The sequence below is a fragment of the Streptomyces sp. 4N124 genome (genome assembly GCF_052245395.1).
Taxonomy (GTDB): domain Bacteria; phylum Actinomycetota; class Actinomycetes; order Streptomycetales; family Streptomycetaceae; genus Streptomyces.
On record NZ_JBQQBS010000018.1, the window covers coordinates 110,664 to 162,428 of the forward strand.

The window sequence follows — 51,765 nt, forward strand, 5'->3', positions numbered from 1 at the left end:
GCGTCGGTTGACAGTTCCGTCTCACCCAGGTACAGCGTCGAGCCCGTCGACGAGTTCTCCAGGATGCGGTTGCCGTCCGCGTCGTAGACGTACGTCGTCTTCTTACCGTCATCGGTGATCGAATCGAGCTTGTTCTCCGGTGTCCAGACCAGGTTCTGGGTCGTGTTGTACAGATCCCGGACCTCGGTGTTGCCCGTCGCGTCGTACGTGTACACGCTGCCCTTGCCCGACGGCGAAGAGGTGACCGACGTCATCGTGTGCGGCTGGGTCTTGTACGACGGGGTCGTGCCGTTGCCCGTGACCGTCTTGCCGTAGCCGTACGTGAACGAGACGTTCTTTGTCGCGTCTGCCGTGTCGTGCTCGGTCATCGTGACGCGGTTGCCGATCCAGTCGAAGCCGAACGACTGGCGATACGCGGTGCCCCCGGTGGACACCGTGGCGGCGTCCGGAGCCGCGGCCGCGAGCGTCGACGTCAGTGTGGAGTCGGGGCTGGTGGCGTCCGTGGACTCGTCGGGGGCTTCGGCGACCGGGCCGGAGGAGACCGCGTAGTCCGTGCGTGGGCCCCACGTGGTGCCGTTGGCCGCCTTGCAGCCGGTGCCGCCGCCGTTCGGCGTGATGCTCGACGTCCAGGCGTGCACCAGCTCGCCCATGACGTCGTATGTGAAGCACTGGGTGTCCCAGGTGCTGCCCGAAGTCCCGGCCAGGCTACGGGCGTTGGAGGTGATCATGCCCGATGCGTCGTAGGAGTAGTAGCCGTCGGTGATGCGGTGCGGGCCCGCAGTCTCGCGGTCGGTGACGGTGCGCTGGAGGCGGCCGGTGTGCGGGTCGACGAAGTTCGTCGTCCACACCCGGTAGGGCTGGGCGCCGGAGACCGTGCGCAGCACCTCGCCGTAGGGCGAGTAGCTGGCGTCAGAGGTGTACCAGGTCAGACCGGAGGTGGACTCCACCAGGCCGTCGCCGTTGTAGCGGGTGACGACCTTCTCGCTTGCCAGGCCGCCCTTCGCGGGCAATGTCACGGACAGGGGCTTGCCTGTGGGCGTGTAGGTGTAGCTGTAGGCGTATGTGCCGGACAGGCCGTCCACGCCTGGAACCGCAGCCGCGCATAGGCCGAACCGCTCGCCGCCGGAGTGTTCGTCGCCGGCACCCCGCCGAAGCCGTCCAGGGCGCCGACGTCGTCCTGACCATGCTCTTCGACGGCCCCGCCGCCCTGGCCGTCATGACACAGGCCGCACCCGCCCTGCGTCCCGGCACCGTGTGGGTGCAGTCGACCACCGTCGGCATCGAAGCGATCACCGACCTGGCCGCCTTCGCCCGCACCCACGGAATGACTTCTGGCTCTTCGACGACAGCACGACGAGGAGTTCTCCGACGATCCGGCCGTCGTGAAACTGTGCGCGGATGCGTTCGAGGCCGTCTGGGCCCGGGCGGAGCTGGCCCGACGGGGCATCAAGGGCGCGCGCTCTACCCCCGGTGACTCCCCCCAGCCCTCTGCTTCGCCCTCCCATTCGGCCACAACCTCGGCCTCCGCCTGGCGGCGATGTCCTCGATCCAGCCCACCCCCACGATCGCCAGCCCGATCAGTGGCCACACCAGCAGGAACATCCACAGCATGTACGTGGCGTCGAGGGCGGCCACTGCGCTCTCGCTCTGCATGAACGGCAGCTCGTACACGGGGTCGATGATCGGGACCGTGGCCATGATGAGCATGTTGTGCCAGAGGTAGATAGTGACGGCGCGGTTGTTGGACAGCGTCACGAGCTTGTCCCACCTCGCGAGGCGGCCGGGCAGTTCCTGCCAGGACGGGGAGTAGACGAGGAGGATGACCACGAAACCGAAGGACCAGGTCGCCTGCGCCAGTGGGATGTCGTTGAGGTCCCAGCCGTCGGGGCCCAGGTGGCCGGATGCCCACCACAGGCCGAAGGCCATCAGCAACGTTGAGCAGGAGACGGACATGTAGCGGGGGATCTTCGCCAGCAGGCCCTCGTGGTGGGCGAAGCCGAGGACCCAGCAGCCGCCGTAGACCGCGAAGTCGGTGACCGCGTTGCCCGTTTCGCCGGGGATGGTGACAAGTCCTGTGCCCAGCACGGCCGTCAGGCCCAGCGGGGCGAGCAGGGTCGGCCAGGGTGCCCTGCGGAATGCCCACAGCAGCAGGGGGGATGCCACCACGAACCACAGATACGCCCGCAGGTACCACAGCGGACCCGCCGTCTGCACCGCCCAGGTGTCCTCCACCAGGCCCGTCTTGGAGCCGATGCTCCAGGGGAAGGGCGGGGCGCCGATCGGGACGACGTAGTTGACCAGCTTGAGGAGGGTCCAGACGGGGCCCTCGTCCGAGCCCTTCGTCGGGTTCCAGCCGTCCGCGAACATCAGGACCAGGATCACCGCGCTGAACGCCCAGAGCGGGGGCAGGAGGCGCCGGATGCGGCCCTTGATCACTCCCCGTGCCGGTCGGTTCAGCGAGCGGGCCATCAGGGAGCCCGCCAGCGCGAACATCACGCCCATGGAGGGGAACAGGACGGTCAGCCAGGCCCAGCCGAACAGGTGGTACACGACCACGCGGACCAGGGCGATCGAGCGAAGGAGGTCCAGGTAGCGGTCCCGGCCGGGCTTCACGGCAGCGGGTGCCGGCTGCTCTGCCGTCCGCTGCTGCGGAACGCTGTACGACGTGCTCACGCCCGTCGTCGGCTCGTAACTCTGCGTCATCCCGCCGGCCTCCGATCGGCCCCGTCCTGGGGCGTCCGCGGCCGCGGCACTCCGCCGCCCGGCGCTTCGACGACCCCCGTGCGGCGCAGCTTCTGCCAGCGCAGGCGGCCGCCGGTCAGGGCGGTGATCCAGGACTGGAGCAGGACGACGTACATGAGCTGCCGGTAGAGGATCTGCTGGAGGGGCAGCGAGATGAGGTGGGTCATGCGTTCGCGGTCGAGGCGGAAGGCGTAGGCCGCGCAGACGGCTTGGATCGCCAGGACGCCCAGCCAGGCGCCGATGGTCTTCGTCGTCGGGCCGAAGATGATGCCGTAGAGGAGGAATACGTCGATCAAGGGGGCCAGGAGCGGGGCCAGGACCATGAACAGGGACACCAGGGGCAGGCCGACGCGGCCGAAGCGGCCCGACGGACCCCGTTCCACCAGTGCCCTGCGGTGCTTCCAGATCGCCTGCATGGTGCCGTACGACCAGCGGTAGCGCTGGGACCAGAGCTGCTGGACCGTCTCCGGGGCCTCTGTCCAAGCACGGGCGTTCTCGGCGTAGACGACCCGCCAGCCGTCGCGGTGCATCGCCATGGTGATGTCGGTGTCCTCGGCGAGCGTGTCGTCGCTCATGCCGCCGACGCGTTCGAGGGCGCTGCGCCGGAACGCTCCCACCGCGCCCGGGATCGTTGGCATGCAGCGCAGGGTGTCGTACATACGGCGGTCGAGGTTGAAGCCCATCACGTACTCGATGTGCTGCCAGGCGCCGATGAGGGAGTCGCGGTTGCCGACCTTCGCGTTGCCCGCGACCGCGCCCACGCTCGGGTCGCCGAAGGGCTGGACGAGTTCGCGGACGGTGGCCGGTTCGAAGACGGTGTCGCCGTCCATCATCACGACGATGTCGTAACGGGCGTTCGCGAGACCGCGGTTGAGGGCGGCCGGCTTGCCCGCGTTGAGCTGGCGGACCACCCGGACGTTCGGCAGGCCCATCGCCTCGACGATGCGGGCGGTGCCGTCGCTGGAGCCGTCGTCGACGACCACGACCTCGATGGGATGCTCACTGGCCATCAGTGAACGGACGGTGTTCTCGATGCACTTGGCCTCGTTGTACGCCGGCACCAGCACCGACACCGGTTCGGTGACCGTCGGTCCCCAGCTGAAGTCGCGCCGGCGCACCCGCCGGGCGTGGACGCCGGAGAGCAGGAGCATCAGGACAAAGCGGCTGATGACCAGGAAGCCGATCACGGCCAGGGCGACGACGAGCACGTCCGTGATCCGCTCCGAGGCCTGGACCAGGAAGACCCAGGCCTTGCCCTTCCACCGGTCGAGGCCGGTGACCTGAGTGTGCGCACTGGGCGCGTCGAGGGCCTCGGTGAGGTTGTCGAACTCGTAGCCCCGCGCCTTGAGATCGGGCAGGAACCGGTCGAGGGCCGCGACGGTCTGGCTGCGGTCGCCGCCGGAGTCGTGCATCAGGACGATCGCGCCCTTGCCGTCCTGCGGGGTGGCGCGACGGATGATCTCGTCGACGCCGGGCCGCTGCCAGTCCTCACTGTCGGTGTTGTTGACGATCGTGATGTACCCGCGGCTGCCGATGTAGTCGGTGACCGGCCAGGACTTGTTGTCCATGGCGTCGGCGAAGGAGGAGTACGGCGGCCGGAAAAGGGAGGTACGGATGCCGGCCGCGCCGCTGATCGCGAGCTGGTTCTGGGACAGCTCCCAGTCGATGCGCTGCTTCGACTGGTAGGAGAGGTCGGGGTGGTTGAAGGTGTGCAGGCCCACCTCGTGGCCCTCGTCCACCATGCGCTTGACGAGGTCGGGGTAGCGCGAGGTCATCGTGCCGGTGACGAAGAAGACCGCGTGGGCGTGGTGCTCCTTCAGCACGTCCAGGACCCTCGGGGTCCAGACCGGGTCCGGGCCGTCGTCGAAGGTGAGGACGAGCCGGTGGTCGGGGACGCGCAGGCTGGTGGTGCGGCCACTGCGGGTGTCGATGACGGGGCCGCCCTTGAGGATCTGCTCCGGCACCCGGTCGGTGGCGGCGGGCGGCTGTACGCGGTGGTCGGCGAGGATCTCGCTGTGCACATACCCCCGCAGCATCAGCATCGCCATCAACGCGACAAGGACGAGCGAGGGCAGCAGTAGGCGCATGGGCAGGCGGCGGCGCCGGGAGCCGTCACGGGCTCCGGTCGCGGGCCCGGGACGGCGGGTGCGGGATGCCATCAGGTGATGTTCTCCGGGGACGGGATTGGAGCGGAGGTGCCGCCCGGCTCCTGTGTGACGGGGCTCGGGTCGCTCGCGCCGTCGGCCACAGCGCCGGGGGTGTCGACGGTCGCGGAGGCACTGGACGAGGGCGAGGGCTCGCCGCCGCCGGTCGGGCTCGGGTCGGGCGAGGCGGAGGCCGACGGGTCGTCGGACGGCTCCGGGTCAGCGGGGTCGTCGGACGGACCGGTGCCCGGGTTCTGGGGCGTCCGGGTCGCCGAGGGCTCGGGGTCGGCGGACGTGCCGGGGTCCACGACGCCGGCGGAGGCGCCGGGAGCGGTGGCGGACGCGCCGAGTGAGGGCGTCACGTCGGCTCCCGCGGACTCGGTCACGCCGGGTGAGACGAGGTCGGTGCCGGTGTGGGCGGCGCCGACTGGGCGGGGAGCGGCGGGGTGTCGACGTTGCCGGCCGGCTGGTCGTCCTTCTGGCCCGGTACGGGCAGCCAGGGCGCTTCGGAATTGCCGGACATCAGGGTGGCCAGGATGACCACGGCGTAGACCGCGCAGGCCATGCCCACGGCCATGCCGATCCGGCGGTACCTGCGGCTGCGGCGCCCCGACTCGTCGACGAACACCGGTCCGTCGGAGGAGGGGGACGAGGAAGAGGGGCCGCCCGCGCCGGACGGTCCGCCCTTCGCCGCGTGCAGGCGCATGTTGTCGAGCTGCAGCCCTATGCCGTCGAGCTGGACCGTCACCTCGTGCGGGTCATGGGTGTGCCCGTCCGTCTCGCCGGACTCGGCCCACGGGTCTCTGGGAGCGATGCGTCCATCGGCTCGCGGCAGCACCTCGGTCTCGTCAGCCGTGGAAGCGCCCGACGCCGTCCGTTGCCGCGCTCTCATTCCCCCGGTCTCCGGAAAGGCCTGGGTGCCGGCACCCGGCGCATCGCCCGACCGCTCTCCCGTCACCGGCAACTCCCGGGTCCCCGAAGCCGCGTCAGGCCACTCCGGTTGGGCGTCTTCTCGCCAATTTTTCACGCGCACGCACATCCCCCCACGGGACAGTTCTGGGCGCGCACACGACTCCGAGCACCCGTCGACCGAACCGTGCCCCCACCCGGTCCGAGCGCCCCCCTTACCACACCGTGCTCAGGGCATGAATGTAGCGCACCGGGGAGGATCCATGTTCGTCACGTGTCAGTTATGCGTACTTACTGTGTCCACGTCAATGGCTGGAATCCATCCCTCGGCGGGCCTCCGCAGCCATCCCTCCTCGGCGGCGAGCTGGGCCGCGGCCCGTCGAAGTGCGTCGAATCCGGGGTGCACCAGCCCCTTTCGCCACACCAAACTGACGAGCGAGAGGGGGACGGGGTCGACGAGGGGCCGTACCACCGTCGAAGGCATGGCCGGAAAATCCACCACGGCGAGGATCGGGTTACGCATCTTGGCCATGATCCGCTGGAACTCCTCGTCACCCACCGCGAGCGGAGCGGGCGCGGCGACCTCGATGCCGCGCCCCTCGAACAGCCGACGGGCCAGATCGGTCCACTCCGGTGTACGGGGATTTCCGGCGCCCGCATACACCGTCTCGCCCGCGAGCGCGTCGAGCGGCACTGTCTCAAATCCGGCCAACCGGTGATCCTCGGGCAGGACGACCGCCATCGGCTCGTACCGCACCGGCCGGTGCTCCAGCTGGGCCCGCAGCGCCGGGTCCAGCCCCGCGAACCGCCCGAACGACGCGTCCAGCCGCCCCGCGATCAACTCCCCCGCCGCGCCGGTCAGCCCGCTCTCGAAGCGGGCCATGAGCTCCTGCTCGGGGGCGAGTGCGCGCGCCCGGTGCAGCACCCGGCGACCGGTGACGAGACCCGGCGAGTTCAGGTCCACCAGCAGCGGTCTGGCCTGCCCGAACGCCGACAGCAGCGCCTCCTGCGCCGCCAGCACCCGACGCGCGTACGGCACCAGCCGCTCGCCGTCGGCCGTCAGCGTCACCTGGCGCGTGGTCCGTAGGAACAGTTCGACGCCCAACTCCCGCTCCAGGCGCCGTACATCACGACTCAACGCCTGCTGGGCGACGTAGAGCCGGGTCGCGGCGCGGGTGAAGTGCAGTTCTTCGGCAACGGTGACGAAAGCACGCAGCAAGCGGGGATCGAGGTGAGCGGGCATGACGGGAACTTACAACGCAGGTGCGTGAATCGGCCCGCAGAAGGTGTTGGACCCCTTGATCACCTACGGGCGACGGTTGCTCCATGCCCAGCCGTTACCGCCGTTCCGTGTCCAGCCCCTACCGCCACCTCTTCACCCTCCCCGGCACCCGAGCCTTCACGATCGGGAATCTCATCGCCCGGCTTCCCATGGGCATGTTCAGCGTGAGCGCGATCCTGATGATCGCCGGTTCGCGTGGCTCGTACGCCCTCGCCGGCGCCGTCACCGCCACCGGCCTCGCGGCGACCGCCGTGACCGCCCCCTGGATCGCCCGGCTCGTCGACCGGCACGGGCAGGCCCGGGTCGCCGTACCCGCCACCACCCTCGCCGCACTGGGCAGCCTCGCGCTGCTGCTGTGCGTGCGCCTCGACGCCCCGGACTGGACCCTGTTCGCCACGTACGCCGCGACCGCCACCACCCCCAACCTCGGCGGCATGTCCCGCGCCCGCTGGGCCCACCTGCTCAAGGACGACACCGACGCCCTGCACACCGCGAACTCCTTCGAACAGGCCGCGGACGAGCTGTGCTTCATGCTGGGCCCGGTCCTCGCGGCCTTCCTCTGCGGCACGTTCTTCCCGGAGGCGGGCACGCTGACCGGTGCCGTACTCCTGCTCACCGGCATGCTGCTGTTCGCGGCGCAACGCGCCACCGAGCCGCCGATACAGCCACGGAAACCGGCGAGAGCCCCCCTCCGCACCCCCGGCATGCCCCCGCTCCTCGCCGCGTGTCTCGCCCTGGGCGCGGTCTTCGGCTCGATGGAGGTCGTGACGCTCGCGTTCGCGGACGCACAGGGCCACAAGTCGGCGGCGGGCGCGATCCTCGGCCTCCAGGCGGCCGGTTCCTGCGCGGCGGGCCTGGTGTACGGAGCGATGAAGCCGACCGGACCGGCGGAACGCCGTTACCCGTACTGCGTGGCCGCCATGACCGCGCTCATGACCCTCCCGCTGCTCGCCGCGGCCCTCACCGGCTCGCTCCTCGTCCTGGCCGGCGCCCTGCTCGTCGCCGGAATGGCCACGGCGCCGACCATGGTCACCAACATGACCCTGATCCAGCGGCACACCCCGGCCGACCGCCTCAACGAGGGCATGACGCTCGCGGTGACCGCGCTGCTCGGCGGTATCGCGTGCGGCAGCGCGCTGGGCGGCTGGACGACGGAACATCTGTCGGCGACGGCCGGGTTCTGGATACCCGTGACGGCCGCCTCGGCGGCATTGATGATCGCGCTCTCCAGAGCACGCTCCAGAACGTCCCCCGGAACACTCCGCCGAACCAATTCGCGTCCAGCCCATTGACGCCCTCACAGCCCCCACATACCTTCGCCCGTCGAAGCGCTTCGACGTCATGCATCGAATCGATTCGACGACCGCTGTCGAACGACCGCTGCGTGACCCCAAGAACCATCGAGATCCATCAAGATCCATCCGGCTCCGACTCCCCTGGAGGCACGGGATGTTGACGGCACGAAGGCGTGTGGTGGCGACGGCGGTGATACTCGCCGGGTCACTGCTCCTGACCTCCTGCGGAGACTCCGACAGCGGGTCCTCAGGAGACGGCAAGACGCTCAAGCTGTGGCACTACGAGGCCCCGAACAGCGCGATGGGACTGGCCTGGAACGAGGCGATCAAGGAGTTCAAGGCCAAGCACCCGGGCGTGAAGGTGGAGTTCGAGGAGAAGGGCTTCGAACAGATCCAGAAGACCGCCCCGATGGTCCTCAACTCCTCCGACGCACCCGACGTCATGGAGTACAACAAGGGCAACGCGACGGCGGGCCTGCTGTCCAAGCAGGGCCTGCTCACCGACCTGTCCGAAGAGGCCACCAAGCGCGGCTGGGACAAGAAGCTCAGCGCGAGCGTCCGCACCACCAGCGTGTACGACGCGAACGGCGTCATGGGCTCCGGCAAGTGGTACGGCGTACCCAACTACGCCGAGTACACGATGGTCTTCTACAACAAGGACCTCTTCGCCAAGTACAAGATCCCCGAGCCGAAGACGTTCGACGAACTGACCGCCGCGATGGACACGTTCGTCAAGAACAAGGTCACCCCGCTCGCCAACGGCGGCGCCGAGTACATCGCCCACCAGTACCTCTACCAGCTGGCCCTGTCGAAGGCCGACCGCGCCTGGGTGGACTCGTACGAGCTGTACAAGGGCAAGACCGACTTCCACGACGCGGCATGGACGTACGCCGCCGACACCTTCGCCGACTGGGTGAAGAAGGGCTACATCAGCAAGACGTCCAGCAATGTGAAGGCCGAGGAGACCGGGGTCTCCTTCATCCAGGGCAAGGCGCCGATCCTGTTCTCCGGCAGCTGGTGGTACGGCCGGTTCGTGGACGAGGCGAAGTTCGACTGGGGCACCTTCCTGTGGCCCGAGTCCAACCTCACGCTCGGCTCCGGCGGCAACCTGTGGGTGGTCCCCAAGGGCGCCAAGAACAAGGAACTCGCCTACGACTTCATCGACATCACCATGTCGGAGAAGATCCAGAACCTGCTGGGCAACAAGGGCGGTGTCCCGGTGGCGGCCGACGCGAGCGCCATCACCGACCCGAAGTCCAAGACCCTCATCGACAACTTCAACACCCTCTCCCAGCGCGACGGCCTGGCCTTCTACCCCGACTGGCCGGTCCCCGGCTTCTACGACGTCCTCGTCTCCGAGACCCAGAAGCTGATCACCGGCAGCGAGCAGTCGGACGGCTATCTCGACGCCCTCCAGGAGGCGTACGACAAGGGCGTGCCGAAGCAATGACGGTGACCGTCGAGCGGCGGGTGACCGGCCACCCGCCCCCCGCCGGTCACCTGCGCCGCCCCCAAGACTCGTCCGCCCCCTTCCTGCTGCCAGGTGTCCTCGCCTTCCTGGCCGTGATCATCGTCCCGTTCCTGATGAACACGGGCGTGAGCTTCACCGACTGGCAGGGCGTGGGCTCTCCGGAGTGGTCCGGGCTCGCCAACTACCGGGAGCTGCTGGACGACTCCGAGTTCTGGGCGTCGTTCCGGCACAGCCTGTTCATGGTCGTCGCCATGGCGGCCGTACCGACGGCGGTCGGACTGGTGCTGGCCGCCGCGCTGTTCGACTACGTCGGCAAGCACTTCGGCTCCAAGACGGTCGCCGTCCTGCGCGCCTGCTTCTATCTCCCCCAGGTGCTGCCGATCGCGGTCGCGGGCATCGTCTGGAGCTGGATCCTCGCCCCCGAGAACGGCTCCCTCAACGAACTGCTCAAGGCGATCGGCCTGTCGAGCTGGCAGCAGGACTGGCTCGGCGATCCCGACATCGCGCTCTACAGCGTGATGGGCGTGATGGTCTGGGTGCAGCTCGGCTTCCCGCTGGTCATCTTCATGGCGGGCCTCCAGCGCGTCGACCCGCAGCTGCACGAGGCGGCCGAGCTGGACGGCGCCGGCTGGTGGCGCCGCTTCTGGCACATCACGCTGCCGCAGATCCGCCCGGAGATCTACGTCGTCCTGACCTGGTGCACGATCGCCGCGCTCAAGGTCTTCGGCGCGGTGTACGTCCTGACAAAGGGCGGACCGGGCGGCGCCACCAACGTCCCGTCCTACTTCTCCTTCACCACGTTCTTCGAGAAGACGCAGGTCGGCTATGGCGCCGCGATCTCCACGGTCCTGACGGTGATCATCCTGCTGCTGTCGCTGATCGGCCTGAAGCTCCAGACCCGCGCGGAGGAAAGGGAGGGATCATGACCGGCGCCCTGCGTCGCTACCCGGTGCTGATCGCCCTGTGCATCGCCGCCCTCTTCATGATCGTGCCGTTTCTCATCGTCACGCTCAACGCGTTCAAGTCACCCGCGGAGTACTCCCAGAACGGCCCGCTGAGCCTCCCCGACGGCCTCTACCTGGACGGCCTGAAGGACTTCTGGGAACGCGTCGACTACACCCAGAAGCTCGTCAACTCCCTGCTCATCAGCGGCGGGGTGGCGGTGCTCGCGGTGATCCTGTCGATCCTCAACGCGTACGCGATCGGCATCGGCCGCATCAAGGGCCGCACCTGGGTGCTGGCCTTCTTCGTCCTCGCGAACATGCTGCCGCAGGAGGCGCTGGTCTACCCCATCTACTACCTGAGCAAGGAGGCGGGGCTCTACGACACCCGGCTCAGCGTGATCATCGTGTTCACGGTGATCCAGGCGGCGTTCGGCACGTATCTCCTCTCCTCCGTTCTCGGCCAGTTCCCCCGGGAGATCATCGAGGCCGCCCGGATCGACGGCGCGAACAAGTGGCAGATCCTGTGGCGGATCGTCGTCCCCGTCAGCCGTCCCACCATCGGCGTGCTGCTCGTCTTCTTCTTCATCTGGACCTGGAACGAGTTCCTGCTCCCCCTGGTCATGCTGATCTCCAACGACAACCAGACGGTGTCGGTGGCCCTCGGCGTCCTCCAGGGCCAGCGTCTGATGGACGCCACCATGACCAACGCGGCCGCCCTCCTCGGCGTGCTCCCCGCCCTCGTCTTCTTCCTCGTCTTCCAGCGAACGCTCACCCGCGGCATCGCCGTGGGAGCCGTGAAGTAAGGGACCCCCACGTGAAGTTCACCGACGGCTACTGGCTGCTCCGCGAAGGTGTCACCGCGGCCCACCCGGTCGAGGTGCTCGACGTCACCGCGACGGACGGCGCACTGGAGATCCACGCGCCGACCAAGCCCATCCGGCACCGCGGCGACCTGCTGAAGGGACCGGTCGTGACGATCAGCGCCCACACGCCGATGCCCGACGTCATCGGCCTCACCTTCACCCACTTCGAGGGCGAGCAGCCGCGAGGCCCTCAATTCGACCTCACCAAGGAGGAGACCGCCGCCCACATGGAGTACGACGAGGAGAACGCGACCCTGACCTCCGGCGCGCTGTCGGTCCGGGTGGCCCGCACCGGCCCCTGGCACGTCGACTTCCTCGCCCACGGCCGCACCCTCACCTCCAGCGGCCCCAAGGGCATGGGCATCATGCGGGACGGGGAAGGCTCGCACTACCTGCGGGAACAGCTGAACCTCAAGGTCGGCACCTCCGTCTACGGCCTCGGCGAACGCTTCGGTCCGCTCGTCAAGAACGGCCAGGTCGTCGACATCTGGAACGCCGACGGCGGCACGGCCACCGAACAGGCCTACAAGAACGCCCCGTTCTATCTGACGGACGCCGGCTACGGCGTCTTCGTCGACCACCCGGGCAAGGTCTCCTTCGAGGTGGGCTCGGAGACGGTGTCGAGGGTCCAGTTCAGCGCGGAGACCCAGCAGTTGACGTACTACGTCATCTACGGCCCCTCCCCCAAGGACATCCTCCGCAAGTACACGGCCCTCACCGGCCGCCCGGCCCTCCCGCCCGCCTGGTCGTTCGGGCTGTGGCTGTCGACGTCCTTCACGACCTCGTACGACGAGGAGACGGTGACGTCGTTCATCGAGGGCATGCGGGAGCGCGAACTCCCGCTCTCCGTCTTCCACTTCGACTGCTTCTGGATGCGCGAATTCAACTGGTGCGACTTCCAGTGGGATCCGCGGGTCTTCCCTGATCCGCAGGGCATGCTGTCCCGGCTGCACGCGAGAGGCCTGCGCGTCAGCGTCTGGATCAACCCGTACATCGCCCAGCGCTCCCCGCTGTTCGCGGAGGGCAAGGCGCTCGGGCATCTGCTGAAGCGGCCGGACGGCAGCGTGTGGCAGTGGGACCTGTGGCAGCCCGGCATGGCCCTGGTCGACTTCACCTCCTCCGCCGCCCGCGACTGGTACGCGGCCAAGCTGGAGGCCCTGCTCGCGCAGGGCGTCGACTGCTTCAAGACGGACTTCGGCGAGCGGGTGCCGGTGGACGTGGCCTGGTCCGACGGCTCCGACCCGGAGCGGATGCACAACTACTACACGTACCTCTACAACCGCACGGTCTTCGACGTCCTGCGCAAGCACCGGGGCGAGGAGGAGGCGGTCGTCTTCGCCCGGTCGGCGACGGCGGGCAGCCAGAAGTTCCCCGTGCACTGGGGCGGCGACTGCGAGGCGACGTACGAGTCGATGGCCGAGTCGTTGCGGGGTGGCCTGTCCCTCGGGCTCTCCGGCTTCGGGTTCTGGAGCCATGACATCGGCGGCTTCGAGGGCACGCCGACGCCTTCGCTGTTCAAGCGGTGGCTGGCGTTCGGGCTGCTGTCCTCGCACAGCCGGCTGCACGGCAGCTCGTCCTACCGGGTTCCGTGGCTGTTCGACGAGGAGTCGGTGGACGTGCTGCGGCACTTCACCCGGCTGAAGCTCAGCCTGATGCCGTACTTGTACGAGGCCGCCCGCACCGCACAGGCCGAGGGGACGCCGGTCATGCGGGCCATGGTGCTGGAGTTCCCGGACGATCCCGGGTGTGCGCATCTGGAGCGGCAGTACATGCTCGGGGCGGATCTGCTGGTGGCGCCGGTCTTCGACGATGAGGGGTATGTGACATATTACTGTCCCGAGGGCACCTGGACCCACTTCGTCAGCGGCCAGACGGTCACCGGCCCGCGCTGGGTGCGCGAGAAGCACGGCTTCCTGAGCGTGCCGCTGCTGGTCAGGCCCGGTGCGGTGATCCCGGTCGGCGCGGTGGACGACCGGCCCGACTACGACCACGCCGACGGGGTGACGCTACGGGCGTACGGGCTGGAGCGGGGCGCCCAAGTGACGGTGCGGGTCGGGGAGGTGGCCTTCACCGTCGTACGCGAAGGGGACACACTGCGGGCCTCGTGCAGTGACCCGTCGGCGCCGTGGGGGCTGGCCGCGGGCGAGCGGGTGGTGCGGGCGCCGGCCGGGACCGGGTTCCTGACGGTGGAGCTGGGCTGATGGTGAAGATCACTGATGTGGCCCGGCACGCCGGGGTCTCCCCCAGCACCGTCTCCTACGCGCTCAGCGGCAAGCGCCCGATCTCCGAGGAGACCCGGCAGCGCGTCGAGGCGTCCATCCGCGAACTGGGCTACCGGCCGCACGCGGGCGCCCGAGCACTGGCCAGCAGTCGCTCGAACGTGCTGGCGCTTGTGGTGCCCTTACGGGCCGGCATCCACGTCCCGGTCGTCATGCAGTTCGCGGTGTCGGTGGTGACGACGGCACGGCGGTACGACCATGATGTGCTGCTGCTCACGCAGGAGGAGGGCGAAGAGGGGCTCAGAAGGGTCGCCGACACGGCGCTCGTCGACGCGCTCGTGGTCATGGACGTCCAGCTCGACGACCCCCGGCTGCCGCTGCTGCGCTCACTGGACCGGCCGTCGGTGATGATCGGGTTCCCGGCCTCCTCGGAGGGCCTGACCTGCATCGACCTCGACTTCAAGGCCGCCGGCGAGGCATGCGTGGAGCATCTGGCGCGGCTCGGACACCGGGTGGTGGCGCTGATCGGGTCGCCGCCGGAGGTGTACGTCCGCCAGACCGCGTTCGCCCAGCGCGTGGTCCAGGGCTTCACCGCCGCCGCCGACCGGGGCCGGCTCTCCTCCTCGGTCCACCCGTGCGAGGCCACGCCCGCAGCCGCCCGGGCGGTCGCCGAGCAACTGCTGCGGGAGCAGCCCGCGTTGACCGGTGTCGTCGTCCACAACGAGGCCATCCTGGAGCCGCTGATCGACGCCTTCGGCCGACTCGGCCTACGCGTCCCCGCCGACCTGTCCGTCACCGCCATCTGCCCCGACGAACTCGCCGACTCCCTCCGCATCCCGGTCACCTCGGTCGCCCTGCCCTCCGCCGAAGTGGGCGCACGGGCCGTGGAGCTCCTGATGAACAAGCTCGGCGGCAAGACAGTGCCCGAGGCCACGCTGCTGCCGCCCCGAATGACGGAACGCGCGAGCACGGCGCCGCGGAACGCGCCCTGAACCCCGTATGTGCAAGGCCCTACATGAAGGAGCCGTGGCATGAGAGGCAAGAGAAGACGCAGAACCACGCTCGTGGTGGCGCTGGCCCTGGTCGCAGGGCTCGGCGCCACCGTCCCCGCCCACGCCGAAGACCCTGCCCACCCCTTCCGCAACCCGTCCCTCCCCGTCGAGAAGCGCGTCGACGACCTGCTCGGCCGACTCACCCTGGCGGAGAAGATCTCCCTCCTCCACCAGTACCAGCCCGCCATCCCCCGCCTCGGCATCCAGCCCTTCCGCACCGGCGCCGAGGCGCTGCACGGCGTCGCCTGGCTCGGTGAGACCACCGTCTTCCCGCAGGCCATCGGGCTGGCCTCGACCTGGGACCCGGCGCTGATGGAGCAGGTCGGCTCGGCGGTCGGCGACGAGGCGCGCGGCTTCCAGCAGGAACGCCCCGCCGGCTGGGGCCTCAACCTCTGGGCACCCGTGGTCAACCTCCTCCGCGACCCGCGCTGGGGCCGCAACGAGGAGGGCTACAGCGAGGACCCCGAGCTGACGGGTGCCCTGTCGACGGCGTACGGCACGGGCCTGACGGGCGGCGATCCCGACCACCTCAAGACGGCGCCGACGCTCAAGCACTACCTCGCGAACAACAACGAATGGAACCGCACCACCACCTCCTCCGACCTGCGCCCGCGCGTCGCGAAGGAATACGACGAGGCCGCCTTCAAACCGGCGATCGAGGCGAACGCGGCAACAGGCGTGATGTCCTCGTACAACCTGGTCAACGGCCGCCCGGCCACGGTGAATCCGGACCTGAACGACGTCGTACGGAAGTGGACCTCGTACGACCTCCTGAACGTCACCGACGCCTTCGCGCCCGGCAACGTCCCCGGCTCCCAGAAGTACTACCCGACCCTCGCCGAGGGCGACGCGGCGGCTCTCAAGGCCGGCAACGACAGCTTCACGGACAACGACACGAACTCGGGGGTGACGATCGCGGCGATCAACTCGGCTTTGGAGCAGGGCCTGTTGGAGGAGTCGGACGTCGACGAGGCCGCCTCCCACATCCTGTCCGTGCGGGTCCGGCTCGGCGAGTTCGACCCGGGCGGCGGCAAGTACGGCTCGATCGACAAGTCCGTCATCAACAGCCCGGCGCACCAGAAGCTGGCGCGCAAGGCGGCGACCGAGGGCGCGGTGCTGCTGAAGAATGACGCGGCTCTGCCTCTGAAGAAGTCCGAGAAGGACGTCGCCGTCGTCGGCCCGCTCGCCGACACCCTCTACACGGACTGGTATTCCGGCACCCTTCCCTATGCGGTCACGCCCGCCGACGGCATCGCCGCGAAGCTTTCCACCGAGGTGGCCAGCAGCGAGGGCGTCGACCGGATCGCGCTGAAGAACGCGGCGACGGGGAAGTACATCACCGCGGGCACGGACGCGGACGGCGAGCCGCTGAAGGAGACCGAAGCCTCGGGTACGGCCGGACAGTTCGACGTCTTCGACTGGGGCGGCGGCGTGGTGACCCTGCGCTCCGCGGCCAACGGCAGGTACGTCGGCTACAACTGGGCGAACTTCGTCAACGACCAGGCGCAGCCGAACGGTTGGTACGTGCAGCAGCAGTTCAAGATGGAGGAGCAGCCGGACGGCACGTACCTGCTCCGCTACGCGGGCTACGAGACCGAGGAGTCCTGGTGGACCAACCCGGTCTACCTCGGCCCGACCGGCGAGGACGGCACGCTGGGCCTGGTGGCGAAGGACGCCGCCGCGCACTACACGAAGGACGTCGTCCGCAGCGGCGTCGACGAGGCCGTGGCCGCCGTGAAGGGCAAGGACACGGCGGTGGTGGTGATCGGCTCCAACCCGTCGATCAACGGCCGCGAGGCCCACGACCGCACCGACATGGGCCTCGCCCCGGCACAGGAAGCCCTGGTCAGGGCAGTCCATAAGGCCAACCCGAACACGGTCGTGGTCGTCGAGAACAGCTACCCGACCACCCTCGGCGCCCTCCAGCGGGAGGTCCCGGCCGTCCTGTGGACGTCCCACGCGGGCCAGGAGACCGGCAACGCGCTCGCCGACCTCCTGTACGGCGACGCGAACCCGTCGGGCCGCCTCACCCAGACCTGGTACCGCTCCGAGGCGGACCTCCCCTCGATCCTCGACTACGACATCATCAAGTCCGACCGCACCTACCAGTACTTCAAGGGCCAGGCCCTCTATCCCTTCGGCCACGGCCTCTCCTACACGAACTTCCGCTACGGCGCCCTGAAGCAGACCGACGGCGGCTATGCGCTGACCGTCACCAACACCGGCCGCCGCACCGGTGACGAGGTCGTCCAGCTCTACGTCCACCAGCGCGTCTCCCGCGACAAGCAGCCGCTGAAGCAGCTGGAGGCGTTCCAGCGGGTGTCGCTGAAGCCCGGCGAGACGAAGACGGTCAAGCTGAAGGTGACGCCCAAGGACCTCGCACACTGGGACGTCACCCGCTCCAAGTGGGTGGTGGAGAAGGGCACATACGACGTGCTGGCCGGCGCCTCCTCCGCCGACATCCGCGCCCGTACCACTGCGCAGGTGGCCGGGGAGACCATCCCGGCGCGCGATCTGTCCCGTACGACCCGTGCCGAGAACTTCGACGACTACGACGGCACGCGTCTCGTCGACGAGTCGAAGGCGCGCGGCACGGCGGTGGGCGCGGCGGCCGACCGGGCGTGGCTGAAGTTCGGGGACGCCCAACTGAGGTCGGGCGCCAACAAGTTCACCGCACGCGTGTCGGGCGCGGCAGGCACGGTCGAGGTCAGGCTCGGCTCCCCGACCGGCACACTCGTCGGTACGGCGGTGACGGACGGGACGCCTTCGCCGTACGACTACGAGACGGTGACCGCCGATCTCTCGCGCGCGGCGAAGGGCCGTACGGACGTGTATCTCGTGCTGAAGGGAGAGGGCCTGCGCCTGGCGACGTTCAGTCTGCGCTGACGGGCACCTGGCGCAGGCCCACCCTCAGCAGTGGGCGGGCTTGCGCCACGCGCACTCCAGGTCGGTGCCGCGGGCCGTCTTCGGCTGGACCGCCGTCGCGGCCTCTTCCGTCGACTTCGCGAGCGTGACCACGATGGCGTCCTCCAACGGCTTCACGGAGGACGCCAGATAGTTGTTGAGGACGATGCTGAAGACCAGCTCGCGTCCCCCGGCGTCCGTGACATACCCGGACAGGGCCGAGGCTCCCGTCAACGACCCCGTCTTGGCCCGGGCGTTGAGCGCGCCGGCCGTTCCGCACATCCGGGAGCGCAGGGTGCCGCCGACGAACCGGTCGGGGTCGCAGGCGACCGGCAGCGAGCGCAGCCAGTCGGCGTACCAGGGCTCGGCACGTACGGCGAGAAGGAGCTCGGCGAGCTGAGCCGCGGGGAAGTTGTCCATCCGCGACAGCCCCGATCCGTCGACCTGGCGGACCTTGCCGGTGTCGACACCGATGCCCTTGAGATACCCGCTGACGGCGGCGAGCCCGGCACTCCAGCTCCCCTGCTGCGACACCTCGTACCCCATGGCCTTGGTGAGGATCTCGGCGTGCATGTTGTTGGAGAGCTTCATGAACGGGATGAGCAGGTCCTTGAGGGCCATGGAGTCGTGTGCGGCCAACTTGCTTGCGGATGCGGGCGTTTGACGCCCCAGCCGAGTGGGCCCGGCGACCTTGACGCCATGGTCCGCGAGCGCGTCCCGGAAGACGGCGGCGGCGTATCCGGTGGGCTCCCACACGGTGACCCACTCCTTGGCACCGGCGCCGCCCACGGGTGTCGTGCCGCTGACGACGATGTCGTTGGTGCCGTGCTCCCGCTCGACGGTCAGGTCGTTCGGGCCCCCGGCGGCGACGGTGGTGGCACGCACGTCGATGTCGACATAGTCCGTGTCGGGCGTGACGGCGACGACGGGCTCGTCCCCCGCCTTCGCGCCCGGCTGCACCGTCACGATCACGCTCCCGGTGTCGTAGTCGGTGTCCGGCGCCACGCTCAGCGCGCTGATCTGCGCGGAGTAGTACGAGGACTCGTCGTCGGCGGCCCAGGAACGCCCGAGCCGCTGGGCGTCGAACCGGGTGTCGTCGGCGATCAGCCGCCCGTCGACGCGGGTGACACCGGCCGCGGCGACCTGGGCGGCGAGCCGGTCGTAGTCGGCGGCGAGCAGGGTCGGGTCGCCGGTGCCGCGCAGATACAGATCGCCGCGGAGCACGGACCCGGACCGCCGTCCGGCCGCCAGGACATCCGTGGTGAACCGGTGGTCGGGGCCGAGGATCTCCATCGCGGCGGCCGAGGTGGGCAGCTTGGTGTTGGAGGCCGGCATCAGCCGGGTGCTGGGCAGATGCTGGTACAGCAGCTCACCGCTCGCGGCATCGGCGACCACGACGCTCGCCACGCCGCCCTCCATCCGGGCGTCGCCCAGGATGGTGTCGACGGCCTCCGGCAGACCGGTGCGGTCGGAATCCGCACCGGCCTGCGCGCCGGGCCCCAGGACGGCGGCGAGCGCCGCCACCAGGGCCCAGATCCATACGCTTCTACGGGAGTTGAGACGTCTCCCGGACCATCTCACGGGTGTGCTCATGCCAAGGGAGCATCCCTGATACCGGAGCCGGGCAACAGACCGCCTCAGCCACCGAGCCCCCAGGCCCGCCCCATCCGGTACGCGGCGCACAGGTCGACGTCGAGGATGTACGCCCCGGCGGTCCCGCACTGCTCGGCCCCGCTGCCGGGGTCGACGGGCTGTCCGTGGCCCATGCCGGTGATGCTGTAGGTCTCGACGGCGGTGTTCCCGCCCGAGTCCCGGAAGACCTGGTGCGGATATCCGGCGACGGTGTCGCTGACGTCGGCGGACTGGTCGGTCCCGTGGACGTCGGTCCACTGCTTCACCAGGTCGGTCATGTTGACGGGCTTCACGGTGTAGTCGGCCGTGCCCTGGAAGGCGACCAGGGTGGGCCAGGGCCCCGTGTACCCGGGGCGGGCGGCGCGTACGCGGTCGCCCCACTGGCTCGGGGTCTGGGTGGCGCCGACGTACATGCAGACGTACGGCGACCCGGCGGCCTGCGCGCAGCCGTACGGCAGCCCGGCGACGATCCCGCCCGCCGCGAACTTCTCCGGGTACGCCGCCATCATCACGGCGGTCATCGCGCCCCCGGCGGAGAGCCCGGTGACATACACCCGCGAGCCGTCCCCACCGGCGTCGGCGAGTTGCCGGTCGACCATCTGCGCGACGGACGCGGCCTCGCCCTGACCGCGCGCCATGTCGCCGCTCTGGAACCAGTTGAAGCAGGACGAGGCGTTGTTCGCGCTCTGCTGCTGCGGCAGCACCACCGAGAAGCCCCACCGATCGGCGAGCTGCGTCCACCCGCTGCCGGTGCCGTACCCGGACGCGTTCTGCGTACACCCGTGCATCGCGACGACGACCGGCCGCCCCGCGGGCAGCCCGTCAGGGACGTACCGGAACATCCTCAGCGCACCCGGGTTCGACCCGAACCCGGTGACCTCCTGGAGGGAGGCGGCAGCGGCTCTGCCCGGAGTCAGAAACCCGGCGAGAAGGGCGACCAGCAGGGTCGCCAGGACAGTGATACGACGTGCGGCTCTGGTCTGTGTCATGCAGCGGGACAGTAGAACCGCGAACCACCGGCCGATATGTCGCCGGACAACACAACGAGGGCCCGGCGTCATGTGCCGCCGGGCCTCGAGAAGGGGGGTGCGGGTGGCGAAGCCCCCGCTCGCGCGGCGAAGCCGCGCAATAACGACGAAGGCGACGCGGCCCGCGCTGTCCGCGGGCACACGTCGCCTTCGCCTTCGTGGAGATGGCGGGAATCGAACCCGCGTCCAACGGTGCAGAATCAGGGCTTCTCCGTGTGCAGTTCGCTGCGATTTTCTCGGCCCCGGCGATCACGCGAACAAGTCGCCGACGGGCCCAGTCACTGTTTGATTTCCCATCGAACCCCGTGACCGGGCTCGATGGTTTAGTTCCCTAGATTATGCCAGGATCCGGGCCGGGAACACTCCCGGGCTGACACCCTTTATGGGCCTTCACTCACTGCTTATTAGGCAGCGAGGGCGAAGGCGCGGGAATCGCTCTTGGTATTGGCGATTATTGGTTGCGACATATGGTTTACGAGATCATTGCCGCTTCCTCGACACGCTTCCCCTGCTTCGACAGCCGCTGTCGAAACCGATCATCCCCATGTTGATTTTTCAAAGTGCGGCAACCTTCACCGCGCGCACCGGTCACCCGGTGTTGGTGCCATCGTACGTGACCAACGCACCCGCGTGCCACCGTATTCCCGCCCGTCAGGCGCTCCGCTGCCGCCGCTTCGCCGCCGCGATCGCCCGGTCCGACTCCCGCCGGTCCTGCTTCTCCCGCAGGGTCTGGCGCTTGTCGTACTCCTTCTTGCCTCGCGCGAGAGCGATCTCGGCCTTCGCCCGGCCGTCCTTGAAGTACAGGGCGAGGGGCACGATGGTGTGACCCGTCTCCTGGGCCTTCGCCTCCAGCTTGTCGATCTCCTCGCGGTGCAGGAGGAGCTTGCGCTTGCGGCGCGCGGAGTGGTTGGTCCAGCTGCCCTGGTGGTACTCGGGGATATGGGCGTTGTGCAGCCACGCCTCGCCCTGGTCGATCTGGACGAAGCCGTCGGTCAGCGACGTCCGTCCCTCACGCAGCGACTTGACCTCGGTCCCCATGAGGACGAGACCGGCCTCAAAGGTGTCGATGATCGCGTAGTCGTGGCGGGCCTTCTTGTTCTGGGCGACGATCTTGCGCTTGCCGCCCTTCTCGCCGTCCCTGGCCTTCGCGGCGGCAGCGCCGCCCTGCTTGGGCTGGGACTCCTTGGGTACGTACATTCCCTTGCTCATAGTGCTGGCCATTTTCGCACTACAGGGGGGTCCGAGGGAAAGGCGATTACGAAGCGTCCCCGAGCCCGCTCAACACCGTCTCCGCCTGCTTCAGCGCCCCGGCGTCGGCCTCGAGGTCGGGCGTGAGGCCCTTGCCGTCGACGCCGCGGCCGGACGGCGTGCGGTAGTGCCCGACGGTCAGCTCGGCGACGGAGCCGTCGGGCAGCCGGGTCGGCATCTGCACGGACCCCTTGCCGAAGGTGCGGGAGCCCACGACGACCGCGCGACCGCGGTCCTGCAGGGCGCCGGTGAGCAGCTCGGCCGCGCTCATCGTGCCGCCGTCGACGAGCGCGACCAGGGGTCTGGTGGTGTCGCCGCCGGCCTCGGCGTGCAGGGCGTGCTGGGCGCCGTCGACGTCGTACGTGGCGACGAGGCCGCCGTCGAGGAAGGCGGAGGCGGCGGTGACGGCCTCGGTGACCAGTCCGCCGGAGTTGCCGCGCAGGTCGAGGACGATCCCGGCGCCGGCGGGGGCCCGCCGCACGGCGTCGCGGACCACGTCGCCCGAGCCCTTGGTGAACGCGTCGATGGTGATGACGGTGACCCGGCCGGCGAGATTCCGGACGGTGACCGAGTCCGTGGACAGACGGGCCCGGCGCAGCGTGAGGCTCCACGCGTGCGTGCCGCGTTCCAGGCCGAGCCGGACGGTCGTACCGGCGGCGGCGTCGGTCGCGTCACCGCGCAGTAAGGAGACGACCTCGGTGACGGGCCGCCCCTCGACGCGCGCGCCGTCGACGCTGCGCAGCCGGTCGCCGGCGCGGATCCCGGCGGTGGCCGCGGGCGACCCGGCGCTCACCTTGGTCACCTCGATACGGCCGTCCCGCTCGCCGCGCGTCCACAGCCCGACGCCGGTGTACTCGCCGTCGAGTGACTCCTCGAAGTCCTCGTACTCGCCCTGGGAGTAGACGGCGTCCCAGCGGTCGCCGCTGCGGCTCACCGCGCGTTCGGCGGCCTCCATCGGGGACTTGCCGACGGCCATCGCCTCGGCGGCGGCCTCGGTGACCTCCCCGGGCCGGGCGGCGGAGGCGGTCGAACGGGGCGTGCCCGGCGTGGTCTTCCGGTCGGGTCCGGGCAGGGAGCCGGTCGCGGCACCGGCGACGAGCACACTCGCGAACACCAATGTCAGGGCGGCCCCGCGGCCGAAGCGGCGGGGCTGACAGAACAGGTCACGGCCTGACATGCCGGTGAGTCTAGGACAACGCGAAGGGCCGCACGGCCGGTTGACCGTACGGCCCCCTTGGCGTGCGTCACACCTTCAGGTACTTGCGCAGCGCGAAGAACGCGGCCAACGCGGGCATCAGCAGGCTTGTCGCGAGGATGAGCGGAAGCTTCGTCAGGACGGCGTCCCAGCCGATGAAGTTGATCAGATTCAGCTTCTCGGACAGGGCGAGACCGTGGTCGATGATGAAGTACCGCGCGACCACCAGGAACCCGCACGCGACCCCACCACCGATCAGCCCGGCGACGGCGGCCTCCATGATGAACGGCGCCTGGATGTAGAAGCCGGAGGCGCCGACCAGCCGCATGATGCCGGTCTCGCGGCGCCGGCTGAACGCCGAGACGCGCACGGTGTTGACGATCAGCATCAGCGCGACGACCAGCATCAGCGCCATCACGGCCCGCGCCGCCCAGTTCATGCCGTTCAGCAGCCCGAAGAGGTTGTCCAGGATCCCCTTCTGGTCCTGCACCGACTGCACGCCGTCCCGCCCGTCGAAGGCGGTCGCGATGACCTGGTACTTCTCCGGATCCTTCAGCTTGATCCGGTACGACTCCTGCATCTGGTCCGGCGTGAGCGAGCTGGCCAGCGGGGAGTCGCCGAACTGCTCCTTGTAGTGCTTGTACGCCGCGTCCTGCGACTCGTAGGTGACCGTGTCGACCACGGACATCTTCTTCAGGTCGCCGAGGATCTGGCCCTTCTGGTCCTTGGTGACCGCGCCCTTGGCGCAGTTGGGGTCGGACTCGGCGTCGCTCTTGTTGCAGAGGAAGACCGAGACGTTGACCTTGTCGTACCAGTAGCCCTTCATCGTGTTGACCTGATCGCTCATCAGCAGCGACCCGCCGAACAGGGCGAGGGACAGGGCGACGGAGACGATGACAGCGAAGGTCATCGTCAGATTGCGGCGGAGACCGACACCGATCTCGGACAGAACGAACTGGGCGCGCATGGCGTCTCTTTCAGGCCTTTCCGTGGACGGGGATGCGGGTCAGTGCTGGTAGCCGTAGACGCCGCGTGCCTGGTCGCGGACGAGGCGGCCCTTCTCCAGCTCGATGACGCGCTTGCGCATCTGGTCCACGATGTTCTGGTCGTGCGTCGCCATCACCACGGTCGTGCCGGTCCGGTTGATCCGGTCGAGCAGCTTCATGATGCCGACGGAGGTCTGGGGGTCGAGGTTGCCGGTGGGCTCGTCCGCGATCAGCAGCTTGGGCCGGTTGACGAAGGCCCGCGCGATCGCCACGCGCTGCTGCTCACCACCGGACAGCTCACCGGGCATCCGGTCCTCTTTGCCGCCAAGGCCGACGAGGTCGAGCACCTGCGGCACGGACTTGCGGATCTCGCCGCGGGACTTGCCGATCACCTCCTGCGCGAAGGCCACGTTCTCGGCGACCGTCTTGTTCGGCAGGAGGCGGAAGTCCTGGAACACCGTCCCCAACTGGCGGCGCATCTGCGGCACCTTCCAGTTGGAGAGGCGCGCGAGGTCCTTGCCCAGGACGTGCACCTGACCGTGGCTGCACCGCTCCTCGCGGAGGATCAGCCGCAGGAAGGTGGACTTTCCGGAGCCGGAGGACCCCACCAGGAACACGAACTCGCCCTTCTCCACTTCCAGGGACACATCCCTGAGTGCGGGGCGGGTCTGCTTGGGGTAGACCTTGGAGACGTTGTCGAATCGGATCACGGATGCACCACGGTTAGCCGGGGGTAGATGAGCGTGACCATACGCGAACGGGGAGCATGAGCGCAGTCACCGGTGGGGATGCGCGAGGCTTGTGCGGTTTTGTGAGCGCCCGAAGGGGCGCGGGGAACTGCGCGACCAGCCCCACACAACCCGCAGCCGCGGGATAATGAGCAACCACCCCTCTGAGAGCGACCCGCGCGGCTTCCGCAGGAACCTGGCATCGTGGAGAGGGGAACGTTCTCGTACCTGAGGGCGTTCAACCCCAGAGGGAACCCGCAAGGAGGGCGAGGCGCATGACGTACGACCGGCTGGTGTGCGCGAACTGCGCGGCGCCCGTGAACGAGGGCCGCTGCCCGGTCTGCCGGGCGAACCGCCAGCGACTGCAGCAGGAGAACCCCTTCGCGGGGCTCAACCCGATGGCGCTGATCGCGCTGCTGGCGATACTGATCGCGGCCGTGGCACTGCTGGCGCATCAGACCGCCTAGAGCGACCTCGGTCACACACCCCAGAAGACAGAAGACATGTGAAGGGCCCGGAGCGACATCGCTCCGGGCCCTTCATCACTCACAGCGCATACGTTCCGTATGCCTGCGGCTACCGTCAGGCAGCCGCACCGCCACGGCCGCCCATGAGGCGCGGCAGGACACGGAAGCCGATGCCGCCGGCGATCATCGTCGCGGCACCGATCAGCAGGAACGTGGTCTGAGCGGCACCGGTCTCGGCGAGCTCGTCACCGTTGCCCTGGGCATTGGTGTCGGTCGCGGCGGCCTCCGAGCCGGTGTCGGTGAGGGAGGACGAGCCCTCCTGCTGCGCCGAGGAGCCACCGTCGGGGTCGGTGTTGCTGTTGCCGCCACCGCCGGCGTTCCCGTTTCCGTTGCCATTCCCGTTGCCGTTGCCGTTCCCGTTGCCCGGGTCGGACGGCTCGTCCGTGGCGGGCGGCTCGGTGGGCTCGGGCTCCTCCGTCGGCTCGGTCGGCTCCTCGGTCGGGTCCGTGGGGTCCGTCGGAAGGCCGGTGGGCGGATCGGTCGGCAGGCCCGTCGGGACCGGCGGCGTCGGCGAGGGAGACTCGTCGCCGCACAGGAGGCCGAGGAAGCAGTCGTCCCCGGGCTCCTCCGCGGCCGAAGCGGCGCCCGCGGCGGTCAGCGAGGCCCCGGCGGCGATCACGGTCGCGGCGGCGAGGCGCGCGACGCGGATGCGCGTCTTGTTGGTCATCTGGTTGCTACCCCCAGTAGCTGATCGTCATTGAGGCGGCGCTCGGGGCTGTGATCGACGGGATAGCTAACTCACGGCCCCCCGGTTCACATGCGCCCCAGAGACACGCATGCCACGCTTTACCCTTCCCATTTTTCAAAGCAACGTCAAGGCCGTTTCCGTTCGCGATGTCCAATTCCGGCAACTATGCGATGGGTTGGAGTCTGTGAGTGTGATGTAAAACCCGGACATGCAGGCACGCAAAAGGCAACTGCCGCCGAGGTGGCGGCAGTTGCCTTGTCGACAAAGTTACTTCTCTTGCTGCTTGCGCCAGCGAATTCCGGCCTCGAGGAACCCGTCGATCTCGCCGTTGAACACGGCCTCGGGGTTACCTACTTCGAACTCGGTGCGCAGGTCCTTGACCATCTGGTACGGGTGCAGGACGTAAGAACGCATCTGGTTGCCCCAGGAGTTGCCGCCGTCGCCCTTGAGCGCGTCCATCTTGGCCTGTTCCTCCTGCCGGCGCCGCTCCAGGAGCTTCGCCTGCAGAACGTTCATGGCCGTGGCCTTGTTCTGGATCTGCGACCGCTCGTTCTGGCAGGAGACGACGATGCCGGTGGGGAGGTGGGTGAGCCGCACCGCGGAGTCGGTGGTGTTCACGCCCTGGCCGCCGGGACCGGACGAGCGGTACACGTCCACACGCAGCTCGGACTCGTCGATCTCGATGTGGTCGGTCTGCTCGACCACGGGGAGGATCTCCACGCCCGCGAAGGAGGTCTGCCGGCGCCCCTGGTTGTCGTAGGGCGAGATACGCACCAGCCGGTGCGTGCCCTGCTCGACGGAGAGGGTGCCGTAGGCGTACGGCGACTGCACGGCGAAGGTGGTCGACTTGATGCCGGCCTCTTCGGCGTACGACGTCTCGTACACCTCCGTCTTGTAGCCGTGCTGCTCGGCCCACCGCAGGTACATGCGCTGAAGCTTCTCGGCGAAGTCGGCGGCGTCGACGCCACCGGCCTCCGCGCGGATGTTGACGAGCGCTTCGCGGGAGTCGTACTCGCCGCTGAGAAGCGTCCGCACTTCCATCTCGTCGAGGGCCTTCTTGACGGCGATGAGCTCGGAGTCGGCCTCGGCGCGGGTGTCCGGGTCGTCCTCCTCCTCGGCCATCTCGAACAGCACGGCAAGATCGTCGATCCGCGAGCGCAGGGCCTCGGCCTTCCTCACCTCCGCCTGGAGGTGGGAGAGCTTGCTGGTGATCTTCTGCGCCTCGTCCGGGTTGTCCCACAGGGACGGCGCGGCCGCCTGCTCCTCGAGCACGGCGATGTCTGCCCTCAGCTTGTCGAGGTCCAGAACGGCCTCGATCGACTCCATGGTCGAGGAGAGGGACTTGAGCTCTTCGGATACATCGACGACTGCCACACCCCCAGCGTAACGGCTCCGCCAAGCGAGGAAGGCCGGGTGAGCGTCGCTTGCTGTTCAGCCCGTCCGGCGGATGGGACGGGTAGGGGCGGCGGGGGCGAGGACGCTCAGGGCGTGGCCGGCGCCGAGTTGTTTGTGTCCTGCGGAGTCGCCCCCGCATCGTCCCCCGACGTAGCCAGCCACGTCCCCACCCCCGCGGCCACCACCAGCACCACCGCGGCCACTCCCACCGTCACCCTCCGCCGCCGAGTGACAGCCCGATGCCGCGCGGACCCCGGCCGCGGCGCCCCCGCCGCCCGCGGCACCCGGGCCGTCCCCCGCGCACCCCCGGCCAGCTCATCAGGCCCCGGCACCCTCATCGACGTATGCGTGTCCCGATTGGAGTCGGCCGGCTTCGCCCCCGGCACCAGCGGCACCGCCCCCCGCCGCCGCACCCGCTCGTCGGCCGGCGCACCGGTCCCGACGGCCTCCTCCTCCGCTTCCTCCGCCGCCTCGGCATCCGCATCCGGCTCGTCCACATCCAGCGGCGGCATCCCGGCCATCAGAGGCAACAGCTCCCGCAGCCGCGCCCCCATCTCGGAGGCCCGCAGCCGCGAGGCCGGCGCCTTGGCGAGGCACTGGACGAGCAGCTGCCACAGTTCGTCGGGGATGCCGGGGAGAGGGACCACCGTCTCCGTGACGTGGCGGCGCAGCACCGCGCCGGGATGCCCGCCACCGAAGGGCGTGAAGCCGGCCAGCAGCTCGTACAGCACGGTCGCCAGCGCGTAGATGTCGACCGACGCCCGCGGCGGCAGCCCCTCGACGATCTCCGGCGCGAGATAGTCCGGCGTGCCGATGATCTTCGTCGCCCGGGTCCGCCGCGGCGAGTCGATGAGTTTCGCCACACCGAAGTCGGTCAGCAGCGCCCGGTGCGAGCTCCCGGGCCCGAGCGGACCCTGCATGTCGAGCAGCACATTCTCCGGCTTGACGTCCCGGTGCACGACCCCGGCGGCATGCGCGGCCGCCAGCCCGTCCGCGACGTCCGCGACGATCGCGACGGCCGCCTCGGGGGCCAGCCGCCGGTCGCGGTCCAGCCGGGTGCGCAGATCGGTGCCTCGTACGAGATCCATGACGAGGGCGAGGTCGTTGCCGTCGACCACCAGGTCGCGCACGGACACGACGTTCGGGTGCTCGAGGCCGAGCAGTGCCGTGCGCTCCTGCACGAAGCGTCCGACGAGCTCCTGGTCGGACGCGAGGTCCTCGCGCAGCAGCTTGATGGCGACGGGCCCTTCCGGCCCCTCGCCCAGCCACACCGTGCCGGCGCTGCCCCGCCCCAGGATCTGGTGGGCGGTGTACCGGCTGCCGATCTTCCGTGCCAAGGCTGCTCCTACAGACGCGTGTTAATCGCTAAAACTACGCGTCCGACGAGCCAACCTTCACCACGGAGGCGGAAATCACCCGCCAGGTGTCGACAAATCACCAACCCCGCCACCACGGAGGCGACTTCAGTTGGTGCCGGAACTCCCGCCGCCCAGGTCCTCGACCCACCCGCTGACCGTGCTGAACATCTCGCCGATCTGGTCCCAGTAGCTCCTGCCCGTGCCGATCCACTCCTGCAACGGGCTCAGCTCCCAGACCAACCACCCCGCGACGAACAGGATGACGATCGTGAACAAGCACCCCTTCAGACAGCCGAGACCCGGGATCTTCATCGGGTTGGCGCTGCGCTGCCGCGGCTGCCGGGGCTCGCGCTGAGGCTGCTGCGGCTGCTGGGGCGGCGCGTACCGCTGGGGCTGCTGGGGCTGCGGCGGGGCGTACTGCTGCGGCTGTTGCTGCTGCGGATAGCCGTAACCCTGCTGCGGCTGCTGCTGCCGTCGCTGCTGTCGGCGCGACGGCGGCTGCTGCGGCTGAGGTTGCGGCGGCGGCTGCTGCGGGCGGGCGACCTGCCGCTGGGGCCGGCGGCGCAGCGGGTCCTGGTTGGGGTCGAGGTGCTGGACCTGCGTCTGCTCATTGCGGTCGCGGGCCGCCCGCAGCTGGTTCTGCCAGGGGTGCGGGTCCTCGGGCCGCCCCGGCTGCTGACCCGGCTGTCCCTGCGGCACCGGCGGCATGACAGCGGTCGGGTCGGCCGCGCCGGCCGGGCCGCTGGTGTGCGGCATGACGCTGGTCGCGGCGTTCGGGTCGTAGTTCCCGGCGCCGTGCGGCAGCACCTGTGTGGGGTCGGCGGAACCGGGGATGCCCGATCCGGGTACGGTCGCGGGCGCCGGGTCGGGTGCGAGCAGCGCACCGACGTTCTCGGCGGCGGCGATCTGCGCGGAGTTCGCGTGCACCCCGATGCCCTCGGCGACGACACGCAGGCCGCGGGCGAGGTTCTCGGCGCTGGGCCGCTCGTCCGGGTTCTTGCGCATGCAGCGCTCGATGACCGTCCACAGCGCGTCGGGGACGGTGGAGGGGCGGCGCGGTTCGGCGCTCAGATGCTGGTGCAGGACTTCGAGCGCCGAGCTGCCGGCGAACGGCGGACGGCCGGTGACCAGCTCGTACAGCAGGATGCCGGCGCCGTAGATGTCGACGGCGGAGGTCTGCGGGCGGCCCTCGGCGGACTCGGGCGCGACATACGCGGGCGTACCGACGAACTCCTGGGTGCGGGTCAGGCCCGGGGAGTCGGCGAGGCGGGCGATGCCGAAGTCGGTGAGCATCGGGTGCATCTGGCCGCCCTGCTGGGCGAGCAGGACGTTGGCCGGCTTCAGGTCGCGGTGGACGACGCCGTCGGCGTGGCTGGCGGCGAGCGCGTCGGCGATCTGCGCGGTGAGCAGGGCGGCGCCGACGGGGGTGAGGGGGCCGCTCTCGCGCAGGTAGCGATGGAGGTCGGGGCCGTCGATCAGATCCATGACCAGGGCCAGCAGATCGCCCTCGACGACCAGGTCACGGACCCGAACGATGTTCGGGTGGGTGAGCCGGAGCAGGACGGACCGCTCTCTCAGGAAGCGCATCACGATGTCGGGATCGCTTGCGAGCTCTTCCTTGAGGACCTTGATCGCGACGGTCTCGCCGGGCTGGCCTGGCACGGCCGCCTCGGCGCCCGCGGTCTCCCGCTGACGGGCTCGCCAGACGGTGCCCGTGGCGCCGCGTCCGAGCGGCTCCTCGAGCAGGTACTTGCTGCCTACCGGCCGCACGTCATGTGCTCCCTGCTGCTTGCCTGCGTTTCCGACCCACTGTAGTGCCGCCGCGCCTGGCACCGGGCTGCCGTCTTCCTGTGCGCGCTCAGTTCCGCTTTCCGTTCCGTTTACGTACGCCTTCCCGAACCTGTTCGAAGGAAAGACGCTCGACCCGGTCCGCCGGTTGCCGGACCCGGACGTGACCGATCTCAATCCGCTCCCGAACGATCAACGGTGGGGTATTGGTCAGGCACTTTTGCGGGCAGAGCCGACCAATCAAGATCACTTGGCACCTGGCGGGGGGCGCGTTGTCAGTGGCAGGTGCGAGGATGCCTTCAGTACTGGCCGACGTGCTCGTGTGGGGTGGGGAAGCCCGCGCCGCGCCCGTGCAGAAGGGACCGCTGACGGCGATGCAGATCCGGCTGACCGTCGTAGACCCCCTGGGGGCGCCCGCGCCCGGCCGTGCCGCGAGCTGCGACGTACTGGTCACGGCCCCCGCGGGCACGGCCCTGTCGGCGGTCGCGTCGGCGCTCGCCTCCGCGGTCTCCGGGAGCGACGGGCCGGCCGTGCTGTTCGCCGGCGCGGAGCGGCTCGACGACCGGCGCAGCACGCTGGGCGAGCCCCCGCTGATCGACGGCGCCGTACTGTCCCTGGGCGCCCCGGCCGAGCCCGAACCGCACCCCGAGGTCGACGACGCCCCGACCCGCCTGGACATCGTCGCGGGCCCGGACGCGGGCGGCGTCCACCTCCTCCACGGCGGCCAGATCCACATCGGCCGCTCCGCCGACGCCGACGTCGCCCTGGACGACCCGGACGTCTCCCGCCTCCACTGCGCGGTCACCGTCGCCGCCGGCGGCCGCGTCACGGTCGCCGACCTCGGCTCCACCAACGGCACGACGCTGGACGGCGCCCCCGTGACCACCCGCCCGGTCCGCTTCACCCCGGGCGCCCTGCTCCGCATCGGCGAGTCCGCCCTCCGCCTCGCCCCGGCCGGCGGCCCAGGCCCACGCCTGGCGACGGCAGCCGACGGGGAAGGGCACGTCCGAGTGCCCGCCGAGGACGCCGAGGACCCGCGCGCGCCACACGCGCGTGCGGCCGACACGGCAGGGACCGGGGGGCCTTCGGGCGGGACGTCTCACGCGTATGGAGCGGGGGCTTGGGCGGCGGCACAGGGGCAGAGCTCCGGTGAAGCGGCGGTGGTGCCGGAACAGGGCGGGGCGCCGCACATCGAGCGCCGGGGGACAGCCTCGGGCACGACGGATACGGCAGGTGGCTTGGCTTCGCGCGGGCTCGCGGGTGGAGGCGACACCCATGGCGGCCGGTTCGGAGTGGGCGGACCGAGCGTGACGTCCGGCAGCGCGTCGCCGGATGGTGGTGGCTTCGGGGCGGCGGGGGGCGGCGGGCGCGGGGGTGGCGCTCACGGTGCGGCGGCCGAGGGCGGGCGCGACAGCGGCTCCTTCCGTACGGCGGCCGGTGGCGGACCCGTCGACGCGGCCTCCGGCACCACAGCGCACGGCTCGCAACCGGACCGCTCTGATGCGAGGGCCATGGGCAGGCTCGGCGACATGGATTCCGGTGTGGGGGCCGGGGGCATCCTCGGCGGTACCGCTTCCGGTGCGGCGGCGGGCGGCGACACGTTCGGCGGCTCCCACTCCGGGGCGGTAGGGCGCTCGCCGGGCAGCCCGGATCTCCGTACGACGACTGACAGCGCCCGCACCGAAGCAGGCTCCGGCGCGACGGCCGGACGCTCGCTCGGCGACACCGCCCCCCGCACGGCGGGCGAGTGGGCACCGGGCGGCCCCGATGCCCGTACGGAGGCCGACGGCGTTGGGCGGGGCGGCGCGGGTGTCGGTGGGGCGGTGCACGACCGGCTCGGTGACCGGACGTCCGATGCTGAGGCGTCGGCCCACCCTGCCGAAGGGCGGAGCCGACGGAAAGGGACTCCCCTCCGTGGGACCGATGTGCCGCAGGGTCTGCGGAGGCGCGGAGGGCTGACGGCGTGGGCGCGGCGGTTGGCCGGGGGGCGCGCCGAGCAGGGGACGGCGGCCGGGCGCGGGGCGTACGACGAGGCCGTGGCCGATGTGGTGGCGGAGCCCTTGGTGCCCGTACCCCAGCTGCCGGAGACCTGGCCGGACCCGGCGGCGCTGCTGCTGACGGCGCTGGGCCCCGGCCCCCGGCTGTGGGAGCGCGGCCCGGGGCACCCGGAGGCGCTCACCGTCCGGCTGGGCACGGCCGACCGGGCCGCACCCGACGGCTCCGGACTGCTGCCCGCCGTACCGGTAACCACCGATCTGCGCGAGGTCGGGGCGCTGGGGCTGGCCGGCCCACGCGCGCGGCTCGCAGGGCTGGCCCGCGCGGTCGTGGCCCAGCTCACCGCGCTGCACTCCCCCTCCGACCTGGAAGTCGTCCTGATCAGCGCGGACCGCTCCCGCCCGCTTCCGGAGCGCACCGCCGAGTGGTCCTGGCTGGGCTGGCTCCCCCACCTCCGCCCGGGCCACGGCCAGGACTGCCGTCTCCTGCTCGCCTACGACCGCGAACAGGCCACGGCCCGCCTGGACGAACTCCTCCGCCGCATGGAGGACCACCTGACGGAGCTGCGAAGCGACCCGGGGGCCACGGGCCACGGCCTCGCCTCCGCCCGGACGGCAGGCGGGCCGACGCCCCCGACCGCAGAGGGAACCGTCACGGCCGCCTCCGACACCAGCGCCACCACCAGCCCGACCCCCACAGCCTCCTACGACACCCCCGCGCCCCACCCCGATCACACCCCCGACCTCACCACCCCCCAGGAGCCGATCCGCGGCGCGGTCCACCGGCCCTCCTGGGCCGCCGCGGACGACGAGGCCGTACCCGACAAGGGCGCATTCCCGGGGCCGTACACCGTGGTCGTGGTGGACGGGGACCCCGGTGGCGCCGATGTGCGGGAGGCAGTGGCGCGGCTGGCGTCGGAGGGGCCGCGGGTCGGCATACATGTGGTGTGCCTGGACGAGACGACGCCTGCCTCGCCCGTGTCGCCGGTGACCGAGACGTACGAGGCGGCGTGCGCGGCGTCCCCGGCGTTCCGGGAGTGCGGGGCCGTGGCGCTGCTCAGCGGTGATGTGGCGACGGCGCTGCGGCTGCTGCGGGTCGCGGGGGCGGGCGCCACACGGCCAGGCCCCGTCGGACACGGCACGGTCGCCGCGGTGGACGCCGTCTCGCTCGCCTGGGCGGAGCGGTTCGCGCGGGCGCTGGCGCCGCTCAGGACGGACGGTGCCGGGGGTGAGCGGCAGGGCAGGCTGTCGGCGCCGTTGCCCCAAGCGGCCCGGCTGCTGGACGAGTTGGGGCTGGCCCGGGCCACTCCGGCGTCGCTGATGGCGCGGTGGGCGGACGCGGCCGACGACGCGGAGGCGCTCGGCGGGCGGGCGCTTGCCGTGCTCGGGGCCGGGCCGCGCGGGCCGGTGTGCGCGGACCTCGTCGCCGAGGGACCGCATCTGCTGATCGAGGGACCGCACGGCAGCGGGCGTACGGAACTGCTGCGGGCCGTGGTCGCGTCACTGGCCGCCGCCGAGCGGCCGGACCGGCTGAGCGTCGTGCTGATCGACGGCCGGGACAGCGTGAGCGCGGGCAGCGGTCACGGCGAGGGCTTGCGGGTCTGTATGGACGTACCGCATGTGACCACCCATCTCGCCGCCAACGATCCCGTCCGCATGCGGGAGTTCGCCCAGTCGCTGAGTGCCGAGCTGAAGCGGCGGGCCGAACTGCTGGGGCGGGCCGACTTCGCCGAGTGGCACACGGGGCGGGAGGTGTCCGGCCGTCTGGTCGCCCAGCGTTCGGCGGGTGCGGGTGCGGGCGTAGGTGTGTCCGGTGCCGGGGATCTCGACGCGCCACCCAGTTCGACGCTGCGGTTGCGGCCGGGGGCGGCGCGTCAGCGGGCGGAGGCCATATCGCCGTTGCCGCGGCTCGTCGTGGTCGTCGACGAACCGGAAACACTGGTGTTGCCCGCGCTCCGTTCACCGGGGCGGCCGGCCGCCGGGTCCGTGATGCGGGCGCTGGAGGCCGTGGCCCGGGAGGGCGAGCGGCTGGGCGTGCACCTGGTCGCCGCGGCGGGGGTCGGCGGCCGTACGGCCCAGACGGAGCCGGCGCAACAGGCGACTCTGCGGGTCACGCTCGACCCACCGGCGCCGGGACCGGACGAGCCGGCACCGGGGCGCGGGCGGTTGATATGTGACGACGGTCGGGTGACGCCGTTCCAGGGCGGGCGGGTCACGGGCCGTATTCCGCGTACGGCGACCCTCCGGCCGACGGTCGTACCCCTGGAGTGGGAGCGCATGGGCGACCCTCCGACCCGGCGTCCCGTACGGGAGCTGGGGAACGGGCCGACGGACCTGGCGCTGCTGGCGAGCGCGCTGGAGCGGGCGGCGCGGGAGGTGTCGGCGGTGGCAGTGCCGTCGCTGTTGTAGGGCGGAGGGGCGCGGAATCGGCAAGGGGCGACTGGTCCGACCTAAAGGGGCGCGGGGAACTGCGCGACCAGCCCCCACGGCGCCGCACCCGTCAGTCCACCGCCCCGCCCTACTCCCACCACGCTTGGTCACGACGCGGTCACGATCGCCCGCTTGACACCGATCGCACTCTTGCCGACCCCCACCACCCGGCGTAGACCAGACCGCACGGGACAGCGTTCGGACGTTCGACGAGGAACGAAGAACGGGGCAGTGATGCGCAGCACGTACAGCACCATCCGGAAACACACGGCCGTGAAAGCCGCAGCCACCGTCCTCGCGGGAGCCCTCGCGCTCACGCTCACCGCCTGCGGCGGAGACGACGACAACGGAAACGAGCAGGCCGGCGGCGGCAAGGAGACGGGCACCACCGTGACCCTCCCCAAGCTGAACGGCGAAAGCCTCGAGGTCGCCGCCGTCTGGAGCGGCGCGGAGCAGGACAACTTCAAGAAGGTCCTCGCGGAGTTCGAGAAGCGCACCGGCGCCAAGGTCTCCTTCGTGCCCGCGCAGGACCCGATCGTCAACTTCCTGGGCTCGAAGATCGCGGGCGGCCAGCCGCCGGACATCGCGCTGCTCCCGCAGCCCGGCGCGATCAAGCAGGCCGTGGACAAGAAGTGGGCGAAGCCGCTGGGCGCCGAGGCGAAGGCCGAGCTGGCCAAGAACTACTCGCAGGGCTGGCAGGACATCGGCAAGGTCGGCGGCGAGCAGTACGGCGTCTACTACAAGGCCGCCAACAAGTCACTGATCTGGTACAACACGGAGGTCTTCGACAACGCGGGGGCCACGGAACCGAAGACCTGGGACGAACTGCTCACCACCGCCCAGACGGTCTACGACTCCGGTGTCACCCCGTTCTCCGTCGGCGGCGCCGAGGGCTGGACCCTCACCGACTGGTTCGAGAACATCTACCTCTCCCAGGCGGGCCCGGAGAAGTACGACCAGCTCGCGCAGCACGAGATCAAGTGGACGGACCCGTCCGTGAAGGACGCGCTGACCACGCTGGCGCAGGTCTGGGGCAAGAAGGACTATGTCGCCGGCGGTGCGAAGGGCGCCCTGCAGACGGACTTCCCGGCCTCGGTGACGCAGACCTTCACCGGCGGCGACCAGCCCAAGGCCGGCATGGTCTACGAGGGCGACTTCGCGCAGGTCAACATCGGCACGGCGGGCGCGAAGGTCGGCACGGACGCGAAGGTGTTCCCCTTCCCGGCCGTGGGCGACACCGCACCCGTGGTCTCCGGCGGCGACGCGGCGGTGATCCTGAAGGACTCCAAGGCGGCGCAGGCGCTGGCCACCTTCCTGGCCTCCCCGGACGCGGCGACGATCCAGGCGAAGCTGGGCGGCTATCTCTCGCCGAACAAGAACGTGGACAACTCGGCGTATCCGAACCCGGTGCAGCAGAAGATCGCCAAGGCCCTCGTCGACTCCGGCGACGACTTCCGCTTCGACATGTCCGACCAGGCCCCGCAGGCCTTCGGCGGCACTCCCGGCAAGGGCGAGTGGAAGGCGCTGCAGGACTTCCTGACCAACCCGAAGGACGTCGCGGGCACGCAGGCGAAGCTGGAGGCGGACGCGGCGGCCGCCTACGGAGGCTGACGCGATGACGTCGGCCACGGCGGCAGGGGTCCCTCCGACCCCTGCCGCACCCAAGTCGCGCAAGAGCGTGACCGGCACCCGCAAGACCGTGGCAGCGCTGTTCCTGCTGCCCGCTCTTGTGCTGCTGGGCGCGCTCGTGGTCTACCCGATCGGGTACTCGGTCGTCCGCAGTTTCTACGACCAGTCGGGCTCCTTCACCGGCTTCGACAACTACGAGTTCCTGTTCACCGACGACGGCATCCGCACCGCCCTGAAGAACAACGTCATCTGGGTGGTGTTCGCGCCGACGGTCGCCACCGCGCTCGGTCTGATCTTCGCGGTGCTGACCGAACGGGTGAGCTGGGGCACGGCGTTCAAGCTGGTCGTCTTCATGCCGATGGCGATCTCGATGCTGGCGGCCGGCATCATCTTCCGCCTCGTCTACGACCAGGACCCGGAGAAGGGCGTCGCGAACGCGGTGTGGGTGGGCATCCACGACACGTTCGCCGAGTCGTCGGCCTTCCCGAAGGCGCATCCGGGCCGTGAGTCACCCCTCGTGGCGCAGGGCGGCGGCGCCTTCATCACCAAGGCGACGGTCCACACCGGCGACACGGTCACGCTGCCCCTCGTGGGCGTGGCACCCGACCAGATGCCCGGCGACGCCAAGCGGGCCGTCGCCCCGCAGGCCGACCCGGGCAGGATCACCGGCACGACCTGGCAGGACTTCACCCGCGGCAAGGGCGTCGGCACGCTCGGCGCACCGGACGCGACCGAATTCGGCTACCCCGGCATGAAGATCGAGGCGGTCAAGGACGGCAAGGTCGTGGAGACGGCGAGGGCCGGCGACGACGGCACGTTCTCCCTGTCGGAGAAGGCCGACGGCGCCCAGCTCCGCCTCCCGGCGAGCAACTTCAAGGAGCCGTACAACGGCCTGGACTGGCTCGGCCCGTCGCTGGTCACGCCGTCGATCATCGGGGCGTACATCTGGATGTGGGCCGGATTCGCGATGGTGCTGATCGCGGCAGGGCTCGCGGGCATCCCACGTGATCTGCTGGAGGCGGCGCGTGTCGACGGCGCGACCGAATGGCAGGTGTTCCGGAAGATCACGGTCCCCCTCCTGGCGCCTGTCCTCGCGGTCGTCATCGTCACCCTGATGATCAACGTCCTGAAGATCTTCGACCTGGTCTTCATCATCGCCCCGGGCTCCGCACAGGACGACGCGAACGTCCTGGCGCTGGAGCTGTACCGCAAGGGCTTCTCCGAGGACCAACCCGGCATCGCCAGCGCCATCTCGGTGTTCCTGCTGCTCCTCGTGATCCCGGTCATGTGGTTCAACATTCGTCGGCTCAGGCGGGAGGTACGGCGATGACCGCGGACGCCGGCAGTCTCAGCAAGGCGGCACCGCCGCCCACCACCACGGTCAAGGCGAAGCAGTCCCTCGGCTCACGCCTCGCGGAAGGTGTCAGCGGCGGCGCGGTCCGGGTCTTCCTGATCGTCGTCGGCCTGTTCTGGCTGGTCCCGACGATCGGTCTGCTCCTCTCCTCGCTGCGTCCTCCGGAAGAGATGACGATCAGCGGCTGGTGGGACGTCTTCAGCAAGCCGTCCCAGCTCACCATCGAGAGCTACGACAAGCTGCTGCAGAACAACGACATCACCGAGTCGCTCGTCAACACCCTGCTGATCACGGTCCCGGCGACGCTCCTCGTCGTCATCATCGGCGCGCTCGCGGGCTACGCGTTCGCGTGGATGGAGTTCCCGGGCCGCGACTGGTGGTTCCTCGGCGTGGTCGGCCTGCTGGTGGTGCCGGTGCAGGTGGCGCTGATCCCGGTCGCCGAACTCTTCGGCAAGATCGGCCTGTTCGGCAACATCATGGGCGTGGTCCTCTTCCACACGGGCTTCGGTCTGCCCTTCGCGGTGTTCCTGCTGCGGAACTTCTTCGCGGAGATCCCGAAGGAACTGCTGGAGGCGGCCCGGCTCGACGGTGCGGGTGAACTGCGCCTGTTCGCCCGGGTCGTGCTGCCGCTGGGCGGGCCAGCGATCGCGAGCCTGGGCATCTTCCAGTTCCTGTGGGTGTGGAACGACATGCTGATCGCGCTGGTGTTCTCCGACACCGACAGCCAGCCGATCACGGTCGCCCTGCAGACACAGATGCGCGCGTTCGCCGACAACGTCGACATCCTGGCGCCGGGCGCGTTCATCTCCATGGTGATCCCGCTGGTCGTGTTCTTCGCGTTCCAGCGGCAGTTCGTGTCCGGGGTGATGGCGGGCGCGGTGAAGTAGCGCGTACAACGGCCTGATTGAAGGCGTACGACGGGGGCGAGCCCGGGCAACCGGCTCGCCCCTTCGCCTGCCCGGGCTCGGCTCGTCCCCCGAATGCCGTACCCGACGTAACCAAGCCACTCCACCGGCCGTTCCCGGGCCGACCGCCCGCGCCGACCCATGGATGTGCCGTGCCCAGGTTCAGTGTCATCGTCCCCGCGTACCGGGTTCAGGCGTATCTCCCCGCGTGCCTGGAGTCGGTGCTCTCCCAGTCGTGTCCGGATCTGGAACTGATCGCCGTGGACGACTGCTCGCCCGACGCCTGCGGTGCGCTCGTCGACGAGTTCGCGGCCCGCGACCCGCGCGTACGGCCGTTGCACCTGCCGGAGAACGGCGGCCTGGGCCGGGCCCGCAACGCCGGGCTCAAGGCGGCGACCGGCGACTACGTCCTGTTCCTGGACGGCGACGACATCCTCGCCCCGGACGCGCTGCGCGCGATCGCCGACCGGCTGAAGGAGACGGGCGAGCCGGACGTGCTGGTGTACGACCATGCGCGCACGTACTGGTCGGGCGAGACGGTCCGCGACCAGTCCGCCGAGCACCTCACCGAACAGGGCCCGGCGCCCTTCCGTCTGGCGGACCGGCCGGAACTGCTGAACCTGCTGACGGCGGCCTGGAACAAGGCGTACCGCCGGGAGTTCGTCGAGCGCGAGGCCCTCACCTTCCCGCCCGGCCACTACGAGGACACCCCCTGGACCTACCCGGTCCTCCTGACCGCCGGTTCCCTCGCCACCCTCGACCGGGTCTGCGTGCACCACCGCAAGCGCCGCCGCGCCGGCATCCTCGGCACCACCAGCCGCCGCCGCTTCGACGTCTTCGAGCAGTACGACCATCTCTTCGCGTTCCTCGACGGCCGCCCCGAACTCGCCCGCTGGCGGCCGCTGTTGTTCCGCCGGATGGTCGACCACCTGGTGACGGTGTACACCCGGCCCGACCGCATCCCGCGCGCCGCCCGCACCGAGTTCCTGCGCAAGTCCCGTGCGTACTACCGCCGTTACCGCACGCCGGGCGCCCCGGTCCCGCCGCGCACACGTGCCCGGCACGCACTGATCCGGCTGGGCCTGCATCGCACCTACGGCACGCTCCGCCTCACCTCGGCCCTGTGCGGCAGGGCAGTCCGGCAGTCGGCCCGCCTGATCAGATCGGCGCGAGCCATCGCGCTCCGGCTCCACTACCGCATCCAGCTACGTCTCCCCCTGCGCAAGGACCACGCCGTCTTCTCCTCCGACCGAGACTGCGGCCACGGCTGCAACCCGGGCGCACTGGAAGCCGCGTTCCGCTCCCTCGCCCCGCACATCCGCACGGCATGGATCGCGCGCCCCGAGCACCACCACACCGTCCCGCCGGCGACCCGTCGCCTCACGCCCGGCACGGCCGCGTACTGGACGGCACTCGCCCGCTCCAAGTACGTAGTCACCAACACCGAGTTCGACGCCCTTCCGGACAAGCGCCCCGGCCAGATCGTCGTCCAGACCCTGCGCGGCACCCCTCTCAAGCACGGGGGCCTGGACCTCCAGGAGCGCCCGGCGGCGGCCCGCGACACGGACTTCGCCGCACTCCTTCGGAACGTGGACCAGTGGGACTACGTCATCTCGGCCAACCGCCACTCCACACTGACCTGGGAACGCGTCTTCCCGGGCGGCTACACGACCCTCGCATACGGCTGCCCCCGCAACGACGTGTTCCAGCAGGCCACTTCGGCGGACGTGACCCGGCTGCGCGAGACCCTCGGCATCCCCACGGACGCGATCGCGATCCTCTACGCGCCCACCCACCGCGACTACCGCCGCACCCAGCGCACCCCCCTCGACCTGGAGCGCTTCGCAGACCGCCTCGGCCCCCGCTTCGTAGTCCTGGCCCGGGCCCACCCCCGCCACGGCGGCCCGCTCACCGCCCCGACGGCCCGCGTCATCGACGTCACCGGCCACCCGAGCGTCGAGTCCCTGTGCCTCGCCTCGGACGCCCTGGTCACCGACTACTCGTCGATCATGTTCGACTACGCGGGCCTGGACCGCCCGATCGTCCTCCACACCGAGGACCGCGAGGCGTACGAGGCAGTTCGCGGCACCTACTTCGACCTGCGGTCCTTCCCGCCCGGCGCGATCGCGGACAGCGAGGACGAGCTGATCGACATCTTCGCCACCGGCCACTGGCGCGGCTCCCGCTCCGCCCAACTGCGCTCCGCGTTCCGCGAGCGGTTCTGCCCGTACGACGACGGACGCGCCGCCGAGAGGGTCGTACGCCGTGTCGTCCTGGGCGAGGGGGACACGGCCCTCCCACCCGTCGTACCGCTCACCGAACGCCACCCGGTGGCGTCGCTCGCGCCCTCCCCGCTACCGAGGATTCCGCAGCCGGCGCAGGCGCCCCACTGATCCCTCAGTTGGCCGAGCGCGTCTGAACACCGACTTCACATCAGGGAGTTCCCATGCCCTCCAGCCCGACACGGCCCACTCCCACCAGGCCGCACACCTGGCGTCCGGCGGGACGGCCCGGCCGAGCAACGAGTTGATGCTCCGCACCACCAACGCGCCGGTGATCCCGCTCGGGAAGCGGACCCTGGCGCTCACTCGCTGAGGTGAGCGCAAGGTCGTCGGCCCCGGGCGGGAACATACGGCGCATGCTGGATTACTCGACGACGAGGTCGACGTCGATGTTGCCGCGGGTGGCGTTGGAGTACGGGCAGACCTGGTGGGCGGTCTCGATGAGCTTGCGGCCGGTCGCCTCGTCCAGGCCGTCGGGGAGCTCGACGCGGAGGGTGACCTTCAGGCCGAAGCCCTCGCCCTGCTTGCCTATGCCGACCTCGGCGGTGACGGCGGCGTCGCTGACGTCGACCTTCGCCTGGCGGCCGACGAGGCCGAGGGCGCTGCCGAAGCAGGCGGCGTAACCGGCGGCGAACAGCTGCTCCGGGTTGGTGCCCTCGCCGTTGCCGCCCAGCTCCACCGGCGGGGCGAGCTTGAGGTCGATCTTGCCGTCGGAGGAGACGGCACGGCCGTCGCGGCCGTGGGTGGCGGTGGCGACAGCGGTGTAGAGCGCGTCCATGGAAAATCCATCCCTCTCAGGTCACGGTCGGCGGCCCTGTGCGGCCGCCTCTCGACGACCACAAGTAGAGCACACAATTCAATTGCGCACAACTAAATGGCGAGCAAGCGCTACCCTGGATGCATGACCACCACGCCCACCGCGGACTGGCTCCGCCTCGACCAGCAGATCTGCTTCTCCCTGAACGCCGCGTCGCGCGCCTTCGGCGGCCTCTACCGCGTCCTCCTCAAGGACCTCGGCCTCACCTACCCGCAGTACCTCGTGATGCTGGTGCTGTGGGAGCACGGCGACCTGCCCGTCAAGAAGCTGGGCGAACACCTCCGCCTCGACTCCGGCACCCTCTCCCCGCTGCTCAAGCGGCTGGAGACGGCCGGCCTGGTACGCCGGGAGCGCAGCGCGCGCGACGAGCGATCGGTGGAGGTCCGGCTCACCGAGGAGGGCACGGCGCTGCGCGAGCGGGCGCTGGAGGTGCCGCGCCGGATCGGCGCCGCGACCGGCTTCGATCTCGACGAGATCCGGGAGCTGCGGACCCGGCTCGACCGGCTCACCACGGCACTGGACGCGGCGACGGAAGAGGCACAGTGACGCCTGCCGCACTGTGCCTGATTCACTGTGACCGACCAGCAGCACCCAGCACACGGGCCAACTGACGAGGGGACGGCCGCAACATGACCTGGCTGATCACCGGCGGCGCCGGTTACATCGGGGCGCATGTCGTACGCGCCATGACCGAGGCGGGCGAGCGGACGGTCGTGTACGACGACCTGTCGACCGGCATCGCCGAGCGCGTCCCGGACGGCGTCCCCCTGGTGGTCGGCTCGACCCTCGACGGCGACCGCGTGACCCGCGCCCTCACCGACCACGCGGTGACGGGCGTGGTGCACCTGGCGGCGAAGAAGCAGGTGGGCGAGTCGGTGTCCCTGCCGCTTGAGTACTACCGGGAGAACGTCGAGGGCCTGCGCGTCCTCCTGGAGGCCGTGACACAGGCGGAGGTTCCCTCGTTCGTCTTCTCCTCCTCCGCCGCGGTGTACGGCATGCCCGATGTGGAGCTGGTGACGGAGGAGACGCCGTGCGTGCCGATGTCCCCGTACGGCGAGACCAAGCTGGCGGGAGAGTGGCTGGTCCGCGCGACGGGTAAGGCAACGGGCCTGGCCACGGCCTCCCTCCGCTACTTCAACGTGGCAGGCGCGGCCGCACCCGAACTGGCGGACACCGGCGTCTTCAACATCGTGCCCATGGTCTTCGAGCGCCTCACGGAGAACGCGCCCCCGCGCATCTTCGGCGACGACTACCCCACCCCTGACGGCACCTGCATCCGCGACTACATCCACGTGATGGACCTGGCCGAGGCCCACGTCGCCACGGCCCGCGCCCTCCAGTCCTCCCCCGGCCGCGACCTCACCCTCAACATCGGCCGCGGCGAAGGCGTCTCGGTCCGCGAGATGATCGACCAGATCAACGCCGCCACCGGCTACAACCTCCCCCCCACCGTCACCCCCCGCCGCCCCGGCGACCCCGCCCGCGTCGTCGCCTCCGCCGACCGCATCACCACGGAGCTGGGCTGGAAGGCGAAGCACGACGTGCATGACATGGTGACGTCGGCGTGGGAGGGGTGGGTGCGTCTGCATCCGGGGGCGGCGCGGGCGTAAAGCCGCCGATCGCGGTTCAGAGCGCCTTCAGCCCCGCCGCCGTGGCCCGAGTCAGCGCCTCCAGATACCCCTTCGGCAGCTTCGGGCTGCGGATCACCACCGAGCGCCAGTACAGGGGCCCGGAGATGAGGTCCAGCGCCAGGTCCTGGTCGATGCCCTCCCGCACCTCACCGCGCCGCTGAGCCGCCGCCACGATGCCGCTCGCCACCCCGTCCTGCCCCTCACGCACCGCCTTCTGCATGGCCTCGGCGATCTCGGGATTGCGGGCGGCCTCGGCCTGGAGGTCCGGGATGATCTGTGAGGCGACGGGATGCCTCAGCGCCCGGGACGTCACCTCGTAGAGGAGGCGCAGGTCGCCCTCCAGGGAGCCGGTGTCCGGGGCGGGCAGGCCCTGGACGGCGATGGCCGAGACCAAGTCGAGGACCATGTGCAGCTTGGAGCGCCAGCGGCGGTAGACCGCCGTCTTGCCGACGCCCGCGCGGCGCGCGATGCCCTCGATGGACATCCGGGCATAGCCGACAGCCGCGAGCTCCTCGAAGACGGCCCCCCGGATCGCCTCCGTCACATCCGCCCGGAGTACGGCCGCACCGGCCGGGGGCCTGCGGCGCCGGCGGTCGGCCACCTGGGCCCTTGGCTCGTCGGCGTTCGTCGTCATGCGCACCAGCATAGGACGTTACGACGAGACGGTTGCGTTCCGACGTTAAATCGGAATACTCTCGCGTTGCGACGATACGGTCCCGTCCCGACGTAAGAGAACGTGAAGAAACACGTAAGGAAACAGCAGGGGATCAAGGACCGGGCGTGTGCACCCCCACCCCCCGAGCGAAAGCAGCGGATGTGAGCCAGGTCCTCGACGCACCGCCCCTCACGGCGGCCACTCCGGCCGACGACGATCTCGCGGTACTCGCCGCCCGCCACGGCCTCACGGTCAGCGGCGCCCGCCCGTCCCTGCCCGAGTACATCCGCCAGCTGTGGGACCGACGGCACTTCATCACGGCCTTCTCGACCGCCCGGCTCACCTCCCAGTACAGCCAGGCGAAGCTGGGCCAGGTCTGGCAGGTGATGACCCCGCTGCTGAACGCGGCGGTCTACTTCCTCATCTTCGGCGTCCTGATGGGCACCAAGAAGGGCGTGCCGGACTACGTCCCGTTCCTGGTCACGGGCGTGTTCGTGTGGACCTTCACACAGAGCTCGATCCTGTCGGGCACCCGCGCGATCTCCGGCAACCAGGGCCTCGTACGGGCCCTGCACTTCCCGCGCGCCGCGCTGCCGATCTCCATGTGCCTCCAGCAGCTCCAGCAGCTGCTGTTCTCGATGGCGGCCCTGGTCGTCATCCTGCTGGCCTTCGGCGTCCCGGTCGCCTTCTCCTGGGTGCTGGCGATCCCGGCGCTGCTGCTGCAGTTCACCTTCAACGCGGGCATGGCGATGATCCTGGCCCGGGTCGGCGCGAAGACGCCGGACATCTCACAGCTGATGCCGTTCGTGCTGCGCACCTGGATGTACACCTCGGGTGTGATGTGGAGCATCGAGCACCTGCTCAGCAAGCACCACGACTGGCCGTCCTGGGTGGGCCCGGTCCTCCAGGCCAACCCGGCCGCCGTCTACATCGACCTGATGCGCTTCGCGCTCATCGACAGCTTCCACGCGAGCCAGCTGCCCCCGCATGTGTGGGCCATCGCTACGGGCTGGGCCCTGCTCGCCGGAGTCGGCGGCTTCATCTACTTCTGGAAGGCTGAGGAGACGTACGGCCGTGGCTGATCACACTTCTGAGAACGTCCCCACCGTCATCGCCGACGGCGTCGACATCGTCTACCGCGTCAACGGCACGGGAGCCGGCCGCGGCTCCGCCACCGCCGCCCTCAACCGCATGCTGCGCCGCAAGCAGACCGAGAAGGCGGCCGGCGTGCGCACGGTGCACGCCGTGAAGAACGTGTCCTTCGTCGCGTACAAGGGCGAGGCGATCGGCCTCATCGGCACCAACGGCTCCGGCAAGTCGACCCTGCTCAAGGCGGTCGCCGGCCTGCTCCCCGTGGAGAACGGCGCCATCTACACCGACGGCCAGCCCTCCCTCCTCGGCGTCAACGCCGCCCTGATGAACGACCTCACCGGCGAGCGCAACGTCCACCTCGGCGGTCTCGCCATGGGCATGTCCCGCGAGCAGATCAAGGAGCGCTACGAGGAGATCGTCGACTTCTCCGGCATCAACGACAAGGGCGACTTCATCACCCTCCCCATGCGGACGTACTCCTCCGGCATGGCCGCCCGCCTGCGCTTCTCCATCGCCGCCGCCAAGGACCACGACGTCCTCCTCATCGACGAGGCCCTCGCCACCGGCGACGCCAACTTCCGCAAGCGCTCCGAGGCCCGTATCCGCGAACTGCGCAAGAGCGCGGGCACGGTGTTCCTGGTCAGCCACAACAACAAGTCCATTCGCGACACCTGCGACCGCGTGCTGTGGCTGGAGCGCGGCGAGCTGCGCATGGACGGGCCGACCGAGGACGTCCTCAAGGAGTACGAGGCGTTCACCGGCGACAAGGCCCCCAACAAGCCGAAGCCCAAGCCGAAGGCGGCGGCGCCGAAGATTCCGCAGCCTTCCTGAGTCTCCTTTCGCACTGAGTTCCTTTTCTACGACGTTCCTCTTCTACGACGACCAGGGCGCCCCGAGCTGTTACGGCTCGGGGCGCCCTGGTCGTCGTATCGCCGCCTACGAATGCGTCCGCAGCAGCGTCCGCATCGTCCGCATCGCCACCGACAGGTTGGCCAGGTCGAACGAGTCCGACTTCTGGATCTCCTCCAGCGTGGCGCGGGCGCGGCCGAGGATCGCCGCGTTCTTCTGCTGCCAGAGCTTGAAGCGCTGCTCGGGCGTCGCGGTGCCGTTGCCGACCGCGAGGACGTCCGCCGTCATGGCCGAATGGGCGGCGTACAGATCCTCACGGATGGCGGCGCGGGCCATGGACTGCCAGCGGTCGGCCCGGGGCAGCTCGATGATGCGGTCCATGAGCTGGGTGATGCCGAGCCGGTCGGCGAGGTCGTAGTAGACCTCGGCGACGTCCAGCGGCTCCCTGCCCATGCGGTCGGCCACCAAGACGATGTCCAGCGCCGGGAAGGCGGAGGAGAACCCGGCCACGCGGGTGGCGAGTTCGTCCGGGACGCCGACGCCGGTCAGCTCGTCGTGGATCTGCTGGTACCAGTCGAGGTCGGCGCCGCGCAGCAGCTTGGGCAGCTGCGACCAGACCTGCTCGACCCGGTCGCCGAAGAAGTCGACGGTCTCGGCGAGCTCCAGCGGCTGCGGCCGGTTGTTGAGCAACCAGCGCGTGCCGCGCTCGCACAGCCGGCGTGAGTGCAGTCGGATACGGGTCTGGACGCCCGCCTCGACCTTGTTGTCGAGCAACTCCACGGCGTCCCACACCGCGGCCGCGTGGAAGATCGTCCGGGCCGCGGTCTGCGCCCGCACGATCTCCTCCAGCGAGGCCCCGGTCTCCTCGCGCAGCCGGTGCAGGAAGCTCGTACCGCCCGTGTTGACCGTGTCGTTGACCAGGACGGTCGTCACGATCTCGCGGTGCAGCGGGTGGCTGTCGATGTGCTCGGGGAACTTCTCGCGCAGCGCGGACGGGAAGTACGCGTAGAGCAGGCCGCGCAGATAGGGGTCGTCGGGCAGCGAGGTGTGCAGCAGCTCGTCGGCGACCGTGATCTTCGTGTACGCCAGCAGGACCGCCGTCTCCGGACCGGTCAACCCCTGTCCGGCGCTGAGGCGTTCGCGGATCTGACGGTCGGTGGGCAGGAATTCGATGGCCCGGTCGAGGTGGCCCTCGCGGACCAGGTGGCGCATGAAGCGCTGCTGGGCGTGGAGCATGTCCTTGGACTGGGCCAGCGCGTTGGCGATCGCGGTGTTCTGCGCGTAGTTGTTGCGCAGGACCAGCTGGCCGACCTCGTCGGTCATCTCGGCGAGCAGCTTGTTGCGCTGCTTGACGGTCATGTCGCCGTCCGTGACCAGGCTGTTGAGCAGGATCTTGATGTTCACCTCGTGGTCGGAGGTGTCCACGCCCGCGCTGTTGTCGATCGCGTCCGTGTTGATCTTGCCGCCGTGCCGGGCGAACTCGATCCGGCCCAGCTGGGTCAGGCCCAGGTTGCCGCCCTCACCGACGACCTTGACGCGCAGGTCGGCGCCGTCGACACGGATCGAGTCGTTGGCCTTGTCGCCGACGTCCGCGTGGGACTCGGTGGACGCCTTGACGTACGTACCGATGCCGCCGTTCCACAGCAGGTCGACCGGCGACTGGAGGATCGCCTTCATCAGGTCGGCCGGGGTCATCTTGGAGACCTTGCCCTCGATACCGAGGGCCTCCCGGATATGGCCGTTGATCGGGATCGACTTGGCGCTGCGGGGGAACACTCCGCCGCCCGCCGACAGCAGCTCGGTGTTGTAGTCGGCCCAGCTGGAGCGCGGCAGCTCGAAGACCCGGCGGCGCTCGGCATAGCCGGCGGCCGCGTCCGGGGTCGGGTCGACGAAGATGTGCCGGTGGTCGAAGGCGGCGACCAGCCGGATGTGCTCGCTGAGCAGCATGCCGTTGCCGAACACGTCACCGGACATGTCGCCGATGCCGACGACCGTGAAGTCCTCGGACTGGGTGTCGACGCCCAGCTCCCGGAAGTGCCGTTTTACCGACTCCCAGGCGCCGCGCGCGGTGATGCCCATGCCCTTGTGGTCGTACCCTGCGGAACCGCCGGAGGCGAAGGCGTCGCCGAGCCAGAAGTTGTAGCTGCCGGCCACCTCGTTGGCGATGTCGGAGAACGTCGCCGTGCCCTTGTCGGCCGCGACCACGAGGTAGGTGTCGTCCTCGTCGTGCCGTACGACGTCGGCGGGCGGGACGACCTCGCCGGCCACCATGTTGTCGGTGATGTCGAGCAGCGCCGAGATGAAGGTCTTGTAGCTGCCGATGCCCTCGGCCAGCCACGCGTCCCGGTCCACGGACGGATCCGGCAGCTGCTTGGCGACGAACCCGCCCTTGGCGCCGACCGGCACGATGACGGTGTTCTTCACCATCTGCGCCTTGACCAGGCCGAGGATCTCGGTCCGGAAGTCCTCCTTGCGGTCGGACCAGCGCAGCCCACCGCGCGCGACCTTGCCGAACCTGAGGTGCACGCCCTCCACCCGCGGCGAGTACACCCAGATCTCGTACGCCGGACGCGGCGCGGGCAGATCGGGGATCGCCTGCGGGTCGAACTTCATGGAGACGTAGTCGTGCGGCCGGCCGCCCACGGCCTCCTGGAAGAAGTTCGTCCGCAGCGTCGCCTTGATGACGGTGAGGAAGGACCGCAGGATCCGGTCCTCGTCGAGTGACGCGACCTGGTCGAGAGCCGCGTCGACCTCTTCGAGGAGGGCGTCGACGATCTCCCGGCCCGCGCGCTGCCGGTCCGGCGACATCCGGGCCTCGAAGAGCGAGACGAGCAGCCGGGTGGTGTGGACGTTGTTACGGAGGGTGTCCTCCATGTAGTCCTGGCTGAAGGTGGAACCGGCCTGGCGCAGATACTTCGCGTACGCCCGCAGCACCATCGCCTGCCGCCAGCCGAGACCGGCGCTCAGCACCAGGGAGTTGAAGCCGTCGTTCTCCGCCTTGCCGGTCCAGGTGGCGGCGAAGGCCTCCTGGAACCGCTCGCGCCCGTCGTCGCCCAGATAATCACCGGCGGCACCGGCCAACTTGGGCATGCGCAGGCCGAAGTCGTAGATCCAGCCGGTCGTACGGTCCGAGCAGCGCAGTTCGTACGGCCGCTCGTCGATGACCTCGACACCGAGCCGGTTGAGGACCGGAAGGACCGCGGAGAGGGAGACGGGGGCGCCCTTGCGGTAGATCTTGAAGCGGCGCTCCTCGGGCGCGGCGCCCACCGGCTCGTACAGGCTCAGCGCGAAGTTCTTCTCTTCGGTGAGCCGTTCCAGGTGGACCAGGTCGGCGACCGCGGCGCGCGGGGTGTGGTCGGCCTTGTAGCCCTCGGGGAAGGCGTTGCCGTACTTGCGCAGCAGCCCGGCCGCCCGCTCCTCGCCGAGCTCGGCGTTGAGCGCCTCACCGAACCCGTCCGCCCAGGAACGGGCCGCCTCCACCAGCCGCGCCTCGATGCGCTCCTTGTCGCTGTCGCTCAGCTCCGGCAGCTCGGTGCCCTGCGGGACCCGCACGACGAAGTGCAGCCGGGAGAGAATCGACTCGGTGTTCCAGGCGGTGAAGTCGACGCTGGTGCCGCCGAGTTCCTCCTTGAGGATGTCGATGATCCGCAGCCGTACGCCCGTGGTGTACCGGTCGCGGGGGAGGTACACGAGGGCCGAGTAGTAGCGCCCGTATTCGTCCTGGCGGAGATAGAGCCGCAGCCGCCGTCGCTCTTGCAGATAGAGGACGGAGGTGACGATGGACCGCAGTTCGTCGACCGGCGTCTGGAACAGCTCGTCACGCGGGTACGTCTCCAGGATCTGCAGCAGATCCCGCCCGTCGTGGCTGTTGGGCGAGAATCCGGCGCCCTGCAGCACCTCGGCCACCTTGCGCCGGATGACGGGGACCCGGCGGACGGACTCGGTGTACGCGGCGGACGAGAAGAGCCCGAGGAACCGCCGCTCACCGACGACCTCCCCGTTCTCGTCGAACTTCTTGACGCCCACATAGTCGAGGTACGACGGCCGGTGCACGGTCGCCCGGCTGTTGGCCTTGGTGAGGATGAGGAGCTTGTGCTCACGGGCCTTGGCCCGGGCATCGGCGGGCAGCCGCTCGAAGGAGGGGCTGACGGGATGGCTCTCTTCAGCGGCGTGATGCGGATCGGACCGCAGAATGCCGAGCCCGGTACCGGGCACCGCCGCGAGGGAATCGTCGTCCCGCAGCTCGTACTCCCGGTACCCCAGGAACGTGAAGTGGTCGGCGGCCAGCCAGCGCAGCAGCTCCCGGGCCTCCTCGACCTCCTGCTCCCGCAGGTCGGACGTGGGCTCCTTGGGCAGCTCCTCGGCCATCCGCAGCGCCGCGTCCCGCATCTTCTCCCAGTCCTCGACGGCCTCCCGGGCGTCGGACAGGACACGCAGCAGATCGGCGGTGATCTGCTTGAGGTCGGAGCGGTCGGTCTCGCGGTCGATCTCTACGTGGATCCAGGACTCGGTGTGCCCGTCGTGCGGCAGCTCGCCGGCCGGCGGGTCGGTGAGCACCTCGACGAGCTTGCCGGTGACATCGCGACGGACGATCACCTGCGGGTGGATGACGACATGGATGCCGCGTCCCTGCCGGGTCAGCTCATTGGTGACGGAGTCGACGAGAAACGGCATGTCATCGGTGACGACCTCGACGACCGAGTGGCTGCAGGTCCACCCGTTCTCTTCCACGGTGGGCGTGTGAACCCGCACATTGGCCGTACCCTGCGGTCGGTTCTCGGCCAGCCGGTAGTGGGAGAAGGCGGCGCCGAAGATGTCGACCGGGTCGCGGTCGGTGAGGTCCTCCGGTGCGGTGTGCAGGTAGTAGCGCTGGAGGAACGCGAGCACGGTGTCGTGGTCCGGGGTGCCGGAGGTGCTCTCGTCCGTCGTCCCAGTCGGTAGATACCCCCCGACCGGGCTGTTCTCAGCTACCCGGGCCGCCCTGTCGAGCAGCTCGGCCTTGGCTTCGTCCAGCTTGGTCTGCATTGTCCTCTGGCTCCTGTCGCGCGCCGTTGCGTGACGTAGAAGGAAGTACGGTCTCTTCCCCTCCGACGTAACGCCTCGACACGGGGTGTCCGGTCTGCTTCGACGCTATGCCGCAAGGTGAGATGAGCGGGGGGTTATCAGCCATTCTCGACGCCCCCGAGGGGTGTGACGCTGCTCTCTGCGCCGCAGGCACCCCGGGTGCACTGGCCGTCCTGGGAGCCTCTACGGCCCCGCCCCACCCGCGAAGACCAGCGACCGCCGCCCGGCCACGGCTGTCAGCCGTGAACCCCGGGCGCACAACGGAGACACCAAGGCCTCCGCGATCTATCGCGCTGATCACGCCACCAGGCTATCGCTCCGGACCGGGCCCCCGTCATGAGCCGTATGTGTACAAAACCGGGGGTCGAAGTTTGACGTTCTGCACAGTACGGAGGGCGGCGGAGTATGGGGGTGGGGGAATGTGGGCCAGGGGGCGGGAGGCTGGGGGCGCACCTAGGCTGGGGAGGGCGGGACCCGCCCAGCTGAGCTGCGGGCAGTCGTGCCGCCTGGGGCGGCACGGGTGGGCGCAGGCGGCACCCCGCAAGCGCCGGGCCGCGCGACCCACCCCCGCCCAGCCCCAACCCACGGCACCCGCCCCAGTGCCGGGTTGCACGACCCACGTCACCCCGCCGCACCAACCCCGTGAACCGCACAGTCACCAGCAC

35 protein-coding genes, 1 other RNA gene and 2 pseudogenes (1 of these 38 cut by a window edge) are annotated in these 51,765 nt (G+C 70.1%); 18 read left to right on the plus strand and 20 right to left on the minus strand.

What is annotated here, in order from left to right; all coding sequences use genetic code 11:
- A pseudogene (locus ACTWQO_RS20320) lies at positions 1-1,076 on the minus strand (RHS repeat-associated core domain-containing protein) (its annotated part extends 451 nt beyond the left edge of the window); the annotation flags it as partial.
- On the opposite strand from ACTWQO_RS20320, the pseudogene ACTWQO_RS20325 reads away from it, so the two are divergent.
- A pseudogene (locus ACTWQO_RS20325) lies at positions 1,065-1,327 on the plus strand (NAD(P)-binding domain-containing protein); the annotation flags it as partial. The pseudogenes ACTWQO_RS20320 and ACTWQO_RS20325 sit on opposite strands and share 12 nt — an antisense overlap.
- 134 nt (positions 1,328-1,461) lie before the next feature.
- Here ACTWQO_RS20325 and ACTWQO_RS20330 read toward each other — a convergent pair.
- The 5 genes from ACTWQO_RS20330 to ACTWQO_RS20350 form a co-directional block, all read right to left on the minus strand.
- Positions 1,462-2,703 (minus strand): acyltransferase family protein, encoded by a 1,242-nt coding sequence (locus ACTWQO_RS20330; RefSeq protein ID WP_443238729.1) that lies wholly within the window; start codon positions 2,701-2,703, stop codon positions 1,462-1,464.
- A complete protein-coding gene (locus ACTWQO_RS20335) occupies positions 2,700-4,901 on the minus strand; it encodes a glycosyltransferase (protein WP_443238730.1) in 2,202 nt (733 codons plus the stop codon). Before ACTWQO_RS20335 ends, ACTWQO_RS20330 begins: the two co-directional genes overlap by 4 nt.
- The gene (locus ACTWQO_RS20340) at positions 4,901-5,248 is read right to left on the minus strand and encodes a hypothetical protein (protein ID WP_443238731.1); all 348 of its coding nucleotides are present in this window, start codon (positions 5,246-5,248) and stop codon (positions 4,901-4,903) included. The genes ACTWQO_RS20335 and ACTWQO_RS20340 overlap by 1 nt, the downstream gene beginning before the upstream one ends.
- Positions 5,249-5,268: 20 nt before the next feature.
- Positions 5,269-5,778 (minus strand): hypothetical protein, encoded by a 510-nt coding sequence (locus ACTWQO_RS20345; RefSeq protein WP_443238732.1) that lies wholly within the window; start codon positions 5,776-5,778, stop codon positions 5,269-5,271.
- 294 nt (positions 5,779-6,072) lie between these two features.
- Positions 6,073-7,038: a LysR family transcriptional regulator gene (locus ACTWQO_RS20350; RefSeq protein ID WP_443238733.1), complete on the minus strand. Its 966-nt coding sequence runs from the start codon at positions 7,036-7,038 to the stop codon at positions 6,073-6,075.
- An 83-nt stretch (positions 7,039-7,121) separates the two neighbouring features.
- On the opposite strand from ACTWQO_RS20350, the gene ACTWQO_RS20355 reads away from it, so the two are divergent.
- The 7 genes from ACTWQO_RS20355 (at position 7,122) to ACTWQO_RS20385 (ending at position 17,807) form a co-directional block, all read left to right on the plus strand.
- Positions 7,122-8,369, plus strand: a complete 1,248-nt coding sequence (locus ACTWQO_RS20355; RefSeq protein WP_443238734.1) for an MFS transporter — start codon at positions 7,122-7,124, stop codon at positions 8,367-8,369.
- Between the two features lie 157 nt (positions 8,370-8,526).
- Complete coding sequence (locus tag ACTWQO_RS20360; protein ID WP_443238735.1) at positions 8,527-9,822, plus strand: ABC transporter substrate-binding protein; 1,296 nt, start codon at positions 8,527-8,529, stop codon at positions 9,820-9,822.
- Positions 9,819-10,769, plus strand: coding sequence for a carbohydrate ABC transporter permease (locus ACTWQO_RS20365; protein WP_443238736.1), 951 nt, complete (start codon positions 9,819-9,821; stop codon positions 10,767-10,769). The genes ACTWQO_RS20360 and ACTWQO_RS20365 overlap by 4 nt, the downstream gene beginning before the upstream one ends.
- Complete coding sequence (locus tag ACTWQO_RS20370) at positions 10,766-11,590, plus strand: carbohydrate ABC transporter permease (protein WP_443238737.1); 825 nt, start codon at positions 10,766-10,768, stop codon at positions 11,588-11,590. The genes ACTWQO_RS20365 and ACTWQO_RS20370 overlap by 4 nt, the downstream gene beginning before the upstream one ends.
- A gap of 11 nt (positions 11,591-11,601) precedes the next feature.
- A complete protein-coding gene (gene yicI, locus ACTWQO_RS20375; RefSeq protein ID WP_443238738.1) occupies positions 11,602-13,851 on the plus strand; it encodes an alpha-xylosidase in 2,250 nt (749 codons plus the stop codon).
- The gene (locus tag ACTWQO_RS20380) at positions 13,851-14,861 is read left to right on the plus strand and encodes a LacI family DNA-binding transcriptional regulator (RefSeq protein WP_443238739.1); all 1,011 of its coding nucleotides are present in this window, start codon (positions 13,851-13,853) and stop codon (positions 14,859-14,861) included. The genes yicI and ACTWQO_RS20380 overlap by 1 nt, the downstream gene beginning before the upstream one ends.
- A 39-nt stretch (positions 14,862-14,900) precedes the next feature.
- Complete coding sequence (locus tag ACTWQO_RS20385) at positions 14,901-17,807, plus strand: glycoside hydrolase family 3 C-terminal domain-containing protein (protein ID WP_443238740.1); 2,907 nt, start codon at positions 14,901-14,903, stop codon at positions 17,805-17,807.
- Between the two features lie 24 nt (positions 17,808-17,831).
- Here ACTWQO_RS20385 and dacB read toward each other — a convergent pair whose 3' ends face one another.
- The 7 genes from dacB to ftsE form a co-directional block, all read right to left on the minus strand.
- Positions 17,832-19,418, minus strand: a complete 1,587-nt coding sequence (gene dacB, locus ACTWQO_RS20390; protein ID WP_443238741.1) for a D-alanyl-D-alanine carboxypeptidase/D-alanyl-D-alanine endopeptidase — start codon at positions 19,416-19,418, stop codon at positions 17,832-17,834.
- Positions 19,419-19,462: 44 nt separating this feature from the next.
- Positions 19,463-20,446: an extracellular catalytic domain type 1 short-chain-length polyhydroxyalkanoate depolymerase gene (locus ACTWQO_RS20395; protein ID WP_443238742.1), complete on the minus strand. Its 984-nt coding sequence runs from the start codon at positions 20,444-20,446 to the stop codon at positions 19,463-19,465.
- Positions 20,447-20,641: 195 nt separating this feature from the next.
- Positions 20,642-21,029: a transfer-messenger RNA gene (ssrA, locus tag ACTWQO_RS20400) on the minus strand.
- A gap of 107 nt (positions 21,030-21,136) precedes the next feature.
- The gene (gene smpB / locus ACTWQO_RS20405; protein ID WP_443238764.1) at positions 21,137-21,682 is read right to left on the minus strand and encodes an SsrA-binding protein SmpB; all 546 of its coding nucleotides are present in this window, start codon (positions 21,680-21,682) and stop codon (positions 21,137-21,139) included.
- A 58-nt stretch (positions 21,683-21,740) separates the two neighbouring features.
- Entirely contained in the window at positions 21,741-22,910 is a 1,170-nt protein-coding gene (locus ACTWQO_RS20410) for a S41 family peptidase (protein WP_443238743.1), read from the minus strand.
- Between the two features lie 67 nt (positions 22,911-22,977).
- The gene (ftsX, locus tag ACTWQO_RS20415; protein WP_443238744.1) at positions 22,978-23,895 is read right to left on the minus strand and encodes a permease-like cell division protein FtsX; all 918 of its coding nucleotides are present in this window, start codon (positions 23,893-23,895) and stop codon (positions 22,978-22,980) included.
- A gap of 39 nt (positions 23,896-23,934) precedes the next feature.
- Positions 23,935-24,624: a cell division ATP-binding protein FtsE gene (ftsE, locus tag ACTWQO_RS20420; protein ID WP_004000799.1), complete on the minus strand. Its 690-nt coding sequence runs from the start codon at positions 24,622-24,624 to the stop codon at positions 23,935-23,937.
- Between the two features lie 293 nt (positions 24,625-24,917).
- On the opposite strand from ftsE, the gene ACTWQO_RS20425 reads away from it, so the two are divergent.
- Positions 24,918-25,109 carry a hypothetical protein gene (locus tag ACTWQO_RS20425; RefSeq protein WP_443238745.1) on the plus strand — a complete coding sequence of 64 codons (192 nt, stop codon included), beginning with the start codon at positions 24,918-24,920 and terminating at the stop codon, positions 25,107-25,109.
- Between the two features lie 115 nt (positions 25,110-25,224).
- Here the strand turns inward: ACTWQO_RS20425 and ACTWQO_RS20430 are convergent, their stop codons facing one another.
- The 4 genes from ACTWQO_RS20430 to ACTWQO_RS20445 all read right to left on the minus strand — a co-directional run bounded on the left by ACTWQO_RS20430 (position 25,225) and on the right by ACTWQO_RS20445 (position 30,380).
- The gene (locus ACTWQO_RS20430) at positions 25,225-25,836 is read right to left on the minus strand and encodes an LPXTG cell wall anchor domain-containing protein (RefSeq protein ID WP_443238746.1); all 612 of its coding nucleotides are present in this window, start codon (positions 25,834-25,836) and stop codon (positions 25,225-25,227) included.
- A 288-nt stretch (positions 25,837-26,124) separates the two neighbouring features.
- Positions 26,125-27,231 (minus strand): peptide chain release factor 2, encoded by a 1,107-nt coding sequence (gene prfB, locus ACTWQO_RS20435; RefSeq protein ID WP_443238747.1) that lies wholly within the window; start codon positions 27,229-27,231, stop codon positions 26,125-26,127.
- A gap of 107 nt (positions 27,232-27,338) precedes the next feature.
- The gene (locus ACTWQO_RS20440; protein ID WP_443238748.1) at positions 27,339-28,589 is read right to left on the minus strand and encodes a serine/threonine-protein kinase; all 1,251 of its coding nucleotides are present in this window, start codon (positions 28,587-28,589) and stop codon (positions 27,339-27,341) included.
- A gap of 126 nt (positions 28,590-28,715) precedes the next feature.
- Positions 28,716-30,380, minus strand: coding sequence for a serine/threonine-protein kinase (locus ACTWQO_RS20445; RefSeq protein ID WP_443238749.1), 1,665 nt, complete (start codon positions 30,378-30,380; stop codon positions 28,716-28,718).
- A 392-nt stretch (positions 30,381-30,772) separates the two neighbouring features.
- On the opposite strand from ACTWQO_RS20445, the gene ACTWQO_RS20450 reads away from it, so the two are divergent.
- From ACTWQO_RS20450 to ACTWQO_RS20470, 5 genes are all read left to right on the plus strand, one after another.
- Complete coding sequence (locus tag ACTWQO_RS20450; protein WP_443238765.1) at positions 30,773-34,801, plus strand: FHA domain-containing protein; 4,029 nt, start codon at positions 30,773-30,775, stop codon at positions 34,799-34,801.
- A 255-nt stretch (positions 34,802-35,056) separates the two neighbouring features.
- Complete coding sequence (locus ACTWQO_RS20455) at positions 35,057-36,433, plus strand: ABC transporter substrate-binding protein (RefSeq protein ID WP_443238750.1); 1,377 nt, start codon at positions 35,057-35,059, stop codon at positions 36,431-36,433.
- 4 nt (positions 36,434-36,437) lie between these two features.
- Positions 36,438-37,781: a carbohydrate ABC transporter permease gene (locus ACTWQO_RS20460; protein WP_443238751.1), complete on the plus strand. Its 1,344-nt coding sequence runs from the start codon at positions 36,438-36,440 to the stop codon at positions 37,779-37,781.
- The gene (locus tag ACTWQO_RS20465) at positions 37,778-38,692 is read left to right on the plus strand and encodes a carbohydrate ABC transporter permease (protein WP_443238752.1); all 915 of its coding nucleotides are present in this window, start codon (positions 37,778-37,780) and stop codon (positions 38,690-38,692) included. The genes ACTWQO_RS20460 and ACTWQO_RS20465 overlap by 4 nt, the downstream gene beginning before the upstream one ends.
- A gap of 170 nt (positions 38,693-38,862) precedes the next feature.
- Entirely contained in the window at positions 38,863-41,103 is a 2,241-nt protein-coding gene (locus ACTWQO_RS20470) for a bifunctional glycosyltransferase/CDP-glycerol:glycerophosphate glycerophosphotransferase (protein ID WP_443238753.1), read from the plus strand.
- 253 nt (positions 41,104-41,356) lie between these two features.
- On the opposite strand, the gene ACTWQO_RS20475 is transcribed toward ACTWQO_RS20470, so the two are convergent.
- A complete protein-coding gene (locus tag ACTWQO_RS20475; protein ID WP_328502888.1) occupies positions 41,357-41,770 on the minus strand; it encodes an organic hydroperoxide resistance protein in 414 nt (137 codons plus the stop codon).
- Between the two features lie 123 nt (positions 41,771-41,893).
- Here ACTWQO_RS20475 and ACTWQO_RS20480 point away from each other — a divergent pair, with 123 nt between their 5' ends.
- A complete protein-coding gene (locus tag ACTWQO_RS20480) occupies positions 41,894-42,355 on the plus strand; it encodes a MarR family winged helix-turn-helix transcriptional regulator (RefSeq protein ID WP_443238754.1) in 462 nt (153 codons plus the stop codon).
- Between the two features lie 83 nt (positions 42,356-42,438).
- Positions 42,439-43,419 (plus strand): UDP-glucose 4-epimerase GalE, encoded by a 981-nt coding sequence (gene galE / locus ACTWQO_RS20485; RefSeq protein WP_443238755.1) that lies wholly within the window; start codon positions 42,439-42,441, stop codon positions 43,417-43,419.
- 16 nt (positions 43,420-43,435) lie between these two features.
- On the opposite strand, the gene ACTWQO_RS20490 is transcribed toward galE, so the two are convergent.
- Positions 43,436-44,074: a TetR/AcrR family transcriptional regulator gene (locus ACTWQO_RS20490; RefSeq protein ID WP_443238756.1), complete on the minus strand. Its 639-nt coding sequence runs from the start codon at positions 44,072-44,074 to the stop codon at positions 43,436-43,438.
- Between the two features lie 182 nt (positions 44,075-44,256).
- On the opposite strand from ACTWQO_RS20490, the gene ACTWQO_RS20495 reads away from it, so the two are divergent.
- Both ACTWQO_RS20495 and ACTWQO_RS20500 read left to right on the plus strand, forming a co-directional pair.
- The gene (locus ACTWQO_RS20495) at positions 44,257-45,177 is read left to right on the plus strand and encodes an ABC transporter permease (RefSeq protein WP_443238757.1); all 921 of its coding nucleotides are present in this window, start codon (positions 44,257-44,259) and stop codon (positions 45,175-45,177) included.
- Positions 45,170-46,018, plus strand: a complete 849-nt coding sequence (locus ACTWQO_RS20500) for an ABC transporter ATP-binding protein (RefSeq protein ID WP_443238758.1) — start codon at positions 45,170-45,172, stop codon at positions 46,016-46,018. The genes ACTWQO_RS20495 and ACTWQO_RS20500 overlap by 8 nt, the downstream gene beginning before the upstream one ends.
- 105 nt (positions 46,019-46,123) lie before the next feature.
- On the opposite strand, the gene ACTWQO_RS20505 is transcribed toward ACTWQO_RS20500, so the two are convergent.
- Positions 46,124-51,061, minus strand: a complete 4,938-nt coding sequence (locus ACTWQO_RS20505; RefSeq protein WP_443238759.1) for an NAD-glutamate dehydrogenase — start codon at positions 51,059-51,061, stop codon at positions 46,124-46,126.
- Between the last annotated feature and the right edge of the window lie 704 nt (positions 51,062-51,765).

Excerpts from the sequence above, each read along its gene's own strand:
- ACTWQO_RS20395 (WP_443238742.1), bottom strand. The coding sequence starts at position 20,446 with ATGACACAGACCAGAGCCGCACGTCGTATCACTGTCCTGGCGACCCTG.
- ACTWQO_RS20360 (WP_443238735.1), top strand. The coding sequence starts at position 8,527 with ATGTTGACGGCACGAAGGCGTGTGGTGGCGACGGCGGTGATACTCGCC.
- smpB (WP_443238764.1), bottom strand. The coding sequence starts at position 21,682 with ATGTACGTACCCAAGGAGTCCCAGCCCAAGCAGGGCGGCGCTGCCGCC.
- ACTWQO_RS20330 (WP_443238729.1), bottom strand. The coding sequence starts at position 2,703 with ATGACGCAGAGTTACGAGCCGACGACGGGCGTGAGCACGTCGTACAGC.
- ACTWQO_RS20345 (WP_443238732.1), bottom strand. The coding sequence starts at position 5,778 with ATGAGAGCGCGGCAACGGACGGCGTCGGGCGCTTCCACGGCTGACGAG.
- ACTWQO_RS20350 (WP_443238733.1), bottom strand. The coding sequence starts at position 7,038 with ATGCCCGCTCACCTCGATCCCCGCTTGCTGCGTGCTTTCGTCACCGTT.
- ACTWQO_RS20355 (WP_443238734.1), top strand. The coding sequence starts at position 7,122 with ATGCCCAGCCGTTACCGCCGTTCCGTGTCCAGCCCCTACCGCCACCTC.
- ACTWQO_RS20335 (WP_443238730.1), bottom strand. The coding sequence starts at position 4,901 with ATGGCATCCCGCACCCGCCGTCCCGGGCCCGCGACCGGAGCCCGTGAC.
- ACTWQO_RS20505 (WP_443238759.1), bottom strand. The coding sequence starts at position 51,061 with ATGCAGACCAAGCTGGACGAAGCCAAGGCCGAGCTGCTCGACAGGGCG.
- ftsX (WP_443238744.1), bottom strand. The coding sequence starts at position 23,895 with ATGCGCGCCCAGTTCGTTCTGTCCGAGATCGGTGTCGGTCTCCGCCGC.
- ACTWQO_RS20455 (WP_443238750.1), top strand. The coding sequence starts at position 35,057 with ATGCGCAGCACGTACAGCACCATCCGGAAACACACGGCCGTGAAAGCC.
- ACTWQO_RS20450 (WP_443238765.1), top strand. The coding sequence starts at position 30,773 with ATGCAGATCCGGCTGACCGTCGTAGACCCCCTGGGGGCGCCCGCGCCC.
- ACTWQO_RS20465 (WP_443238752.1), top strand. The coding sequence starts at position 37,778 with ATGACCGCGGACGCCGGCAGTCTCAGCAAGGCGGCACCGCCGCCCACC.
- ACTWQO_RS20410 (WP_443238743.1), bottom strand. The coding sequence starts at position 22,910 with ATGTCAGGCCGTGACCTGTTCTGTCAGCCCCGCCGCTTCGGCCGCGGG.
- ACTWQO_RS20490 (WP_443238756.1), bottom strand. The coding sequence starts at position 44,074 with ATGACGACGAACGCCGACGAGCCAAGGGCCCAGGTGGCCGACCGCCGG.
- ACTWQO_RS20475 (WP_328502888.1), bottom strand. The coding sequence starts at position 41,770 with ATGGACGCGCTCTACACCGCTGTCGCCACCGCCACCCACGGCCGCGAC.
- ACTWQO_RS20365 (WP_443238736.1), top strand. The coding sequence starts at position 9,819 with ATGACGGTGACCGTCGAGCGGCGGGTGACCGGCCACCCGCCCCCCGCC.
- galE (WP_443238755.1), top strand. The coding sequence starts at position 42,439 with ATGACCTGGCTGATCACCGGCGGCGCCGGTTACATCGGGGCGCATGTC.
- dacB (WP_443238741.1), bottom strand. The coding sequence starts at position 19,418 with ATGAGCACACCCGTGAGATGGTCCGGGAGACGTCTCAACTCCCGTAGA.
- ACTWQO_RS20370 (WP_443238737.1), top strand. The coding sequence starts at position 10,766 with ATGACCGGCGCCCTGCGTCGCTACCCGGTGCTGATCGCCCTGTGCATC.
- ACTWQO_RS20480 (WP_443238754.1), top strand. The coding sequence starts at position 41,894 with ATGACCACCACGCCCACCGCGGACTGGCTCCGCCTCGACCAGCAGATC.
- ACTWQO_RS20430 (WP_443238746.1), bottom strand. The coding sequence starts at position 25,836 with ATGACCAACAAGACGCGCATCCGCGTCGCGCGCCTCGCCGCCGCGACC.
- ACTWQO_RS20425 (WP_443238745.1), top strand. The coding sequence starts at position 24,918 with ATGACGTACGACCGGCTGGTGTGCGCGAACTGCGCGGCGCCCGTGAAC.
- ACTWQO_RS20380 (WP_443238739.1), top strand. The coding sequence starts at position 13,851 with ATGGTGAAGATCACTGATGTGGCCCGGCACGCCGGGGTCTCCCCCAGC.
- ACTWQO_RS20385 (WP_443238740.1), top strand. The coding sequence starts at position 14,901 with ATGAGAGGCAAGAGAAGACGCAGAACCACGCTCGTGGTGGCGCTGGCC.
- ACTWQO_RS20460 (WP_443238751.1), top strand. The coding sequence starts at position 36,438 with ATGACGTCGGCCACGGCGGCAGGGGTCCCTCCGACCCCTGCCGCACCC.